Raw genomic sequence first — 54,030 nt, forward strand, 5'->3', positions numbered from 1 at the left:
GGCGCCACCCAAGATCGAGTCCTTTCTGAGCGCTACCGCACATGGCTCAGTGAACAACCGAAAGTCAGCGCTTGACAACAATAGGAGCATCAAATTCCGTATCGGAGCGGGAATCGGCGACGCTCAGCTCGCGGGCGGCGAGCCACTCGTCCAACCGGGCGGCCGGCAGGGGCCGCGACATGTGGAAGCCCTGCGCCTCATCGCAGCCGTAGCCGCGGAGCATCTCGTAGGCGAGCGCATCCTCGACTCCCTCCGCGACCAGGCTCAGGCCGAGGCTGTGTCCCAGGTGGATGATGGACGCCACCAGCGCCGCGGCCCGGTCGTCGCCGGCCATCCGCATGATGAAGGACTTGTCGAGCTTGAGTTCGTCGATCGGCAGGTCCCTGAGGTAGGCGAGGGAGCTGTACCCGGTGCCGAAATCGTCCACGGCGATACGGATGCCGCTGGCCTGCAGCCGTTCCAGCACATCCCTGGCCCGGTCCCGGTCGGCCATCAGGAAGTCCTCGGTGATCTCGAGCATCAGGTCCGAGTGCGAGAGTCCCCGCAGCGAGAGCATGGCGTCGATCCGTTCGGGAAAATCCGCCTCGATCAGGGAACTGGGCGACATGTTGACGGCGACGGTCAGCGGCGTGCCCTGCGCCCGCCAGGCGCCGGCCTGGTCCAGCGCCGTGCAGAGCACGATTCGAGTCAGCTCGCGCATCAGCCCGGCTTCCTCGGCCAGGGTCAGGAACGCGTCGGGGGCCAGGAGCCCCCGACTAGGGTGCTGCCACCGCACGAGGGCCTCCACGCCGAGCACCTCGCCGGAGCCCAGCGCGATCTTGGGCTGGTAGTGCAGCACCAGCTGGTCATGGGTCAACGCCAGGCGCAGCTCCTCCAGCAGCCGAAGCCGGGCGTCGCCGTGACTGTCGTCGGCTCCGTTGAAGACGTGGTGTCCGCTGCGCGCGGACTTGGCCTTGTACATGGCCATGTCGGCCTTGCGTAGCAGCGCCTTGAGGTCATCGCCCTGGTCGGGGAACAGGGCGATGCCGATGCTGACCTTGGTCTCCAGCGCGATGCCCTCGAGCGTGAACGGCTCGGCCAGCACCTGGTCCAGCTGCCGGGCCACGGCCACGGCGCTCTCCTGGTCGGCTCCGTCGAGCAGCACCGCGAACTCGTCCCCGCCCAGCCGAGCGAGCAGGTCGCCGGCCCGCAGCCGCCGACTCAGCCGAGACCCCACCTGCACCAGCAGCAGGTCGCCGACGTCGTGCCCGAGGCTGTCGTTGACCTCCTTGAACCGGTCCAGGTCGAGCAGCAGCAGCGCGCACGGCCGGCTGGTGCCCGGCGCGAGGCGGACGAGGGCTTCGGCTCGGAGGGCCCGCCGGTTCGGCAGCCCGGTCAGGTCGTCCGTGCTGGCCTGGCGCCGCAGGTCGGCCATCCGTCCGATCTGGCGGGACGCCAGCTGGGTGCGGACCGCACCGAGCACCAGGGTCACCGCGGCAAGGATCACGGCCGGCGGCGAGATGGGCACCTGGGTGCCGAGGACGAGGACCCCCATACCCGCCACCGTGGCCAGCCCGGGAACCAGGAGCGTCCACGCGCCGGTCAGCGGGCGACTGGGCCGGGAGCCGGGACGCGCGAGGTCGCCCGCCCAGACCGCGATCAGCGCCATCCCGAGCGCCCAGCCCGCATCCGTGGGCGTGCCGACCCGATAGGTGTCACCGGCCACCTCGAACGCGTAGGACACGTCGGTCGCCGTGAAGGCGAGCAGCCCGAGTACGAAGAGGGACCAGCGGCCGCCGACGTCGAGCCCTCGTACCGCCGCGATGCCGGTGATCACCGAGATGAGCAGCAGGTCGAGCAGCGGGTACCCGGCCGCGATCGCGGAGGCCAGGGACATCGGCCCGGTCACGGCGGACTCGATGATCGGGTTGAGCCCCACGGCGAGAACGGATGCCGCGCCGAGCGATCCGATGGCGCCGTCGACCAGGACCGACCGCGGCAGTTCCCCGCGCTGGCGGTGCGCCAGCACGGCCAGCCCGGCCAGGATCAGTGGGTAGAACAGCAGGTAACCGATGTCCGCCAACGACGGGAACGGCAGCGCATCCGAGCCGAGCGCCACGAAGTAGCTGTAGCCGACCGCGAAAGCGGTGACGCCCGCCGCAACCAGCGCCAGCTGCAGCCGACCGGTGTCGGCGCGGAGCACGGCCGCCCAGCACACCAGCGCGGGCAGCCACTGCGTCGAAGTGCCCAGCCAGCCATTGACCAGGGGGCTGAACCCGGAGCCCTGCAGGAGCAGACCGGCCAAGTAGGCGGCCAGGAGCAGCCACATGAAGCGGATCAGCCAGGAAGCCGGCCGGGGCCGATGGCCGTCGGGCCGGTCGGAGCCGGGAGCGTTCACGTGTATCGCTCCCCCCGCTTGCCGTTGTCTTCACGCTAGCGGAGGCCGCCGGAGGGCCAGAGCCACGGGCGTCGTGCGGCACACCCCAGAACGGGGGTGGGCGGCTGGGATCAGCCCGCGGGTTCGGCGGCGGGGCTGAGTGTCCGCCGCCGGGCCGGGGCGCCCACTGCGGCGTCCGCTTCGCGGTCGGTGAGCCATCGATCGAGCTGGTCCGGGGGAACCGGCCTCGACATGAAGTACCCCTGGCCCTCGTCACAGCCGTAGCCGGCCAGGACCGCGAAGGCCTCCCCGTCTTCGATCCCCTCCGCCACCATCGTCAGGCCCAGGCTGTGGGCCAGGACCACGGTCGAGGAGACCAGGGCCGAGGCGCGGGCATCCGTCGTCATCGGGGTCACGAACGACCGGTCCAGCTTGAGCTGGTCGATGGGCAGGTCGCGCAGATAGGCGAGGGAGCTGTAACCGGTGCCGAAATCATCGACGGCGATCCGGATGCCCTGGCTCCGCACCCGGGTCAGGATGTCGTGGGCTCGGCCTCGGTCCGACATCAGGAAATCCTCGGTGACCTCCACCTGCAGCGCCGAAGCCGGCAGGCCGCGCGTTCGGAGCATCTCCCCGATCCGTTCGGGCAGGCTCTCGTCGACCAGCGAGCTGGCCGAGAAGTTGACGGCCACGGACAGGGGCTTTCCGCTCCGGTGCCAGCGTGCCGCCTGGTTCAGCGCCTCGGCCAGCACCACCTGGGTCAGGTCGTGCATGAGGCCGGATTCCTCGACCACGGCCAGGAAGGCATCCGGATAGAGCAGCCCGCGGGTGGGGTGCTGCCACCGCACGAGCGCCTCGACCCCCCGCACGGCACCGCTCTGCAGGTCGATCTTCGGTTGGTAGTGCAACACGAACTCGTCGTCGACCAGCGCGCTGCGCAGCTCCTCCAGGGTGCGCAGCCGCTTGTCCCCGTGACTGTCGTCGATGGGGCGGTAGACGTGGTGTCCCGTGCGGGAGGACTTGGCCTTGTACATCGCCATGTCCGCCTTGCGCAGCAGCACCGTGAGGTCGGCACCCTGCTGCGGGAACAGGGCGATGCCGACGCTGGCGGTGGTCGTCAGGGCGATCCCGGCCAGGGTGAACGGTACCGCGAGCGCGTCCCGCAGGGTGACGGCGACCACCTCCGCCTCGGCCTCGCCCGCCCCGTCGAGCAGGATCGCGAATTCGTCGCCGCCGAGCCGGGCCAGCAGGTCTCCGGCGCCCGCCAGTTGCGCCAGCCGCGCGCTGACCTGTAGGAGGAGCCGGTCCCCGGCGTCGTGGCCGAGACTGTCGTTGACCTCCTTGAACCGGTCCAGGTCCAGCAGGAGCAGGGCGCGGCGGCCCCCGTCCTCCAAGAGCCCGGGGACATCCGCGTAGAGTGCCCGCCGGTTCAGCAGGCCGGTCAGTTCGTCGGTGCGGGTCTGCGCGAGCAGGTTCACCGTGCGCCGCAGCTCGCCGAACGCGACAATGGTGCGAATCGACGCTCCGACGAGGGCCAGGCTGGCCAGCACCACCGCGGTGACGGGCACCCGCACCTGGCTGGCCAGCACCAGCACCGCGATGCCGCACACAGTGGCCATCGAGGGCACCACCATCGCCCACGCACCGCGAACCGGAGGGGCCGCCTCCGCCCGGGACGCCGTCGACCCGCGCAGCCAGACTGCCACGAGCAGGAGGCCGACGGTCCAGCCCAGGTCCAGCGGGGTGCCGATCACGTAGCCGGGGCCGGTGGCCCGGAAGGCGAACAGGCAGTCGGCGACCGTGAAGATCAGCAGGCCGAGGATCAGCTGGTTCCAGTTGCGGCCGACGCTCAGGCCGTGCGCCGCGGCGATGCCCGTGACCACGGCCACCATGGTCAGGTCCCAGGACGGGTAGGCCACCGCCAGCAGCGCCTCCGGCGACGGCGCGCCGCTCCCGGCGGCCAGGATCGGGCCGACGACGACCGACAGCACGGCGGCCGCGCCGAAGACCCCGACGGCGCTGTCGAGCGTCACCAGCCAGGAGAGAGTGCGCAGCTGCCGGTAGACCAGCACGAAGAGCGCCGCCAGGATCAGGGGGTTGAACACCAGATGGCCCACGTCTGCCCCCGACGGGAACGGATGCGGAGCGGCGGCATCCGTTGTCAGCAGGTAGGTGGCGTGACCGGCGGCGAAGGCGGTCACGGCCGTGGCCACCAGCGGCTCGAGGACGCGCCCGGAACCGGCCCGTCGCACCTCCACCCAGCAGAGCACGACCGCCGCCCACTGGGCGAGCACGTTCAACCAGCCGCTGACCGCGCTCGGCGGGCCGAAGCCGGTGAGCAGAGACGCGACGGCCGCGCCGGCCACCAGCGTCCACGCCAGCCAGAGCAGGAGGGTGGCAGGGCCGCGGGGGCGGATCGGCGCCGTCAGCGCGCGCACTCCAAGCATCCCCACTCGATCGCCTCCCCCTCGTGTTGGTCAGAATATCGGCGGGCACCACCCGACGGAGGGGGCGGCGGCCGGTTGCCCCGCGCTGCGGGCACCCCAGTTAGGGGCACGCCGGCTCGGGGTTTCGCTATTCGCCCGGGTACCGCAGCCCGATCTGCGCGCGCACCAGGTCGAGCGTCTCCATGATCGCCACCGCCTCTTCGACCGGCATGATGTCGCTCGAGATCTTGCCGGCCCGGATCAGCTGCTCGGCCTCGGCCGCCTGGTAGTGCATGCCGCGCCCGGTGATCTCGGCGGTGAAGGTCTCGACGACCTCGTTGGCGCTGTTGAGCACCCGGAAGTCCGTGGGCGCGTACCAGGTTCGGTCGATGTCGATGCGGCCTCGCGTGCCGAGGATGGTGGCCGTGTTCGGGCCGGCCGTGTCGCTGGCCGACAGGGTCTGGGCGATCTGCCCGCCCGCGTAGCGGAAGATCGTGGCCACCTGCGCGTCGGCGCCGGTCGCCTTGAAGGTCGCGCTCGCGAGCACGGTCTCGGGGCGTCCGAACAGTTCGGAGGCGAACGTGATCGGGTAGATGCCGAGGTCGAGGAGCGCCCCGCCGCCCAGGTGCAGGGCGTTCAGCCGGTGCGCCGGGTCGTCCGGCAGGTCCTGGGTGTGGTCGGCGATCAGGGAGCGAACGTTGCCGAGGGTTCCCTCGGCGAGGATCTCACGGATCCTCACCATGTGCGGCAGGAAACGGGTCCACATGCCCTCCAGCACCAGCAGCCCCAGCCGCGCACCGAGGTCGGCGATCTCGCGCGCCTCGGCCCCGTTCAGGGTGATCGGCTTCTCGATCAGCACGTGCTTGCCGGCGTTCAGGGCGAGCCTGGCGTTCTCGGCGTGGAACGGGTGCGGGGTCGAGATGTAGATAATGTCGACATCCGGGTCGGCGGCCAGAGCCTCGTAGCTCGGGTGGGCCGTGGGGATGCCGAACTCCGCCGCGAAGGCGTCGGCCGAGGCCTGCGAGCGAGATCCGACCGCCTGCACCGTGAAGCCGTTCAGGACGAGGTCGTTCGTGAAGGAGTGGGCGATCCCGCCCGTGGCCAGGATTCCCCAGCGGATTGAGTCGGTCATGGAACGAGCCTAGCGAGTGCGCGGCGCGAGCGGGCCTGCCGGGCTGCTGGTCAGGCGCGCGGGTCAGGCCTGGGCTGGCCGGCGGGTCAGGCCTGGGCTGGCCGGCGGGTCAGGCCTGGGCTGGCCGGCCGGCCGGGGCGACGGATGGCGGCGCTCACCAGATAGGTCCAGCCGAGGATGCCGGCCAGGCACAGCCGTTCCGCGAGGCCCAGCAGCTCCGGGACGAACGCGGTGGTCACCCCCAGCGCCAGCAGCCCGGCGGCGGCCAGGGCGGCGAGGCTCACGGCCGCCGGGACGGCCCGGTGCACGTCGCTGCCGCGCATCCAGACCGTCAGCACGGTGACCGCGGCCAGGGCAGCCAGGAACCCCGACCCGGCCACACCCAGGTGCGCGAGGCCGGTGGGAGTGTGGGTGCGCACAACCAGGTCGCCGGGTGCGGGGACATCCGTGGGCAGGGCGGCGAGGATCGCGGAGCACGCTCCCCCCATGAGCAACAGCAGCAGACCGGTGCGCCGCGTGCGGGAGGCGGGACCGACCGAGCCGATGGCGAGGACCGCGGCCCCGGTCGTGACCGCTCGGCCGAGGAAGTTGAGGTTCATCAGCCAGCCGTACGGGCCGACCGCGAGATTGCTCTCGGCGTCGCGGATCGGGCTGTAGTGCGGCGGTAGCAGCTGCAGCACGACGTCCACCAGGACATAGGCCGCCACGCCGAGCATGGCCGCCAGGGCGAACCGCCGGCCGGCCGCCGCGGACCGCATCCCCGGCGTCGAAACCGCATCCTCCCCCGCTGTGCCCGCACCCGCCCCTGCACCCGCCCGCGAGACCACCACAGCGTGCCCCTAACGAATTCGACGGAGATTTTGCCCACATCGGGCTCAAAACCCTGAAAACAACAGTTTTACAGCAGAATCTCCGTCGAATTCGTTCAACGGCGGGCCGGGGTTGTGGCCGGGCGACGACCAACGCGGAGGGTCCGGGTGACCGAGGGCGGAGAGTTTACGTGGAGCCGCCTATCAGAATCGAACTGATGACCTTCTCATTACGAGTGAGACGCTCTACCGACTGAGCTAAGGCGGCGTGACGCACGATTTCCCCTTGCGGAGACGCTCGGTGACACAGCAACCAAGCTTAGCTGGTCTGGCGGGTCATCTCGCACAGCTGCGCGAAGGATGCCGTCACATGCTCGGCCAACGGCCGCGCCGGTTCCTCCTCGGCCCAGCAGCGCCAGGCGTGGCGGAGCGCCGCCACCGTGACCAGCGTGAAGAGGAGGGCCTTCTGCTGCAGCTCGGCCGACTCGGCACCGAGCTCGGGGTGGTCGGTGACGAAGCGCCGGCCGATGATCTCCTGCAGCCGGCCCTCGAAGGTGCGCAGGGTGGCCATCCGCATGCCGAACAGGTAAGGGTTCTCCTTCATCACCGTGCGGCGCAGTTGGTGGATCTCGCGGTCGCCCTCCGTGCTGCGCAGGCTGTCGGAGAGCAATACGGCCAGCTGGGCCAGGATGTCCTCGCTCGGCCCAGCGTGCACGAAGGCCTCGATCTCCGGCTCCGACGCCAGGTCGAGTTCGTCGCCGACCAGCGCGGCATCCTTGGACGCGAAGTAGTTGAAGAACGTGCGCGGCGAGATGTCGGCGACCCGGCTGATGTCCTCGACGGTCACCTTCTCCAGGCCCCGGTCACAGGACAGGGTCAGGACCGCCCGCTGGATGGCACGCCTGGTCGCCAGCCGCTTCCGCTCGCGCAGGCCGGGTTCATCGTTATGCACCGACATGGCTCAATTCTTACACGGTGCGCAAATCTGCAGCCGGATGCCCGGCCCGTCCGACCGGGCCGGGTCCGGCTGGGCCTGGCCTGGCCTGGGTCAGCACATCGGGTCGCTCGCGGGCACCGCGCCCTTCAGCAGGTAGTCGTCGACGGCCGTGTTCACGCAGGCGTTCGACTTGTTGTAGGCGGTGTGCCCCTCACCCGTGTAGGTGACGAGGGCGCCGCTGTCGAGCTGGTCGGCGAGGCTCTGGGCCCAGACGTACGGGGTTGCCGGGTCGTTCGTGGTGCCGACGACCAGGATCGGGGCGGCCCCTTCGGCCTTGATCTGGCTGCGTTCCCCGGTGAACTTGTACGGCCAGTTCGCGCAGCCGATATCGCCGAAGGTCATGTACTTGCCGATCGTCGGCGCGGCGGCCTCGATCTCGGCGGCCTGGGCGCGCATCAGCGCAGGGTCCGCGTTGTAGCTGTAGTCGACGCAGTTGATGGCCATGAAGGCCTCGGTGGAATTGTCGAGGTATTTGCCGTCGGCGGAGCGGCCGTTGTAGCCGTCCGCGAATTGGAAGGCCACGTCGGCGTCCCCGTTCAGCACGCTGGTGAACATCTCGCTCAGGTTGGGCCACGCCGTGGCCTGGTAGAGCGGGTAGATGATCGCCGTGAGCAGCGTGTTCGCGCCGAGCTGGCGGCCATCCGTGGCTGTGATCGGACTCACGTCGACCGAGGCGAGCAGCGCCCCGATGGTGGCCATGGCGTCGTCGACGGAGCCGTCGAAGGGACAGTTCTCCCCCGCCAGGCAGTCGGCCAGGTAGGACCGCAGCGCGTTTTCGAAGCCGGTGGCCTGCACCCGGGTGACGTCGGCGTTGGTGGTGGAGGGGTCCAGCGCGCCGTCGAGGGCGAGCCTGCCCACCTTGCCGGGATACAGTTCGGCGTAGGTCGCGCCGAGGAAGGTGCCGTAGGAGTAGCCGAGGAAGTTGAGTTTCTTGTCTCCGAGGACGGCGCGCAGCAGGTCGAGGTCGTGCGCTGCGCTGACGCTGTCGACGTGGCCGAGCAGGGCGCCGGTGTTCTTCTGGCAGGCGTCGCCGAAGTCGGCGGCCGCCACCGTGAGCTCCTGGATCCAGGCGTCCGAGCCGCGGGCCGCGACGGGGAGTCCGTAGAGGTACTCGTCCATCTGGGCGGGCTCGTAGCAGGTGACGCTCGAGGAGCGGCCGACGCCGCGGGGGTCGAACCCGACGACGTCGAAACCGGCCTGCAGCTTCGCATCCGTCGCGTAGTCGAGGGACTCTTTCACGAAGTCGTACCCGGATCCGCCGGGGCCGCCGGGGTTGACGAGCAGGGAGCCGACCCGGGTGCCCGTGGCCGGATGCCGCACCAGCGCCAGGTCCACCTTCTCGGTGCCGGGGTCGGTCCAGTCGAGCGGCGCCGAGGCCGTGGTGCACTGCAGGCCGTCGCCGCAGTCCTTCCACTTCAGCACCTGGCTGTAGAACGGTTTGAGGGCGGCGCTGACCTTCTCACCCGTCGGGGCGGACGTCGTCGGCGCCTGCTGCGGCAGGAACAACGGCACGCAGCCGGTCAGGCCGAGCGCGAACACCAGCGCAGCCACCGTGGTGCGGGCCAGCACCGTCTTTCCAGCCAGCACCGGGGCGGTGCGCAAACGGGTTCGTCTGGTCAACGGGTTCCTCTTCCGTGGTGCCTGGTGCGTGGGCGATGTCATCGGCGGATCGCCGAGACAAGCATTGCCTCGAGGGCAAGGGCCGGCGCCACATTCGATTCGATTCTCTGCCGGGCCTGGGCGATCGCATCCAGTGTCGCCAGCGTCGCGGGGGGCGCGCAGGCGGCGCTCGCGGCCCGCACCTCAGAGAGCAGCTCGCGGTTGATCACGCTGGCCTCGCGACCCAGCTGCACCATGATCACGTCGCGGTAGAGCGAGGTCAGGTCCACCAGGATGCGGTCGATCCCGTCGCGGAGGCTGCGGGTGGCCCGCCGCTTCTGGTCGTCTTCGAGGGCCTTGATCTGGCTGCGCAGCCCGGGCGGCACGGACTGGCCGGGCTCCACGCCCAGCGATCGCAGCACGCCCTCGCGTTCGGCGGCGTCACGCTCGAGGGTGATCGCCTTCGCGTCGTCGCCGGCGATGGCCAGCAGCCGGGCAGCGCCGTTCACGGCCGCGGACACGCCACGGATGCCGAGGGCCGCCCTAAGGGTCTCCTCACGCCGGGCGCGCGCCTCGGGGTTCGTCGCCAGGCGCCGCGCCATGCCGATGTGGCTCTGTGCCTCGCGCGCGGCCCGCTCGGCGGTGGCCGGATCGACGCCGTCGCGGGCGACGAGCAGGCCGGCGACGTCGTCGATGCTCGGCACGCGCAGCCGCACCGAGCGCACGCGGGACCGGATGGTGGGCAGCAGGTCGGCTTCGCTCGGGGCGCAGAGGATCCACACGGTGCGCTCCGGCGGCTCTTCGAGCGCCTTGAGCAGCACGTTCGAGGTGCGTTCGACCATGCGGTCGGCGTCTTCGACCACGATCACCCGGTACCGGCCCACCGAGGGCGAATACTGCGAGCGCTTCACGGCTTCCTTGACCGATTCCATCTTGATGATGACGCCCTCGGTCGACAGGACGATCAGGTCGGGATGCGTGCGCGCGTCGACGAGGCGCCGCGTGGTCTCCTGGCCGTCTTCCGTGCCCGGGCTCAGCAGCGCGGTAGCGAACGCGAAGGCGAGATTCGAGCGGCCGGATCCGGGCGGGCCGGTGATCAGCCAGGCGTGCGTCATGGCCGACGGCGCCGCCGAGCGCGCCTCATCGCCGGCCGGCCCTTCGGCCGCCGCGCGGAAGATGGCGATCGCATCCGCCTGACCCGTCAGATCGTCCCAGACTCGCATCGAACCAGAGTACCTTCCGCCGGTGACAGAGGGCTTGGAACTCGTGCTGAGGCGTGGTCAGCCGAGCGAGCGCCCAGCGAAGCGCCCAGCGAAGCGCCGTGTCCGGTGCCGAACCAATTCGACGGAGATTTTGCCGAAAACGGCCGGTTTAGGGCCCAAAACAGTGTGTACGGGCAAAATCTCCGTCGAATTCGTTAGGGGCGGGGGTTTCTGCGGCGGCGCCGGCCTGGGAGTGACTCATGCCCGCGACTGCGGAAGGTCAGAGCAGTGCGGCGACGCGCTCACGGATGACGGCGGCGATCTCCGCGACCGGCAGCGCGGCATCCACGACCAGGAAACGCTCCGGCTCGGCCGCAGCCAGCCCGAGGAACGCGGCGCGCACCCGGCGGTGGAAGTCGCTCTTCTCGGCCTCCAGCCGGTCGAACCGCTTGTTATCGGCGTCGAGCCGCCCGCGGGCGACGTCCTCGTCGAGGTCGAGCAGGATGGTGAGCTCGGGCAGCAGACCCTCCGCCGCCCAGAGCGACAGTTCGCGGATCTCGTCCGCACCCAGCACCCGCCCGGCACCCTGGTAGGCGACGGATGAGTCGAGGTAGCGGTCCTGGATCACCACTTCGCCGCGGGCGAGCGCCGGGCGCACCGCGGTCGCGATGTGCTGCGCGCGGTCGGCCGCGTAGAGCAGCGCTTCCGCGCGGGGGGACACCTCGCCGCGGTGATGCAGCACGATCTCGCGGATCAGGACGCCGACCGGCGTGCCGCCGGGCTCGCGGGTGCGCAGGACGGTGCGTCCGCCCTGCTCGAGCCAGTCGGTGAGGAGCTGCGACTGGGTCGTCTTGCCTGACCCGTCGCCGCCCTCGACCGTGATGAACAGCCCGGTCACGACTGCGCGGATGCCTGGTTCGCGGCGGCCTTGGCGGCCGCGGTGGCCGCCCGGGTCGCTGCGGCCTTCGCTGCGGTCGCCGCCTTCTGGGCGGGGGTCCTGACCACTGCGGCGCGGGCCGTCCCGACCTTCGCGGCACTGGTCTTCGCGGCACTGGTCTTCGCCGCCCCGGTCTTCGTGCCCGGAGCCCTCCGCACGGTGGTGGTGGCCCCCGACGCCGTCGTCGTCTTCACGGCGGCCTTCTTGGCTGGCGCCTTTTTCACGGCCGCCTTCTTGGCCGGGGCCTTCTTCGCCGGCGCCTTCTTGGCCGCGGCCTTCTTCACGACCGGTCCCTTGGCACGCTTGTCGGCCAGCAGCTGTACGGCGCGGTCGAAGTCGACCTCCTCCACCGTTTCGGCCTTGGGGATGGTCGCGTTGGTGACGCCGTCGGTGACGTAGGCGCCGAACCGGCCGTCCTTGATCTTGATGGCCTTGCCGCTCTCGGGGTCGGGCGCCTCGAACTCCTTGAGGGCGCTCGACGCCCGCCGTGCGCCGTACTTGGGCTGGGCGTAGAGCTCGACCGCGCCGGCCAGGTCGATCTCGAAGATCTGGTCCTCGCTGGTCAGCGAACGGGTGTCGACGCCCTTCTTCAGGTAGGGGCCGAACTTGCCGTTCTGCGCCGTGATCTCGGAACCCGATTCCGGGTCGACGCCCACCGTGCGCGGCAGGGCGAGCAGGTGCAGAGCGGTGTCGAGGTCGATCGTGGCCAGGTCCATGGTCTTGAACAGCGAAGCCGTGCGCGGTTTCACGGCGGCGACCTTCTTAACCGCGCCCTTGCGCTTGGGCTTGGCCGCGGCGGCTGCCGTGGCGGCCGTGGTCGTCGCGGCGGCCTCGGCGGCAACCGAATCGGATAGCAGCGTCACCTCGCCGGTCACCGGGTCGATGGTCTCGCCCGGCTCGACGACCTCGGCGACCGGCTCCAGCTCGGTGACATAGGGACCGAACCGGCCGTCCTTCGCCACGATGCTCTTGCCGTTCTCCGGGTTCACGCCGATCACGCGGTCGGTGATGACCGGCGCGTCGATGAGTTCACGGGCCTTCGCCGGGGTCAGTTCGTCGGGCGCGAGGTCCGGCGGGATGTTGACGCGGCGCGGCGGCGCATCCGGGGACGCGTCGGGGTCGATGACCTCGAGGTAGGGACCGTATTTGCCGATGCGCAGGGTGATGTCATCGCCGATGGGCATCGAGTTGATCGAGCGGGCGTCGATCTCGCCGAGGTTGTCGATGACCTGGCGCAGGCCGCGGTGCTTCTCGGAGCCGAAGTAGAAGCTGGTCAGCCAGTCGACCCGGTCGGCCTTGCCGTCGGCGATGCGGTCGAGGTCGTCTTCCATCTCGGCGGTGAAGTCGTATTCGACCAGGTCGGAGAAGTACTCCTCGAGCAGGCGCACGACGGAGAACGCGATCCAGTTGGGCACCAGGGACTGGCCGCGCGGGGTGACGTAGCCGCGCTCGGTGATCGTGGAGATGATCGATGCGTACGTCGACGGGCGGCCGATGCCGAGCTCTTCGAGCTTCTTGACCAGGCTGGCCTCGGTGTAGCGGGCGGCCGGGGTGGTCTCGTGGCCCTTGGCCTCCACCTCGAGCAGGGTCAACTTCTGGCCCTCTTCGAGCGGCGGCAGCTTCGACTCGGTCGCGTCGGTGGGCGCGTTGCGCTCCTCGTCGCGGGATTCCTCGTAGGCCAGCATGAAGCCGCGGAAGGTGATCACGGTTCCGCTGGCGGAGAACTCGGCGAGCGCTCCGGATGCCGCGGGGTGCGCGGCGGGACCGGTCGGGCCGGCCGCGATGGTGACCGACGCGGTCGAACCGGTCGCATCCGCCATCTGCGAGGCGACGGTGCGCTTCCAGATCAGGTCGTACAGCTTGAAGTCGTTGCCGCGCAGGGTGGACGCGAGCGAGGGCGGGGTGCGGAAGGTGTCGCCGGACGGGCGGATCGCCTCGTGCGCCTCCTGTGCGTTCTTGCTCTTGCCCTTGTACAGGCGGGGCTTGTCGGGCACGGTTTCCGCGCCGTAGAGCGCCGACGCCTGGGTGCGTGCGGCCGTGATCGCCTGCTGCGAGAGCGACGGCGAGTCGGTACGCATGTAGGTGATGTACCCGTTTTCGTAGAGCGACTGGGCCACGCTCATGGTCTGCCGGGCGGTGAAGCGCAGCTTGCGGGCGGCCTCCTGCTGCAGGGTCGAGGTCGTGAACGGCGCGGCCGGGCTGCGCCGGTACGGCTTGGAGGCCACCTTCGTCACGGTCAGCGCGACGGACGGCTCCTTGAGGGCGTCGGCGAGAGCGAGGGCGGATGCCTCGTCGAGCGTGACCGCGGACACCTTCGGCTTGAGCTGGCCGAGGTCGTCGAAGTCGCCGCCGGACGCGATGCGCTCACCGTTGAGGCGGACGAGCTTGGACTGGAACGCGGCATCCGTCGCCGACGTGCCAGGGGCGAGCTGGGCGATCAGGTCCCAGTAGCCGGCCGACACGAACGCCAGGCGTTCGCGTTCGCGCTCGACGACGAGGCGGGTGGCCGCGGACTGCACCCGGCCGGCGGACAGGCCGGGGCCCACCTTGCGCCAGAGCACGGGCGAGATCTCGTAGCCGTAGATGCGGTCGAGGATGCGCCGGGTCTCCTGGGCGTCGACGAGGGCGGTGTCGAGGTCGCGGGTGTTGTCCTTGGCCTGGAGGATCGCTTCCTTGGTGATCTCGTGGAAGACCATGCGCTTCACGGGGACCTTGGGCTGCAGCACCTGCAGCAGGTGCCAGGCGATGGCCTCGCCTTCGCGGTCCTCATCAGTTGCGAGCAGGAGTTCGTCGGCGTTCTTCATGGCCCGCTTGAGCTCGGCCACGGTCTTCTTCTTCGCGTCGGACACGACGTAGTACGGCTCGAAGCCGTTGTCCACATCGACCGAGAATTTGCCGAGGGGACCCTTTTTGAGTTCCGGCGGGAGGTTTTTGGGCTCAATCAAGTCGCGGATGTGGCCGACCGAGGACAAAACCTCGTAGCCGTCGCCCAGATAGGCGGCGATCGACTTCATTTTCGTCGGCGATTCGACAATGACCAGCTTCTTAGTGCCTGGCACCAGACTCCTCTTTATAGGTACGGGTCCAAGGATGGGCCAAGGCACACCATACACACTGCACCGGAGTCCCTGCCAACTCGTGCCGGACCGCCACCGGCATTGGGGGTTGCCAGGCAGGCGCTCGCGGAGACAATAGAAACATGGCTACAACAGCAACGGGCACGTACACCGCGAAGCTCACGGACGGCCCCCTCGAAGGCAAAACCGTCACCACCGAGTTCCTCGAATCCGGTGATCCACGGCCGCGACTCGAAATCCCGGCCGACTCCGGCAAGAAGCGGTATCTGTACATGCGCGGCGCCGGCCTCGAATTCGGCTCATCCGAGTTTCCGGAGCGCCCCACCGCCGTCGACTACCGTTTCATCGAGGCCGTTTTCGACTGATCCGGCGCGACTGAACCGACGCGACTGACCCGGCTCGACAGATCCGGCCAGTAGGTCTGACCCGCCTGACCTTCCCGCCCCGCCGACCGCGCAGGTCAACCGGGCGGCGGTCCCGCGCGTGACCGTGCACCCAGGTCGAGGCCGAGGTAGCCGCGCCCGATGCTGACCGAGGCGATCAGCCCCTCGACCGAGCACGCGGTGACGGATGCCCCGTTGAGCCTGGCCGCCTCGGCTGCGGCCTCGCAGGGCACCCCGGCCACGGCGCCCGAGGCCGTGTCGGCGGCGGCCAGCGCCGCGGCATCCGCGGACCCCTGCACCGCCCGCCCGACCGCCAGCACGGCGAACAGCGGAACGACCACCGCCGTCACCAGGAGCACCGCGCCGATCACCCCGACCGCGAGCACCGTGCCGGACCCCCGTTCGCCGCGCCCTGACCGCGTGCGCGGAAACTGAGCCCGGCACATCCAGGTGCGGAACCGGCGCATCCGGGTCCATCGAAACAGGGTCCGCCGCATCAGAGCCCCCCGGCGAGCGCGCAGGACCCGGCCGTCAGGGTCAGCCCGAAGGCTGCGAAGGGCGAGAAGGCGCTCGGCACGCTGAGCCGCACGCAGACGAATTCGCCGCGCCGCTCCGACGTCAGCGAGGTGCCCGGCACGGCCCGGTCGACGAGCCCCGCGGCCCGGTCGGTGCTGTCCCCGCGGGCAAGGGACCGGGCGGCGCCGGCCGCGGCATCCGTCAACCGCACCTGCTGGCCGACGACCTGCACGGCCCCCAGGCAGCAGGCCAGCACGAGCAGCACGGCCGGCACGACGGTCGCGAATTCGGCGGTGACGCTGCCACGCTCTGCGGTGTGCCGCGGCACCGGTCGGCTACCCCACGGTGAGGGCATTGCGCACCAGGTCGGTGAGGATGCCGCGCACCTCGTCGCCGCGCAGAATCACGATTACCAGTGCAAAAGTGACGAGTGCCCCCACAGGGAATCGAAGCTGGCCGATTGAGCGTCGATGTTGAGTCCCACGCGACGCAGTACCGTGCCGATTAGCTCCTGCCGGCCGGTCACATCGAAGAGCTCCCAGTCGCGCACCATGTCTCGAACGAGATCGCGGGACACGTCCGGCACCCCGGCGAGGACCGTCCTCACCTCGCTGATCTGCTCACGGAGTTCGGTCTGTCTCGCTTCGACCTCGGACCTCGCGGCTGCGTAGGAAGCATCAGATACCTTGTCGTCGATGTACAGCGAGGTCAGCTTGTCGATGCGGCGCTGCTGAGCATTCTGCTCGGCAAGGAGCCGCACGAGAGTGGATTCATTTTCGACCTTCGGGGCGAGGTCGACCGCGGCGTCGAGTTCCTCCGCCAGCGATTCGAGCCACGTCTGTACGAGTGGTTCCAGCTTCTTCGCGGACACGTAGTTGCGTCCGTGTTCGGGGTCCATGGAGGTGCAGATGTAGCCGCCGTACCAGATGCCGCCGGTGACCGCGCCTTTGCCCTGCATCCGTAGCCCGCACCCGCAGCGCACTAGGCCGGAGAGCAGGTAGGCCGATTGACGGGGCTTAGCACCCGTCCCTCTTCGGTCTTTCCGCATGGCCTGGTAGCGGTCCCACGTCGCCTGGTCGATGATTCCCTCATGCTGGCCCTCGTAGACCTCGCCCCGGTATGGCACCTTGCCAGCGTGGATGGGCGAATCCATCACGGTGAACGGGCGCACACGGTTCCATGTCCCGCCATTGGGCGACGGGATCGCCTGGGCGTTCATCCAGCGGGAGATAGCGGCTGAACCGTTCCCGGCGAGGTATTTGCGGTACATCGCGACAACCAGCGGGGCTTGCTCTGGGTTGGGCTCGATCCCTGTGTCAGTACGGCGCCAACCCCACGGGAGCCGCCCCGACGTCGGGAGTCCAAGGCGGAGCCGACGCTGGCGCACTTCTTCCCACTGCTCGCCGATCTGCTCAGACTGGAAAGCTGCGTACTCCGTCATCACGCCGCGGGCGAACCGCCCGGATGCCGTCGCTGTGTCGATGGGCTCGGTCGCCGACTCGATGCGACCGCCGGCTACGTCGACACGGTCGGCGGCGAGAACCCAATCGCGCCTGCTGCGCGAGAGGCGCGACCACTTCCACAGAATCACGACGTCGGCTTCGGCCGCCTCGATCATGTCGATGACGCGCTTCACCGCAGGGCGGTTGTCCCACTTGCGACCGGATAGCCCCTGGTCGGCTTCGATCATGACGATGTCGTAGCCCATACGGTCGCAGTAGTCGCGGCCGGCGGACTCTTGCATCTCGATGCTTATCGAGTCGTCACGGTAGACGGACTGGCGCAAGTACAGGACCGCGCGGGGCGGGGTGTCCGGAACGACGTGGAGCTTCATGATGCTCGGCTGTCCTTCATGTAACGGCTGAGGAGTTTGGCGGAAACGTTGAGCTCGTGACACCAGATGCCGGGGTCGTCGGTGACAGCCGCAGCGCGTTCCAGTTCAGAATGATCGATGAGCCTGCGTGATGCCCATCGATCCGCCTGAACCTCTTGCCGCGGGGTCGCGTTGCTATGACCGAGGATGACATGCCCGATCTCGTGTGTGAGCACGGACCGCTCGTGGATGGTCCTCATTCGCGACTGCAGGTAGATCGTTTGCAGTTCGGGAATCCACAAACCGTTGGCGGTGCGGAGCTTCCGGTAGACCACATTGATGCCGAGCAGCGCTGCGTGCTCGTGGGGGTCATAGGCCCGCCCGGTCGTCTCCATCGTCGCCTCCTGGTGTTTCATCTTCATCATCATCTGCTGCGACGGCGTAGTCCGAGCGTCGACCCTTCTCCCGTGCATCTTCCACCTCGCGTAGGACATCGTTGATGAGCTCCTCAGCGGCGGGTTCGGTGAGCGCCGTACTGGCGGAGCCTGCGGCGACTCGGCGCAGCAGTTCCTTCGAGATGTCGAGGTCGCTGACGCTGGCGAGGTGAAGCTGCCCGCTCGATGCGCGCAGTTCGTTCTCGGTTACCCAGCCGGCTGCAACGGCTGCGTCACCGAATGAGATTCCGTACGCGCGGCACAGCTGTCCGAGCGTGAGGCCGGGCGTCTTATCACTGGCAAGTTGCGCCTTGAGGGTGGTGTGGGTCATGCCGATTCGGTCCGCCATTGCACGGTTGCTGGCACCCGATGTGGCCGAGTGGAGGAAGTCAACGAGTGTCTGGGTCATGCGTTTAATGTAGCACTTTTGCAACAGAGTGGAAGCTTTTACCCACGCTTCACCGGGGGTTTGTGTGCATTATCGCAACACGCCGTAGTAGAACCGCTCCAGCCCCAGTTTTGCTGGTGTACATTCACTACATACCGAAACAAAAACACAACAGGAGGTGGACGTGTCGGTCGCCATCAAAATCAAGCCAGGTCTCATCGATCGCCTCCGCGAGACACGCGGAATCAACAGCGACGAAGCATTCGCTCGACTCGTTCAAACTGACCGTTCAACCTTGCGCCGCATCGACAACGGTGGTCAGCCGTCCGGCGCATTCATGGCCGGTTTCTGCGATGCATTCGGTCTTGGACTCGGCGAAGCATTCGACGTCGTCAAGGCCACCGCGGTCGTAAAGCAGATGCCAGAAGAACGCCTAGCGCAGGCCGCGTAATGGCCTCCCGCGAGGAGTGCATCAAGGCGGCATCGGTCGTCTTGGCGAACTGCTATCGGGTCCTTTACGCCTACCCCCTCGAAGAGGCCGCGCGGCGGGCAGTTCGCCCGGGCGGTCCGACATACGAGGAGCTACTCGTTCGTATCGCCGCCAGGCGGGAGATGTACCTGATCCCCGCCGTGGCTGCCTAGTGACAGTCGCACTCGCGGGGCTGATCTAGCCCCATTTTCTTGCCCCTCACTCGGAGGGGAATCCGCCGGCGTGCGCCGATGCGGAATCGAACCAATCGAAAGGGCACTTCCCATGGTTCAGAACACGGCACCATCTGCTCGTCACGCTCGTCACGCTCGACCGGCCACCGGCGAGCGCGTGGCTGCTCGCTCCATCGTCGTCCGCATGGGCGCACCGGAGCACCTCGGATTCACCATCAAGCCGGACAGCGCGATGATGGCGGCGCTGTCGTCGGGTGATATGGCGACCCGTGCCGCGGCCCGCGCATCCTTCACGATCGTGACGGTGCGGCAGTGAGCATGGCGCTCGACGGCAAGTCTCCGCGCAGCAAGTCGTCGCACCCGGTCACCTCAGTGGACGCGGGGCGGGCCGTGGCTCTGCCGGAGTCGCAGACCGCGGTCCTGATGCTGCTCACCTCCGTCGGCCCCATGGCGGATCACGAGCTGACCGCCCGCGCGGCGAAGAGTGGTGTTCCATTCTCCCCGCAGCGGCTCCGGACGGCCCGATCCGAACTCGCCGAGGCCGGCCGCGTCGTCCTCGTCGACGGCGAGTTCCGCCTCACGAAGTCGAACTACCGCGCCCAGGTGTGGTCGCTCGCCGAGCCCGCCCCGGCCTGACCGGCCCCGCGATCCACCTCGACAGCAAGGCCAGCTCCGCGCATTGACGCGGACCCCCTCTACCAAACGAAAGGACCCCATCATGGGAGTCAAACTCTCGGGCAGCTTGCCCGACGCAGATCGCCAGGGCATGGACCGGCTGCAGGGCCCGCTCGTCAAGCGCCCCGACGACCGGCACCTAGTAATCATGGTTGTCAACTCGCCGAGCGTGAAGGTCGACCACGGCCTGGACGGTGACACGTACACGCCGACCGCCGGCGTTCTGTTCGCTGAGCCGGTCCTCGATCGTGACGACATCAACGAGGTGCTCGAGATCCTCGGCCGGTGCCGGGCGACTCGGCTGGACGATGCCACCCTCGACTTCGACTTCGGGGTCGGTGACCCGCTCGCCGATGCCGCCAGGAAGATGCGCGCCGACGGGTTCGACCTCAGGACCTCGACAGGCGTGTTCACCGTGAGTGACCTGGACGCCGACGAATGAGCTACCCGAAGCGCACCCGCGCGACGTACCCGGCGGCTGCTCGTTCCGTCGCCCCACTTTGGGCCGGGCTTGCTGCCTCGGTCGTCGCCATGGCATTCGTCATCGGCATGCTCGTTGAGAGAGGAATCACGCTGTGAGCGTCATCACCAAGACCAGGCCGGCCGCGATCGCGCTGGCATCCCAGGCCGACAACGAGGAAGTGTGGCACGGCTTCCGCGCCGAGGGCGTCACCGCGTCCGAAGTCCACGACATCGCCACCGGTGGCCGCAAGACCTGGCGCCGCATCCTGACCGACAAGCTCAACGGCTCCACCTTCCACGGCAACCGGCACACGAAGCGCGGACACGAGCGCGAGCCCGTGCTGCTCGAGTGGGCGGACGGCCAGTACGGCGTCACCGCGAACTCGACCCTGTTCGCTCACCCCGAGTTCCCGCTGCACCGCGGTACGCCTGACGGCCTCGGCGCGGACAGCGCACCGTTCGGTGTTGAGGTGAAATCGCACGCCTTCGGCTGGACCAGCATGGATGTGCCGCCGGACCACTTCGACCAGTGCCAGTGGAACATCCACGTGCTCGGCGCTGACGGCTGGCTGTACGTGTGGGAGGTCCTCGGCGACGACGGCTACGCGACGCTCGACGACCCGTTCCACGTGTGGATCGACCGCGACGACGACCGCATTGCGCAGCTGGTCGCTCAAGCTGACGCGTTCATTGCGTGGCGGGAGGCCGGCGCCCCCGAGCTGGACGACATCCCCGACGACCTGGACGAGTCGCTCACCGATTGGGCTGACGCGAAGGAACGCAAGTCGATCGCGACGAAGGACGAGAAGGCCGCTGAGAAGGTAATCCGTGCGTACATCGCCGCGACGCCCGACGCCGAGGTCGACGGCCTCAAGCGCTCCGGTTCGCGCGGCGGGTTCGGCTACTCGGTCAAGTCCGACGATGTGCTGGACGAGGACGCATGGAAGGCCGCCGAGCCCGACTCCCACGAGGCATGGGTGGCCTTGCGAACCCGGGCCGACGACGCGGCCGCGGTCGCGGTGACGCTCTACAGCAAGAAAAAGATCTCGACCACGTTGGCGTTCAAAGCGCCCGACAAGAAAGCAGCAGCATGAGCGCCACCGACGAGAAGGAGATCGCTCAGACGATCTCGGAGTACAGAGTGCTCGCGGCGAAGACTGGCGAGTGGCGCGGGTTCGAGCAGTCGTTCTCGATCGACGGCGTCACCTGGTCGGAGTACTTGCTGCCGACTGAGGAGCACCCGCACCCGCTGCTCGCATCTGCGACGGTGCACCGGGCCGGGTTCATGGTCCCGATCCGCGTCGTGATCGGCTGGGACGAGAGCGTGCCCGCCGAGGATGAGTGGCGCGAACTGTGGGAGCGGTCGCCGCACGCACTGTTCGGTGCCTCTGCAGCCCGCCTCGCCTACATCCGGGCGTTCCCCGAGGTCATCACTTCCAAGCCGTCAGGCGACGAGCGGAAGATCTCCGCACCGACGGCGGACCAGGCGGCACCGGTCGCCCGCGACTGGATCGCGGAACTGGCCGACGCGTCCACCCTGGTGGCCGTTGGCGAGCTGTGGGCCGCGGCGCGGAAAGCGCGTGCGGTGACGGTCATGCTCGAGCGGGCGTTCAAGTACCGCCGCGACAGCATCAAGGCTGCCACCGTCGCGGCTGCGCCGGCCGCGGCTGCTGCCGTCGCTGCAGCACGTCCTGCTCCTACTCCCGCCGAGGTCGCCGCGGCCGCGCGGCGCTCTCGCGAACGGTCGGCAGCATGAGCGACGAGTTCGGCGTCAGCAACGCCACGGGCGAGGTCGTCGCATCGCGTCAGCTCGTGCCGCTGAACTTGGCCGACCTCAACGAGGAAGCGCTCCTCGCGATGTTTCCGACCCCGGTACAGGCGGCGGGTGCGTTACTCCTGTCCCGCCGTCTGATTGCCGAGGCACCAGCGATCCTCAACGCCAGGTCAAAGGCGCTCAAGGATGCGAAGCGCACGCTGCTCGTGGCGAGGGCCTACGCCCGCAAGCGGGCCACAGGCACGACGGCCGAGGACCGCAAGATCGAGCAAGAGGGCGACACCGAGGTGATCACCGCCGGCGAGCACGTAGACACCTGCGAGCTGCTCCTCGAATACGCGCGGGAGGTTCGCAAGTCTCTGACTGAGGACGTTGAGATCCTGCGCTCACTCAACGCGAACTTCCGGAACGAGCACAAGTCGTGAACGCGCCGATGTTCGCCCCATGCGAGCGCCACCAGGCGCTGCTGCGCATGCCGTTCGAGCGTGGGCTGGACATCGCCCGCGAGTGCGACCAGTGCTATATCGAGGAGGCCTGCTCGTGACGGCCCCGTTCGTCTGCCCTGACGACCACAAGCACGCCGTGAACGGCACGTGCTACGCGATCCACAAGTGCCGGTGCGACGGATGCCGCACAGCGATGACGACCCGGGCCAGCGTCCGTACACGAGCTCAGCTCTACGGCCGTTGGGTTGACCCGTACGTGCCGGCCGAGCCGGTGCGCGAGCACATCGAACTGCTGCAGTCGTCCGGCCTTGGCTGGAAGCGCATCGCCGCGCTGTCAGGCGTCGGCAACACGGCAGTCTCGCAGCTCCTCTACGGCCGCAAGGGTAGCAACAGCGACCCGCGAAAGGGCGAAGTTCTGAAGCGCACGACGCGGGTCAAGGCGGACGCGATCCTGGCCGTGAAGCCTGATCTGTCGCTGCTCGCTGCCGGCGCGGTCATCCCGTCGCGTGGGACTCATCGCCGCTTGCAGGCGCTCGTCTCGATCGGCTGGTCTCAGTCGAAGCTTGCGGCGCATCTCGACATCCAACCCGGCAACTTCAACCGGATGATGGGCGCCGCGTCCGTCTGTGTGGGCTTGCACCGTGAGGTGCATGTCCTGTTCGACCAGTTATGGAACACGGAGCCCGCGCATAACGAGTGGCGGTCGCTGTCCTCGTTCAACCGGGCGAAGCGTTACGCGGCGGCGCGCCGTTGGCTGCCGCCCATGGCGTGGGACGACATCGACACCGACGTCGCACCGCCCGTTGCCGAGGCCAGCACGGCTGACGGCATCGACGAGGCCGCGGTGGAACTCGCCATGTCGGGTGAGGACGTGCGCCTTACCGCGCTCGAGCGCCGCGCCGCGGTGACGCAGCTGCACGCTCGGCGCTGGTCCGACCAGCTGATCGCGGAACGGCTGCGCATCGCTGACCGAACGGTGCTGCGGATCCGGCAGGAGCTGGGTCTCGTCGCGTTCGACCAGGACGAACTGATCTTCCGGGCTGCCGCATGAGCGCTCCCGTCACCACCAACCAGAAAAGGGAAGCAATGACGCAGACAATCGAGCACGTCGCACCCGGTGATCTGATCATCGAACCCACCGAGCGTGCGGCCGAGATGCTTGGCTTTAGGTTCACCGTTGGCACCGCTGCGGCCGAACTCGCCGACTATCTCGACCGCAACCCAGCGAAGGCCGAACGGGTCCTCACCGCGCTGGCAGTTCTTCACAACGAGAGCAATCTGAATGCTGCCACCTGGCAGCAGACGGGCGCGCAGATCGGCGTGTACTTCGCTCAGCTGGCCGCGTGGGGCTATGGCGTGTCAGAGGTTGAAGAGAGCCTCATCCCCGTTCCCGTCGAGATCGCAGCAGCACTGGACGACGACGACGACGAGGACGAGGGCTGCCGCAACCCCGAGTGCGACGACACTACCGCCGACGGCGAGGGATGGGACGGGCTCTGCGGCAACTGCGCCGACCGGGCCGAGGGCGGCGAAGAGTGAGCGCGCACCCGAAGCCGCTGCCGCCTCTTCGGATGGCGGGGATGCTGATGGCTGAGCGTTGCGCGCTGATCGACGCCCGAGAGAAGCAGCGGTGTGCCCGTTGCGGCGTGGTGATCTGGTCGGGCGGTTCGCGTCATCACCGCAAGTTCAAGTCGCGCCGTGGTGGCGACGAGGTGTCGAACGCTGTGTTGCTCTGCGGTTCGGGCACGACGGGCTGCCACGGCTGGGTTCACGCGAACCCGGTGTCGGCTCGCATGGTCGGCCTCGCGCTCCTGGCGACGGACAACCCACTACTCGTGCCGGTGCGGCACGCGGTGTACGGGTGCGACGTTTGGCTGGACGACGCCGGCAACGCGTCGGTCACGCCGCCGAGGCTCGCAGCATGAAGCCCTACTACGAGGACAGCGCCGTGACCCTCTATCACGGTGACTTCCGCGACCACATGGACACGCTCACCGCGGCCAAGGCCGACGCGATCGTGACAGACCCGCCCTATGGCGAGACCTCGCTCGACTGGGATGTCTGGCCTATTGGCTGGCTCGCTGACGCTGCGGCGATCGCCGACAATCTCTGGTGTTTCGGGTCGTTCCGGATGTTCCACGAGCGCGCGGCCGAGTTCGCGACGTGGAAGCTCGCGCAGGACACGGTGTGGGAGAAGCACAACGGTTCGGGGTTCCACAACGACCGGTTCAAGCGGGTGCACGAGTTCGCCGTCCAGTGGTACCGCGGCGAGTGGGGGGGGCTCTACAACGACCCACCCAAGACCGCCGACGCCATGCGCAAGACCGTGCGCCGCAAGGAACGGCCGACCCACATGGGCGAGATCGCCGGGACCAACTACGAGAGCACGGACGGAGGTGATCGCATCATGCGTTCAGTGATCAAGCTCAGATCGATGCACGGTAAGGCCATCAACGAGACCGAGAAACCGGTGCAGCTGGTCAGTCAGTACATCACGTGCTCGGTGCCGATCGGCGGGTTGGTCGTGGACCTCTTCGCCGGGTCGGCCAGCACTGGGGTAGCCGCTCGTCAGCTCGGCCGGAAGGCGCTGCTGTTCGAGAAGCGCGAGAGCCAGTGCGAGGCCGCGGCCAGACGACTCGAGCGGGAGACCTCTCAGCCGTTCGACCTTGGGGCGATCGCGTGACCGCCGCGGCCGCGGTCCCGCGCCTCGCGATGACGTACGCCGTGTACTGGCCCGAGCACCAGGTGCTGAAGATCGGGCGGGCGTGGAAGATGTCCCGGCTGCGGGGGTTCGGCGCGACCGGCGGCGTGGTGATCGTGCTGCTGCGCGACACCCCGGCGATCTGGGAGCGCGGCGCCCTGGCTGAGCTCGACGGGTGGTTCGAGCGGGCGTTCACGCGGGAGAACGACAGCCTGCACCTGCTGCGAGGCGGGCGCGGGTTCACGGAGTGTTTCAAGGTCACGGCCGCGAGTTTGGGCCGGGCGATCAAGACGATGATGCAGGGAATCAGGCGCTATGGGTATGAGGAAGAAGCGGGACATCCTGCCGGAGATGTTCCGGAACGAGGACCTGCTGTCGCTGTCGGTGGCGACGAGGCTGACGGCGGTCGGGTTGAGGCTGTACGCCGACGACCACGGCCGCGAGTCGGCGACGCCGGCGCTGATCAAGGCGGCGCTCTGGCCGCTGGACACGGACGTGACGGACGCGGTGATCAACGAGCAGCTGCTCGAGCTGGCGTACGCCGACTACATCGTGCTCTACCAGGTGGGCCCGCGCACCTACTTTCAGGTCATCGAGTGGCCCCGTGTGGACCATCCGGTCGAGTCGCGGATACCGCCGGCACCCCTCGTCAATCCATCCGGAGTGGATCCGGATTCCATCGCGGCTGGGGAGAGGGAGAGAAGAGAGAGCGGAGAGGGGGGCGAGGGAGAGGGTGCATGGAGGGATGCCGAGTGGGCGCGCGAGAGTGCGCGGGCCGAGGGGGAGAATTCTCGATCCGATCCGGATGTGCCACCGTCGCCGTTCTGTCGCTCGCATCCTCAAGGCACGGATTCCCCCTGCAGGAACTGCGGTACCGCTCGGCTACGTCACCGTGGTTGGTCGGATCAGCACCTGTCCAGTACCCGTCCTACGTTCACCAGATCGGACGATGACTGATGGACACCACCTACACGTACTCGAGCCGGGACCTGATCCGAGTCACGGTGTACGCCCCGGCCGACCTGACACCGCCGGTATCGATCCCGCTGACCCGTGTCGACGGCAAGACCATCAACGTGCTGCGGATCTCTGACCTGTCGCTCGAGTGCAACCAGGTCGCCGGAGTGCCGGGGAAGTGCGACAGCCGGGACTGTCACCGCATCGTGCTGCACGAGTGCAAGTGCGGCCGGCACGAAGCACCCCGATTTCAGAAGGCCACGTCATGAACCGGGTGTCGATTGTCCTCAACCTGTCGGCTCAGGAGTACCGGGCGCTGGCGACGATCGCGGGCAACCGCGGCATCCAGTCCCACGTCTTGGTGGAGCAGCTCGTGCGGCATGCGCTCGGAGCCCCGACCAGGTCAAAGCCGGCATCCGTGCCGAAGCCAGTGGCCCAGCCAGTACCGAGACCGAAGTACGTGTCGAAGCGGACCCCGAAGCGATCGAGGGCAATGATCCGGAGCGATCGCGATGAGCAGTTCGTCGCTGTCACGAAGCTCCACGGTCGGGGCCTGAACGACAAGCAGATAGCGGCCGAGCTCGGGTACAGCCTGGCAACGGTCCAGCGGCGACGGTCCCAGCTCAAGCTGCCCGCCCAAGCGCAGGGCCGGCCGAAGAAGACGACAACCAGCGCGGCATCTGCCGCAGAGACGAGCTAGACCATGGCCCCGAAAAAGGCCGGCGGATATGAACCGCGGTTCGGGACGTACCTGATCCCCGAGTCAGCCGAGCACGACGCCGCAGTGGCGAAGATCCAGGCCGCAGCGCGCGGCGAAATCACATCGAAAGAGAGCAACTGACCATGGCCGGAGAGACCGTAATCACTGTCGTCGGGAACCTAACGAGCGACCCGGAGTTGAGGTACACGCAGAATGGGCTGGCGGTGGCGAACATGACGATCGCGAGCACCCCACGCAACTTCGACCGGGCAACGTCGGAGTGGAAGGACGGCGAGTCGCTGTTCCTCCGGGCGTCCGTGTGGCGTGAGTTCGCCGAGCACGTCGCGGGGTCGCTGACGAAGGGCACGCGGGTCATTGCGACCGGCCGTCTGAAGCAGCGGTCCTACGAAACGAAGGAGGGCGAGAAGCGGACCAGCATGGAGCTGGAGATTGACGAGATCGGCCCCTCGCTCAAGTACGCGACGGCGCAGCTCACCCGCGTCCAGAAGGGTGCGAATCAGGCGTCCGGTGGGCGGCAGGCGCAGGCCGGCGAAGAGAACCAGGAGCAGTGGGCTACCAGCGGCCCACCGGCCGGCGGCGAAGTCTGGAACACTCCGGGCAACTTCCAAGACGAGACCCCGTTCTGATGGCCGAGCGTGTGTGCGTCCGTGGCTGCGCGGTCCGGGGTGTTCATTTCGCGGCGTGCCCGAACTTTGGGGATGCTGACGAGGACGGCTGCCGGGGCTGTGTGCCCACGGTGGCCCGTGAGGGTGCACTCATCTGCGACCGGTGCTACAAGCGTCTCCTGACCATGCTCGAGGCGGCGCCAGACGTGATTGCATTGATCCGCTCGCAGGCTGACCCGCTCAAGGCGGCCGTGTACGACCAGGAGATGGTGAGCGGGTCGGCGTCGGACGCTGCGCCGGCACCGGTGAAGGCGGATCTCATCGACGCATCCGACGACATGATCCGGATCCTGCGCCGCTGGGCTGGGATGCGCATCATCGGGCTGGAGCCTGGCGAGGAGTCGGACGCGGCGCACGGCCACGCGCTCGAGGCGGTGGAGGTCATCGTCGGCATGCTCGACATCCTGGTCAACGACAAGGAGATGATCCTCGGCCTGTGTGCTGACGTGATCGATATGCCGCCGACCGAGCACAAGGACGCTTGGACGATCATCCGGGCGGTGCGTCGGTGGCCGACTGAGGATCAGTCGTTCTGGGCTGCGCAGCCGTGCCCCGAGGTGGGGTGCGGGCTGCGTGCGGTGAAGGTCATACCGCCGAGGCGTAAGGGCGGGCCGACCAGGTACCTCTGCGCGAAGTGCGGGTGGGAGAAGCACGACGACGACGACGACGGCCTGTGGGCTGTCGCATTCAGCAAGAAGGAGGGCAAGGCAGCATGACGAAGAAGACGAAGATCAAGCCGAGCAAGATCCAGGCGTGGCAGTGGGAGGACGGTGACGGCTTCACTGTGTGGGGCACTCACAGCGCAGTCAAGGGTGAGCGGGCGATGCGGGAACACTGCAGCGACGTGAACGGCTTCGACGCGCTCGAGACGTTCGAGGCGATGCCGCCGCTGATTGACATCCGTCGCGGCGCCAAGCGCTGGCTGCCCCGCCGGTATCGCGAGATCGAGAACTGGCCGGCCACCTCGGCGATGCCGCGGTTCTGGTGGTTCGGCCGTGTGCCGGTCCGCCTGGTGAGTCTGTGAAGTTCCTCACCCGGAAGGCGGCCGCGGTGCGGGTCGGCAAGGCCCTATCCACGATCTACCGGTGGGAGGAGCGGGGGCTGTTGACGTTCACGCTCGACCTGTGTCGTGAGGATCGGCTGCTTGATGCAGCGAAGAAGTCGGGCGCCCGGGTTGGGCGCCCTCGAGCAGCACGGAGGACAGCATGACGCACGAAGAGGAGCACACCGACCGGGTGACCAGGTTGGCCGTCGAAGACGCGGAAGCGGCAGATCGGGCCCGCCGGGTGCCGGCGGCCGCGAGGGCCGTGCTGACCACCGTTGAGTGCTCGATGCCCTGCGAAGGGTACACGCTGCTCGACTCCGGCCCGAACCTCGCCCTGCACCTCGCGGGGCCCGGCAAGCTGGGCGGCACGGGACCATGCATCTGCGGGTTCGACCGGCACGCTCGCGATGAGAACGGCCGCCACATCGTCGGCTTCTCGGTCGGCGGCGGGATCACGGGACCCGGAGTCTGGCACACGGTCTGCGCTGGCTGCGCTGCCCTCGCAGCCGGCAGAACGATCCGTGGCATGAACGCCGCACTGTTTGCCACCACCACGTCCAGCACTGACACCGAGGGAGTAGCCGATGAGTGAGTACGAGGGGCTGATCGCCGAGGCACGCGCTGCGGCCGGGACTAACCCGTTCCCGATGGGAGGCAACCCGCTGGTGAGCAACCTCTTGCACCGGCTGGCGGACAGGATCAAATCCGACTCGGCACTCGACAGCGAACGGCTGGAAATGATCGGTCGCCTTCAGGAGAAGTACGTCAAGGACACCGACATCCTGTTCCTCGCCCGAAAGGCGGCCGAACGGGAACTCGCCGAGGCACTCGCGGTGATTGCGAAGGTGCGGGAGTGGAACACGCTCCTGAACGGGTAGCCACGGTATCGGGAGTGCAACGAGGGTCTCGGTCGGCTGGGTACTCCAGTGTTCGGCACCGAGGGGGGCAACTCGTGACCGAGGTGCCGGCACCCGTCCGCACGACCAAGGCGAAGCAGCTGGCCGAGGTGCTGGGCATCGAGCTGTTGCCCTGGCAGGTGGCCGTGCTGGACGCCTACCTGACCACCGGCCAGCGCATGATGTACATGGGTGGCCGGCAGAGTGGTCGCAGCACCGTCCGGGCGCTCGCCGGGTTGGCGGATGCCCTGCGCAACCCACCCGTAACGGGAGCGCCGGAACGGGCTGCGCTGCGTGGTGTCGTTGGCGGGGTGCAGTGCAACGCGAGCAACTACCCAGATCGGGTTGCCCCTCGCACCCTTGGGCAGGACATGGGGCCGCTGATCGACCGGACCACTGACGCGATCCTCGCCGATGGCTACCGTCGAGAGCCGCTGGCACGGGCCTGGTACGCGGGGTATGAAGCGGGGAGCGCAGACGAGTCATTCTCGGCGCGCGGCCTTTCCTCGGACCCGGACGCCGCCGAGCACCCGCACGCGAATCCGTACGCTGCCGTCACCCCCAGTACGGAGGAGAGCTGATGGGCGCCAACGATGCAGCTGAGATGTTGGAAGTGGAGAAGGAGGAAGTGGGCAGGCTCGAACGGGAGGTCGCCACTCTCCGCGCTGAGAAGGATTCCCCTCACGCCGACGCGAAGTACTGGGCCGAGCTGCAAACGGAGCGGGCCGGGCGGGCGGCGGACTACGAGTGGATGAAGGCGAAGGTGGACCAGGTCGCCGCCGAGCGTTGCGCTGCACTCGCGGTGATCGAGCGGGTACTGAATCTCATCGGCGACGTGGGCCCGGAGGCTCGTCGCATCCTCACCCAGGTGTCCACCGATGCTCTGGCCGAGCACGACCGGCGGGTGAGGGCGGAAGAGCTGGAGGAGGTCGCTAGCCACCTCACGGACGACTACCTCGCTCGCGCGCTGTGTGCTCGTGCTACCGAGTACCGGAAGGCAGGCGAGTGATGGCGATCACGATCCGATGCCTACTCTGCTCAAGCCTCAACAGCGGCGAGCACGTCGGTGAGGCGCTCGAGGCGAGCGACTTTCACATGTCGACCGCGCACCCGCCCGGCAGCGAAGACACGACTTGACATTCATGCGAAACGTGCGAAGAACTGTGTTACGGTTCACGTAGTGCAGGATTGGGCCCACCGGAAACGGCGGGCCTTTTTCGTACCCAGATGCTTCCGGCCGGGTGCCCCCGGTCGGAACCTGCTCGACGTCACCTGTCCACACTGCACCCCAAGGCCCCCGGCAACCGGGACGGCGCGACGTTGAGTTCGCGCGCGCGCGAATACCGGCCCGGGAGAGCATCGCTGAACGGGACTGAAGCTGACGTCGGGCACGAGCGGGGCAGGGCAGGGCGCGGACTTTGATCCCGGCCCGCCTGCCCTGCTCACCTCAATCTTGCGTGGTGCCAGGCGGCACGCGACCCCTCACCAGTGCACATGGTGCGGGTGACAACTGACGCGAAGACCCGGCAGGGTTGTCAGCCACCGTCGACCAACTTCCGGCACGCCGCGTCAACGCTGCACGCTCAGTAAAGAACCCCTGAAGGGTCGTTCCCTGTTAGGCCTGGTGTCTCTGCGCGGGCGTGCCGGAACTAACTCAGGCGAAAATCAGTCGGCGGAGTCAGGTTCCCCCGAGTGATATCGCACTTCGTGCACTGAATCAGGTACTCATCGTTCGAGGCGAGGCGACGATCAGTGTTTGGCGTGGCAATTGCGGGTGCACCGCATGCCGGGCAAGTGACGTTCATGTACGAACCTTCCTCACGCACCGGGCCCAGTGCCCGGAGTTGAGCTCATACTCGCAGAGAACTCCGCCACGTCCTGGGTCCAACGCGGCTGAGGGTGCCGGGGTAGCGCGTCAGGTCTCCAGAATCACGGGGTTAGACCCCGCCGAAATCGGAGAAACCCCGGGAAGGCGCGGAAGAAGTCAACCCGCGCGCCTACCCGGGGCCGCAAAGCGACTACCCGGCGGCGAGTATCCCATTCGCCAGAGCCCGCACGCGCGCCTCATTGATCGTCACGCTCGGGTCGTCCGTCTGCAGGTCCAGCTCGTAGCTATCCACAGAGGTGAGCCCCTGCGCCCGCGCCTTCTCCGCAAGGTCCGCGGCCATCCCCTCTTCAACATCTTCCATGACGTCGCTGATGACGCCATCGAAGAAGTTAGCCATATCGCTACTCGACGTGATCTTGAACATGCTTCCCCCAATCGTTCGTGAACATCCAAGTTTCGCTGCCCCTGGTAGATGAAACAAGACCCCGAACCGGGGCATCCAACCGAGAGGGGCGCACATGCTGACCTTCCTCGGGGCGCTCCTGATCAGCTCGGCCGTGCTCGTCATCACCGCGGCCCCGAGAATCGACCGCACGCGCACGGCGTCCTGGTTCGACCTGCTCCCGCACATGACGGTCTCGAAGAAGAGCAGCGGCCGGCAGCAGCAGACAGCGGCACACCGGAAGCGCAGGACGCGGAGGTAGCTCATGGCTCGGACGAACACGCGCCGCATGCACGCTCTGCGCGATGAGTTCTTCGAGGAGGGCCGCACACAGTCACGGTCCAGCGACCCTGACGTGCGGGTCCTGTCCGACTGCTGGCTGTGCCGCTCGGCGATCGACTACGTCGCCGACCCGCACACCACGGCGGACTCGCACAACCTCGACCACTACCACACGGTCCACGACCGCCCCGAGCTGCAAGAGGACCCGGACAATTTCCGACACTCGCACATGGCGTGCAACCTCAAGCGAGGCAAGACCACACCGACTGCTGGCCTGGGCGAGAGCGTGCCCGACTGGTGGTAACCCGATGACAGGAGAACAGACCATGGCCGCACTGCTACCCATCGAGGGCACCGTGAGCGTCAGCCTCGCAGGCTCCGAAGCGATCGGGCTCGGGACGTTCAGCGTCCCGGTCAACGCGACCCTGGACGCCGAGACCGGCATGGTCAGCCTCAAGGGCGCGACCAACGAGGAGCTCATGACCGCGATGGCCGGGGCACTCCGGTCGGCAGCGAACCAGATCCTCGCCACCATCCAGACCGCCAAGGTCGAGATCATCGCTGTCTGCCCGACCTGCGATGCCCACCTCGGAGTGCAGGACACGTCGACCACCATCGAGCACGGACTCAACGGCGGGCACATCACGAACCAGAGGTACTGACCGTGAACAAGTACACAGCTATTGGCCTGCTCGCTGCAGCAGCCGATGGCGCGCGCATCATCGTGGTGTCACCTCATGGCAGGGCAGTGACCGACGCTGTCGACGAGGTGCACCAGCTCGTGCCTGACCTTCAGTGGCGACGAGCCAACGGGGACGCACGGGTCAAGCTCCCGAGTGGAGGGTCGGTCCGCTTCCTCACCCGTCCGCAGCTTCGCGGCCATAGCGCCGACGTGGTGCTGGTCGAAGACGACCGGGACATGGGCAGTGACTTCGTCCGCGAGTTGCACCAAGTCGTCAGGGCCAGCCCGGCCGGCGAGATCGTCCGGTACTGAGGGACACGTGCCCGCATCAACGAAGGGAGACACCATGGCGAAGCTCGCACCACTCACCGCGACCCTCGTCGTCACCCTCGGCGGCACTGAGTTGCCCATCGACCTGGTCACCTTCGAGGTGCCACTGCGCACCAGGGCGTTGACCAGCACGGATGACACCGCCCGCTTCGACGTTGACGTGAACCGGACCGAGCTTCGAGCTCACCTGACCCGGAGCGTCCGGGTACTCGCCGACCGCATCGAAGCATCCTTCCTCGCACCTGACGGTGTCCTGCTCACCTGTGAGGAGTGCGGACAGCAGCTAGCCACGCTCACACCCTCCACGCTTCACCATGAGGCAGACGGAAGCCACACGGTCGCCCCTGTGGCACCCCAGGACCTGCTGACGGCCTCGCACACCCCGAATCCGTCAGAAAATCCAGCGACGGCCGAGGGGAAGGACCACCGCCAAGGGGAGCTGTCCTCTCTCCCCGAGGGTCTGACCGGGGGTCGCACGTGCGCGTGCGCGGAAAGAGGGTACGGAATCGGCGATGTTGTCGTCGCCACCGAGATTTCGATCGGTGCTGCGACTCATCTCGACGCGACGGGCAAGGACGCCGGCGCGATCGCGGCTCTGCTCACCCTGGCGCACAAGGTCGACGACTACGACACCGTCCTCGATCACCTCCTGGAGCAGATCGCGGCGGACCCCGAGTCGAAGATCCGCCCGCCGGCCTCGGACAATGTGTCGCTGCCGACGTACCTGAAGTACTCCGAATCGCTCGGCCTGACGCCTGGCGGCCGCGGTGAGCTCACCGCTGGGAAGAAACCGGGCGCAGCGGCCCCTGATGAGTTAGCTGCATTCCGCAATCTGGGGCGTAGCGCCGGTTAGTTTCTGCGGAGGTGCTCGTGTCCGCGAAGGAACTTGGGCGGACGAAGCCGCGGATCTACACGAAGCCACTCCGCAAGCTGACTCCTGAGACCTCCCGAGGGTTCGAAGTTATCGACTTCGCGACCAACATCCTGCGGGTGAAGCTGTTCCCGTGGCAGATGTGGCTTCTGATCCACATGCTCGAGATCGACGAGCATGGCCTGCTGCGGTTCCGCAAGGCGCTCGTAATCGTCGGCCGGCAGAACGGGAAGACGATGATCGCCGCCGTGCTCGCGGCGTTCTGGCTGTACGTCGACGCGGGCCGTTGGCCGGACCAGTTGCCCGAGCAAGACTTCGTCGTTGTCGGCGGCGCCCAGAAGCTCGACATCGCGATGAAGCCGTGGAAGGCAGTCCGCCGGTGGGGCGCACCTGACGACCCGAAGGTCGGCATCGCGCACGACCGCGTGCCGGCGCTGCAGCGGTTCACGTACCCGCCGCGCACGACCAACGGTGAGACCGAGCTGCGCACCATCGGCGGCGGCTCCTACCTTCCCCGAACCTTCGACGGCGCCCGTGGCCAGAGCGCGGCCCGGCTCCTCCTCGACGAGCTGCGCGAGCAGTACGACTACGAGGGCTGGTCGGCGATTGAGAAGTCCGCGAACGCGATGTACGACTCGCTGCTGGTGGCATTCTCCAACTCCGGCACGAAGCGCTCTCGCGTCCTCAAGGACGTGCGCGCAACCGCGCACGAGGGCGTCGACGACCCGGACACTCAGTGGTTTGTAGCTGAGTGGTCCGCCGAGCAGGACGCAGCCCTCGACGATCCGAAGGCATTCCGCCAGGCGAACCCGAGCGCTGGCTACCTGCCCGGCATGACCATCGTCGGGTTGATGCGGGCGGCGGCTGAGGCCAAAGAGAAGAACGTCGAGCGCGTCGAGGTGCTCGGCCAGTGGGTCACCGCCGAGGTCAACAACTTCATCGAAGTGCCGGAGTACCGCAGGCTCGTCCGCCCGATCAAGGACATCCACATCCCAAAGGGCGGCCGCACCGTGTGGGGCGTGGATGTCTCGGACGACCGCAACACGACCTGGCTCTCCTCTGCGGTCTACACCGAGGACGGCAAGCCGTTCTCCTACAGCCGGATCAAACGCGCCGGCATGATCTGGCTGCCCCCATACCTCGCCGATCTGGCCGAGGAATCCGGGCACCGTGAGGTGGCCCTGAATGCCAGGGGTTGCGCGGCGATGGAGTTCATCAAGCCGCTCAAGGACCTCGGCCTCATCGTTCATGAGATCGACGGCCCCACGTATGCGATTGCTACGGGGCGCCATCAGGATGCGGTGCGTGACAAGAACCTCGTCGTCGTTGACCAACCCGACATTGACCTTGCCGTGCAGGGCGGTGTCGTCGTCCGGTACGGAGACAACAAGGCGTGGTCGCGGCCCAAGTCTCTGCCGGTAGATATCTCGGGACTCATCGCAATGTCGCTGGCGCTGTACGGGCTCGAGATCCTCGCTCCTCCCCTCGTCGAAGAGACTCCACCTCCACCACCCCAGGCGGAGATGGTCACCCGCGACGACGTGACGCCATCCGATGCGAACCTCGCATCGGTTTCCTTCTAGCCCAATTCTGAAAGTAGGTGCCGCATGCCAGAAGAGCAGGGGTATCAGGTAAGCGGGCTCTCGTCCTGGGCAAGCATGGCCGCCGAGTCTCACGAGACGAATCCGGATCTAGCATGGCCGCTGTCGGTCGAGGTGTTCGACAAGATGCGTCGCGAGGATTCCCAGATCGGGTCGGTGCTGCGCGCGGTGACGCTCCCGATTCGTGGTGCCGAGTGGATGATCGACCCGGCTGGCGCAAGCGATGAGGTCGTGGATCTCGTGTCCACGGACCTCGGCTTGCCGGTGAAAGGTCGCCCGCCGGTCAATCCGCTGCGCACGAAGGGCCGCTTCCAGTGGGGCGAGCACCTGCGTCTCGCACTACTGGAGCTGGTCTACGGCCACTCCTACTTCGAGCAGGTCTACCGGCCCGAGGCGGGGCGGCTGCGGCTGAAGAAGCTGGCATGGCGACCGCCGCGCAGTATCTCGGCGGTGAACGTCGCCCGCGATGGCGGACTGGTGTCGATCGAGCAGCACGGCCTCAAGGCACCGATCCCGGTCGACCGGCTCGTGGCGTACATCAGTGACCGCGAGGGCGGCAACTGGATCGGCCAGAGCCTGCTCCGCACGGCATATAAGAACTGGTTACTGAAGGACCGGATGCTGCGCGCGCAGGCCCTCACGGTCGAGCGCAACGGCCTCGGCGTGCCCGTCTACGAGGGCGCACCGGTTCCGGACAACGCGGACGCCGCCGAGCGCAAGGCTTGGCAGGAGTCGGAGAAGATCGCCGGTCTCGCGCTGGCGAAGGGGTTCCGTGCAGGTGAAGCTGCCGGCGCGTCGATCCCGAACGCCGCGAAGCTCACGCTCATGGGCGTCACGGGCAAGCTGCCCGACACTGATCAGCCGATCCGCTATCACGACGAGCAGATCGCTCGCGCGGTGCTGGCGCACTTCCTGAACCTCGGGACCGAGACCGGTTCCTGGGCGCTCGGCTCCACGTTCGCTGACTTCTTCACCAGCTCACTGAATGCTGTCGCAGCGCACATTCAGGACGTGGCCCAGGCGCATGTCGTCGAGGATCTCGTCGACTGGAACTGGGGCGAGTTCGAACCGGCCCCGCGGTTGGTGTTCAAGCCCATCGGCTCGGGCGGGTCGCTCACTGCCGAAGCGCTCAAGAGCCTCATCGACGCGGGGGTCATCAAGGCCGACGAGACGCTCGAGGCATTCATGCGGGCGGCATTCAGCCTGCCTGTGAAAGACGAAAACGCACCCGCTCCGGTGGATGGAACCAAGCCTAAGGAGGCGGCATGACGAACACCGCAAAACACACAAACCGGTACTGGGGGGATGCGTCACTCCCGACGTCGAAGGCCGAGTTCTTCAACGCGATCACCACTCCGGCCTCTGCCGGCAATGGCACCGTGGCGACGATCCGCATGTACGGCCCGATAGACAGCTTCGGCGGTTTCTGGGGCATCTCCACGAAGGACATGGGCACAGTGCTCGACGCCCTCCCCGAGACCGTCACGCAGATCATCCTCCGGATCAACAGCCCCGGCGGCGAAGTGTTCGAGGGCATGTCGATCCTGAACATGCTGCGTGCCCACAAGGCCAGCGTGATCGCTGTCGTCGACGGTCTGGCCGCATCCGCTGCGTCGTTCGTGGCCGCGGGGTGTGGTGAAACCGTGATGTCTCCCGGCTCTCAGATGATGATCCACTCCCCGATGTCATTCTCCTACGGCAACGCGGGGGAATTCCGAAAGACCGCCGACGTGCTCGACAGCGTGGAAGCGTCCATGGTCGAGATCTACACCGAAAAGGCGGGTGCCAAAGACTGGGCGGCTCTCCTTGCGGATGAGACATGGATGACTGCAGCGGCCTCCGTCGAGCTCGGCCTGGCAGATCGCATCGCGGTCATCCCCGACGCCGGCGAAACCGAGACGGTCGGCGGCGAAGAGCTGGTCATCACCGTTCCCGACAACGCTGATGACCCTCTCGCCCGTGTTGTTCTCCTCCCCAACCAGGCAGCAGCCCGGCCCCACAATCTCCCGAGCTCGTCCGAGCTGGGACAACCCACCCGAAAGGAACCGCTCAACATGAGTGACATTCTCAAGGCTGGCCTCCGCGAGCGGCTCGGCGTAACCGATTCCGCGATCTCCGACGAGCTGCTCCTCGCAGCTGTGGACGAGGTTCTCGCGGAACAGGTCACCGACACCGCCCCCGCCATCCCGGCCGGCACGGTCCTGATCGACTCCGCCGTGCTCACCGACCTGCAGGCGTCCGCCGCGCTGGGTCGCCAGGCACGTGAAGAGCAGGACAACAGCCGCCGCGCAGCCATCGTGGACAGCGCAGTGAAGGACGGCCGCATTGCGCCGGCCTCCCGCGACACCTGGCTCGCTTCGCTCAACGCCAGCGAAGAGGGCACCACGGCCCTCATCGGTTCGCTCGCGAAGAACACCGTCCCGGTGGCCGAGATCGGCACCTCCGACGAGCCGTCCGAATCCGACAGCCTGTTCGCGCTTGCGTTCGGCACCGACACGAAGGATGCCTAACCATGGCTGACTACCTGCCCAAGTTCACCCCCGGCAAGGCCGTGACGTTCGCCGCCGCGGTCGCTGTCGTCGGTGGCCGCCTCGTCGCCGTCGTCGGCAACCGCACTGTTGGCCCAGCGGGCGCCGACGCTGCCACCGTCGTCGGCGTCGCTGGCTTCGACGCCCTGGCCGCGGAGAACGTCACCGTGTACACCCGTCCCACCGGTGTGCAGCAGCTCGTTGCCAGTGGCGCAATCGCCGCCGGCGCGAAGGTCATCTCGGCCATCGACGGGAAGGTCGCCACCCAGGCCGCCGGCGTCAACCCCATCGGCATTGCCCTCGAGGCTGCTGCCGCCGACCTGGACGTCATCGACGTCCTCTTCATCTAAGGAGCACAGCATGGCCTCTTACACCTACCCGGTGGCGGTGCCCACGGGCGCACTCACCACCTCGCAGATCCACCTTCTGCTGCAGAGCCCGCAGCTCATCGCGCGTCGCGTCGCGGACCTCACCAAGATGCGCTTCGTCGCCGACTACCTGCTCTCGGGCCGGTACTCCGCGCTCGGTGGCGGACTGTTCTACGATACCGGCGAGCAGATCTTCGCTGCCGACTCGCCCGAGGCCGTCTCGCCGGGCGCCGAGTACCCGAAGACGGTTCTCACGCAGGGCGAAATCGCCGCGGCGAAGACCGTCAAGTGGGGCATCGAGACGGACATCACCGACGAGAAGATCTCCCAGCAGGGAATCACCATCGTCAACAAGGCGCTCGTCCGCCTGAGCAACACCGTCGTGCGCCACGTCGACAGTGTCGCGATGGCCGTCATCGCGTCCAAGGTCGCCAGCACGTTCGCCTCCCCGGCACCGTGGACCACCGCGGGCAAGGTCATCGAGGCGCTCACGAGCATCTCGGGCCAGCGCGCCGACGCGGGCACCGGCCTCGACCTGCAGACTGTCGTCCTCAAGCCCGCGCAGTACGCGAAGCTCATCGGCATGCTCGTCGACGACAAGGCGCTGCCGCGCGAGCAGGGCAACATCGCGATCACTGGCAGCCTGCCGGTCGACGCGCTCGGCTTCACCTGGGTCACGACCCCGTTCTACACGGGCACCGACCCGCTGCTGATCGACCGTGACCAGCTCGGTGGCGTCGCCGACGAGAAGCTCGGCTCCCCGGGGTACGCCACATTCGGCGGCTCCGGCGTCGAGACCAAGGCTGACCGTCACCGCGACGACAAGTACGAGCTGCGCGCCCGCCGCGTGGTCGTGCCCGTCGTGACCGAGCCCCTCGCGGGCGTGCGCATCACGAACACGGGCCTGTAATGGCTGCCCACGTCGTGACCGGCGCGGCCGTCGTGTTGCCGACCGTCGACGGAAGCGAGCGGTACCTGTACCGCGGCGCGCTGGTCGGCGACGGGTACACGGTCGACGGCATCAAGCACGCCCTGGCGCTCGGCCTGATCGAGAAGGTCAAGGCCCCCACGGCCGCTGAGAAGAAGGCAGCCGAAGACGCTGCAGCCGAACAGGCTGCCGCAGAGAAGGCCGCGGCCGACAAGGTCGCAGCCGAAACGAAGTAACGAGAAGGGGGCGGTGGAGTGATTACCCCGCAGGAAATCAGCACTACCGACGTGGATCTCGCGCGGCGCATTCTGGTGCTCGCGCGCTTCATCGCCCCCGGCATCGATCTCATCCCCGAGGGTGAGGATCGCCTGACCGTGATCGCGATCCTGAAGAACGTCGTCGCTGAGGTCCCGGCTCCCGGGGCTCGGCGGGTGTCGTCTCGGAGTCGCAACGGCACGTCGATCAGCTACCGCGACATCGGCGGGGCGTTCAGCGATGACGACCGGCTGAGTCTCCGCTCGCTGGTGGCAAGTGTGCCGGCGGGCCTCCCGATCGGGAGCTTCCCGGCGGCGCGGCCGATCGCACGCGAGTGGGCCGAGGGTGAGTATTCATGAGCTGGGATGACCCGTTCTTCTACCCGCACACGGTGAGCATCCGCAGCGCCCGGCCCGCCGGTGGGATGGGAACCACCTATGACGCGGCCCGCACCGTGAAGGCGGAAGTGAAGGATGAGCAGCGTCTCATCCTCAGCGCCAGCGGCAGCGAGGTCGTCTCGTCGTCGTCCGTGACGGTGCCGATCGGTGAGCATGTCCCGGTCGGTTCGCTCGTCACCGTGTGGCCCGGCAAGCCTCGGGCGCGCGAAGCCGTCGTGCTTGCTGTCGGCGTCGACGAGAACGGCCTCGACGATCTCGATTCGTTCCTCGTCCTGTTCCTGAAGTAGCGCAGCTAGACGAAGCGCAGAATCAGCATTCCTACCGTCAGTGCGAGAGCGACGTAGCCGAACACAAGGCCGATCTTGGCATTGCCGCCCGCTACTCGCGCCAACGCGATGTGTCCGATGATGATCGCCGCAATCGCGGCCATGAACGCCAGGGGCGCGGCGAGCAGGCCGACCACCGGCAGCACGCCGAGCAACGCGAGCACTGCCGCGGCAATGCCGACGACGAGCGTCGGGGTAGCAAGCGGGCTCTGAGTTGCGGGCTGAGTCGTCATAGCAGCACACCATACCGGAAGGTAGCCATGAAGATACATATGCCAGTCCTCTCCATCGTTGAGAAGGCCGCGCAGGACGGACTACGCGAAGCGGGCCGCGAGATTCTGAAGGTCGCCCGTAAGAAGAGCCCTACTGACTCCGGGGCCGCGGATAAATCCGGGTTCTCGCTCGTCGACGACCTCACGCTGCAGGTCGGGTTCAAATCGCCGATCGCGCGCATGCAGCACGAGAACCTCGACTTCCAGCACAAGCCGGGCGAGCAGGCCAAATTCCTTGAAGCCGCGGTTGATGAGGTCGACGTCGGGGCGATCATCGCGAAGAATGTGCGGGCAGCTCTTGGATGACGCAACCCTGACCAAGCTGATCTGTTCCATCCTCGGCAATATCCCCGGGTGGGACTGGAACCCGGACGGGCTTGGTCCCGTGGTCCCGGACCCGGTGACCATCTTCTACGGCGCGCTCGGCACCACCCCCGACAAGGCGGCCGGCGTCCGTGTCTACGGTTCGACCGACGAGCGCGACCTCGGCTGGCGCCGCGTACAGCTTCGGCTGCGCGGCGAGCCTGGCCGACCCGACGGTGCCGACGTGCTCGCCACCCCGGCCTTCGCGGCCCTCCAAGGACTTTCCCGCAGGGGAGGGATCAGCAGTATCAGTCGCCAATCCATGGCACCAGCCGGTGCCGACGACAACCGGCGCGAAGAGCGCACGGAGAACTATGTCGTTCTGCTCGACAACCCCGAAGCCCTGACATAACCGGGCCACTTCACAATCTCGTCCCCGTCCTGGGGATCGTACCAGCGCGCCCCCGCGCACCCTCAGTAAACCAATTTGGAGGCCCTCGATGGGTAGCACAGTCCCCCTTCCCGCTGGCACGACGCTCGGCAAGAGCTTCGAGTACGGCATCGACATCAACGTCGGAACGCTCGCCGCCAAGGTCTGGCAGCCGTTCCGCCGCATCAGCGGGTTTCAGCCCAGCCCCACACCGACCACACAGGACGCGCAGACCTACGACGACCTCGGCGCGGCGAACGTCGACGTCACCGGGTGGAGCATTAGCCACGCGTTCAACGCGCAGGTAAACCGCAGCGTGACCACGGGTCTCTACCTGCCCGAGGTCGAGGCTGTTCTCGCCCGCACCAACCCCGACGCAAAGGGCGAGTCGGCTGTCATCGAGGCGCGCTGGTATCACAAGCCCGAGAGTGGTGCGGCGAACCCGAACGACGCCGGCCAGGGATTTTTCACCGTTGCCACCACCCGCCAGAACTCTGGCCCGAACGGTGAGATCGAAGTTCTGTCCGTCACCCTGACCGGCAAGGGCACCTACGACAAGATCGCCAACCCGTTCGCGGGCTGGGCTGTCACCACGCCGTCCATCTCGAGCGTGTCGGCCGCTTCCCCCGCCGTGAACCCGGCAGGCACGGGCAAGCAGATCACCATCACGGGCACCAACCTGACGGGCGCGACCGCCGTCACGGTCAAGGCCATCGCGGTGACCTCGTTCGCCGTGATCAGCTCGACCACGATCGTCGCCGTCCTCCCGACCGACACCGCGGGCACCGTGCCCGTCGTGGTCACCACGCCTGCAGGCGTGTCGGCTGCGGTCAACTACACGCGGGCGGCGTAACCCGTGGGTGCTATCGACTTCGGCGAGTGGGTGGCGCCCGACCTCAAGCTCGAGCTGGGAGGGCGCACCTACTTGGTGCGTCCTCCCACGGTCGAGGCCGCGAAAATGATCCTTGCCGCGGCAGTCCGAGGCGAAGTGAATCTGGGTCTCGTCACAGGTGAGATCCCCGCTGAGGTTCAGGCGATGCTCGACAGCATCGGCGACGAGCACCCCGCCCTGGGCGATGCGTACGCTGCCCTGGTCGCCGACCAGGTTCCCGCCGCGACCATAGACCGAGTGGCGTACTACGCGGTCTTCTACTGGGCCCGCGGCAAAGAGTACGCCGACACCCTCGCGAAGCTGTTGTGGCTGCCGCGTGACCTCACTCCCGGCATTGCAGGTGATGCGGCCCCAAAAGGCTGAACACCGCCGAGGACTGGGCGCCGTACGGTATCGGGGAACCTGATGCCGACGGGTGGTATGCGGACTACAAGCCGGTGCCCCAACATTTGAAACCAGCAGCACCCGACGCGCTGCCAGGCAAGACGCCGGCGGCTGACATCGACGGGTCGCTGCTCGCGCTCATCACCAACTGGCGGCTGGTCGTCGCCGAGCTCGCTGAGCGCGGCATCGACCTGTACGACCCCGCTGTTCTCGCACGTCCATGGCCCGGTGTTCGGGCGGTGATTTTCAGTCTGATCGACAGCCCGACGCGCTTGCGTGCGGTGCTCACCCGGAGGTGATCCATGGCCACGCTACGTGCTGCCGAGCTCGAGGTTTTGTTCACGGCCGACACCAGCCAGGTGCAGAAAGCCGACAAGGACGTCAAGACCATCGGCGAGCGGATCGAGAAGAAGCCGATCACGCAGAAGGTCAAGGCGGACGAGAAGGACGCACTCGCCGGCATGGACCGGGTGGAGCAGGCTGCGAAGAAGCTGGTGTCGAGGGATACCGCTCTGAAGCTCGACGCGGATGTCACCCGGGCTGAGAAGAGTCTCGACCGGGCGAAGCAACGCCTCGCCGACCTTGAGGTGCGCGCGCTCGGCGGGCTTGACGTGACGGCGGATGTGCGCCGTGCTGAGGCTGCCCTGTCGAAGATCGAGCGCAACCTGGCTGGGCTGCAGGCGGCGAAGACTCAGATCCAGGTCGAGGCGGACACCACCCCGGCTGAGAGTCGGCTGAGCCGTTTCTTTTCCCGGTTCCGGAGCGATGCGGATGCGGCCGGGCAGGAGGGTGGCAAGTCCTTCTCGAAGGGGCTGGACTCCGCAACGCGCGGGGCTGGCGAGAAGGTCGGCGACGCGGTCGGTGGCGACATCGAGGGGACTCTCATCGCGGCGCTGGCCGCCATCCCCATCGCGGGCGGGATCGTGCTCGCGGGTGTTGCCATCGGCAAGGCCATCAGCGGCGCTGTCCAGGACGGGCTGCAGGTCGAGGTCGGCAACGACCGGCTGCAAGCCCTGACTGGCATCAGCGAGGGTGACGCGCTCCGTCTCGGCCGTGTCGCGGGTGAAGCATACGCGAACGTCTTCGGCGATTCCGTCGAAGCGAACATGGACACCACCCGGCTCGCGCTGCAGTTCGACCTCATCGACGCCGACACTTCCACAAAAAGCGCGCAGAAGGTGGTCGAAGGACTATCCGGTATCGCCGATGTTCTCGGTGAGGATGTGCGGCCGATCGCCGCTGCGGTAACGACGATGCTGAGTTCTGGTGTTGCAAAGTCCGCCGCGAACGCATTTGACATTCTTGCAACCGGCGCCCGTGAGGGCGTCAACCGCAGCGAAGACCTGATCGACACCTTCACCGAATACCCGGCTCTGTTCTCGCGCCTCGGATTGTCCGGCGAGGAAGCGATGGGGCTCATAAACCAGGGCCTGAAAGGCGGCGCGCGCAACAGCGACATCGCCGCGGATGCCCTCAAGGAATTCCAGATCCGCGCGACCGACGCCTCAGTGCTGTCGGCGGAGGGGTTCAAGTCGCTTGGGTTGAACGCCGAGGAGATGACGGCGAAAATCGCGCGCGGAGGCGAGGGCGCTCGTGAGGGGCTCGATCAGGTACTTGACGGGCTCCGCAACATGGAGGACCCTGTCGCGCGCAACGCTGCAGCAGTGGCGCTCTTCGGCACCCAGGCGGAGGACCTCGGCGCGGCGCTCTTCTCGATGGACCTGTCGACCGCTGTTGCCCAGCTCGACGGCGTGACGGGTTCCGCGCAGAAGATGTTCGACACCCTCTCGGACAACGACGCGACGAAGATGGAGCAGGCGTCCCGGAACATCGAGGTCGCGGCGGACGGCATCAAGGGTGCCTTGGCGGCGGCGTTCTCTGACCCGCTCGCCGAGCTTGCCGATTTCGTGTCGCAGAACCGCGGCCCGGTGATGCAGTTCATGTTGGACCTCGCGAACGGGGCTATCGACTTCGGCGTCTCCATGGTCGAGTCGACGGCGGTCAGCGCTGAGTCCCTCGGCGAGTTCGTATCAGGGCCGCTGCGTGAAACCGTCAAGGGCATCAGGGATCTGATCGAGTGGCTTCCTGGGGACGCCGACCTCACGGGGCTTGATTCGATGATCGACAGCATGTCGGGGTTCGATGAGATCACGGCCGACGCCGCTGAGACCATGCGCAGGAAGCTGATTGATGAGGGCCTTGAGCCGGCGCGCGCGAAGCTGAACGAGTTCGGTGAGGGCGCGGTAGCGATGGGCTTCCTCAACGACGCCTCGCTGCGTCTGGCCGGCGCGATCGGTGAAGTCGGGTTCAGCGCCGATGGGGCAGCCATCGGACTCGACGGCATTGATCTGGCGCACATCCGCGCATCGGACTCGGGCAAGCTGCTTGAGGATCAGGTGCGCAACTCGATCGCTGCGATGGCAGACGAGGTTGGCGCAGCGGCTGCTACGGGTGAGGGTCAAGATGAGCTCGCCGCTCGGTACCGCAACGGTACGGATGCTCTTGTAGGTCAGCTCACGCAGATGGGCTTGACCGAGGGGCAGGCGCGGGCGCTCATTGACACGGTGTTACAGACTCCCGCGTCGGCGACCACGGAGTTCGGGTCGAACGCTACTGACCAGCAGACGAAGGTGCAGGGCCTCGCAGACCGCATCACGAGTTTGCCTGATGGCTCGGTCATCATCAACGCCGACACCGCGACAGCCAGCGAAAAGATCGCCCAGTTCGTGCGCGACCTGAACAACATTCCAGGTCGTCGTGACGTGGTTATCAACCAGGTCGTCAAGGAGACGGGCGCGGCGCGCGGGCAGGTCGGGGCGGCCTACAACGCGCGGGGGAACATCCTCGAGTTCATGGCGCAGGGCGGCCTTCACGGGCTCACGCCGATGTCGCACACTGCTCAGGTCGTGCCGCCGTCGACGTGGCGGGTGGTTGGCGATCGCGGCGACGTGCCTGAGTCGTTCATCCCCATCGACGGGTCAGCCCGGTCGATGTCGATCCTTCTCGAAACCATGCGCCGCATGGGCGTGATGCCGATGGGCGCCGGCGGGATCAATGTGGCCGCGCCTGGCGTGCGCACCTCGGATCGCCCGGCCGTCGTCAAGGTCGAGGTCGTGACTGTGCAGAACGAAGACCCGCGGGTGCTCGGCCGCATCCTCGGCCATGAATTGACCAACGCGCTGGCAGGGAGGTAACCATGACCGCGATTGTAAACGTCGGCGGAATCGGCATGGATGGCACGTACCAGCCCGGTGATGGTGTCTACCAGGTGGGTAAGAAGTTCTTCAGCGACTGGTATTCCGTGTCGGATGCTAAGTCTGATATCCGTGAGCGCCCGGTTGGGCATGGCGCGTTCGGTGCCGCCGAGGACTGGCGGTCGTCGTTGGTTCTCGATATGGACGGATGGTTTCGCGGAGCCTCGTGGCTGTCGATGATGAATACCCTCTCCGCGGCCGTCTCGACTGGCCGCCCGGTGATGGTATCCGTGACCGACGATGCGGGCACCACCTCTCGGAGCGTGTCGGTACGGAGGTTCGTTCCGACGCCGGATCCCGGCGCGAGGGTGTGCGAGTTCAGCATCCTCATGGTGGCCCGCGACCCGCTCCGCTACGGGCCCGCCGTCTCGGTCTCCACCGGCCTCCCGACCCCTGGCGGTGGTATCGCCTACCCGGTCCCGTACCCGATCAGCTACGGCACCCCGGGCGATCCTGGCCGGGTCCTCACGCTGAACACTGGCGCTGCTGAGACGTTCTCCATGCTCGAGGTGACCGGCGGAATGTCGGGTGGGTTCGAGCTGGTGGAGGGCGTGACGAATAGCACTCTGCGGTTCGAGCGTCCGATCCCGGATGGTTCGACCATCTACCTGAATCCGCGCACGGGCCGGGTTTCGATGGACGGGCCTTCTGACGTGTCCCGGTATTTGACCCGTTCGGAGTTCTGGTCGGTCCCTGCTGCCGTCGGCGGCGCTCCCGGCTCCCGGCTCATTCAGTTCAATTCTTTGGGTGTCGTCACCGGCACCCCCATCCTCACGGCTCGCACGAGCCCCGCCAACTGGTAGGAGACACCATGGCCCTCATTGACGCATTCCCCGGCGTGTCCAACAAGGTCGATTCGACTAAGCTCCGCAAGGACCTAGCTGGTCTGATCGTCCGCGACACGAATGGTGTCCCTCGTGGCGGCATCTTCCCCCGGCACGCGAATGCTCTGATCTCGGCTCGGTCGGACATGAAGTTGAATGTTGCCGCGTTCGAGGGTGTGTCCGTGCGTGGCGGCGGGCCCCTGTTCATGGCGAACGATGGTGACGGTCTGTCGCCGCTGATTCCGATCCCGCTGGCGAATTCGCAGACCTCCGTGATCTATTTCAAGCAGAACGAGTCCGGGTCGCCGTACTTGGATGCGAACGACCTGCCGTTCATCGGCGTCATCTCGGGGGCGGCCTCTGCCTCCCCGGTGAAGCCGTCCATTGCGGGCATCGCGGGTGCGGAAGAGTTGGGCACGGTCACGGTCCCATTCGACGCAACGGCGACGAACTCTAACGGTGTGGTGGTCACGCCGACGCATCGGTTCACGACGACGGCGGGCGGGGTGATCCTGTTCCGCACGACTGCTGAGCGTGACCTGTACCTCACGGCGGCACCGGGGCAACTCTCGTTCGTGGCTGCCGGCGCGATCCCCGCACAGTGGTCCGGTTCTGGGTGGAGGAAAGTCTCTGCAGGGCTATTGGGTGCTGCAAGCGTCGGGCAGACACTGGCCGGAACCGCCTACACAGATTTGACGACGCTGACTGCGACGAGTTACGGCGGGCAGGTCATCGTCGACTGGGATGCGGTCGCGTTCAATGGCTCGTCTGGTCTTGACCGGGCTGTAATCTTCCGCGTCGTGTGTGACGGCGTGGCGATTGGGCTGGTCCCCGCGGGGTCGACAACGATCCCGCTCTCCGGGCTGTCCCGCGTGTATTTCGGCTACAAGGCGTGGTCGACTCCCCCCGCGGGCTCGCATACGTGGAAGCTCCAGGTCACTGCCTCTGCGGCGTCGGCGGTTTTCGTCGAGGGTGCCGCAATGACGGTCACGGAGTACTGATGCCATCGATCATTCTGGCCGCGCGTGGCGGCATCACCACTCGCTTCCGCGAAGACATTGGGCGCGGATTCCCGCACAACGGCATCGATCAGGGTCACGGCGATGGCAATGCGGTTGACCTGGAGATTCGAGCTCCTGCCGCCGGCGTGGTCATCGCGCACGGGTGGTTCGGCACCTACGGCAACCGGATCGTCATCAAGCATCCGGACGGCTGGACTTCCCTGCTCGCGCACCATGCCTCCCAAGCCGTGTCGTCGGGCGACACGGTGAAGCAGGGTCAGATCCTCGCCGTCATGGGTAATACGGGAACGAAATTCGTGCACAGCCACCAAGAGCTGCGCATGGCTGATGGGTCGCAAGTCGACCCGCTGCTCAACCTCGGGTCGTCCTCTGCGGCGCTCGATTCCGCCCCACTCGCAGAAAAGAGACGCCCCATGTCCGTACTGATCCGCAACTACAACGGCTCGATGGGCCTCCTCACCGAGGACGGCGAATTGATCCCGCTGAACAGCATGACCGAGGTCGATTCCCTGAGAGCAACCGGGCTGGTGGGTGATTGGGTGCAGATGCCCGACGGCCTGGTCTGGAACACCCTCACGGCCATCACTGGCAGGAAGCTCGCACAGCGCACAGGAAACCCCGACGCAGTAGCTGCCGCGCTCGCACCCCTGCTGGTCTCAGCGGTCGTTGCTGGGCTCGCCGGCAAAGGGTCTGGGCTCACTGCCGTAGAGGTCGAGGCTGCCACTGAAGCAGCTGTGCGCGCCGTGTTCGCTGACGCCGCCAAGTAGTCGGACGTGACCAGATACTTCATCGGGGATCTCCGCTCGCGCAGTCTCGCTGTCCGCAACCTGGACGTGCTGTCGGGCCCCTGGTCTGACAGGATCGGTGCTCCCGAATCTGTCGACGTGACGGTGGACATGAACTCCCCCGAGATCCGCTCCCTGAACCTCCGCAACGTGGCAACCCCGGCGAAAGCGTATCTGGGCGTGGAGGAGGGCGGCGTGATCATGGCGTGCGGGCCGATCTGGACCCGCAACTACGACCGCGACGCCGGCACGTTGAAGCTCGGCGCGCTCGGCTGGGGGTCGTACTACAACCACCGGCTGATCCTTCCGCTCCTAGCCAAGACGATCGGGCTGGACCAGTGGACGGTTCCCGACCCTGCCGACCCCACCAAGACGATCCCGAACCCACTACTCTCGACGGTGATCAACGGCGTCAGCCTTGGCACGAGGGCGAAACGCCTCATCCAGCAGGCTCACCTGTGGACGGGCGGGGCGCTGCCGATCGTGTTCCAGGACGACGAGCTCGCCGACCTCACCAAGACGTATCTGGGCGCCGACTTCAAGTCGGTCGGAGAAGCGATCAAGCAGATCTCCGAACTGGAGAACGGCCCGGAGATGAAGTTCCAATCCCGGTTCACCACGGATGGGATGGGCGTCGAAGCGCTCTTCCGCACGGGCACGGTCGCGCAGCCGCTCCTCACGTCCCAATCGGTGCCCCTGTGGGACCTGACCGCGCCCCAGTCGGCGGCGTCCGGGCTCAAGATCGACGAGGACGCCTCCGAGATGGGGTCGATGGCATGGCAGACAGGCGGCCGGCAGGCCGACACGGTTCTGGTGGCTCGCGCCTACGACCCGCTCCTCGTGGATGCGGGCTACCCGCTGATGGAACTCGCCGACACCTCGCACTCAGGCGTGTCCGTTCAGGCCACCCTCGACTCCTACGCCGCCGATGATGTGGCTGCGGGTCGGTATTCGACGGAAACGTGGTCGTTCACCGCCCAGGCGAAACCGGTCGACGCCGACGGCAACCCCGCCGGCCCCGCTGTCGGCTCATACGCGGTCGGGGACTTTGCCGACCTGGGGGTGGCCCCCTTCGATCCGGCGACGGGCCGGGGGGACGCGTACCTCCAGGACGGCGGCCCGTTCCGCCACCGAATCGTCGGCCTGTCCGGCGATGAAAAGGGCGACTCGATCAAGATTCAACTAGCACCGAAAGTAGGCATTTGATGGGCTTGTACAAGACCCGTTCCGGCGACGGTCTGGGACCCCTGATCGACCGCATCCTCTCTCTCGAGGAGCAGCTGCGCGAACTCCAGCGCCCGACCGGCACACAGGTCCAGTCGACGTCGGCGACGGCCCAGACGGCTGTCTCGAACGCGGCGGCGGCACAGTCCACGGCCAGTGTCGCGGTGGCAGATGCGTCGATCGCTGACGGCAAGGCTGTTCAAGCGCAGTCATCCGCCGCCACAGCCCAGGCGAAGGCTGACGACGCATTCACGAACGCGGGCATCGCAGTTTCGGCAGCAGGCGCGGCCCAAACCACGGCAGACGGTAAGAACCGGGTCTGGTATCAGACGACTGCCCCGGCAGGCACCGGCCACCAGGTAAACGACCTCTGGTTCGACACTGACGATGGAAACAGGCTCTCCTCATGGAACGGGGCAGCATGGGTTTCAGCGCAGTTCGGCACCAACGCGCTGGCTGACCTCGCGATCAACGCGGCCAAGATCGCCGCCAACACGATCACGACCACGCAGATTGCTGCAGGTGCGATTGCTGCCGGCAACATTGCGGCCAATGCTGTGGACTCCACCAAGCTTGCCACTGCCGTGAATACGTCCATCACGACCGCCCAGACAACGGCGAATACTGGAGTCACGAACGCCGCGACAGCGGACGCCAAGGCTGTCACCGCGACCACCAACGCCGCCACCGCCCAGACCCAAGCGAATACGGCCACGACCAACGCGGCGACGGCCCAGACTGCCGCGAACACGGCATCAACTGATGCCGCTGCCGCTGCCGGAATTGCCAATTCCAAGGCGGTTGTCCTCTACCAGGCCACCGCGCCATCGGCGGCGTATCAGAATGCCTTGACGCTCTGGATCGACACGACAGGCGGGGCTAACACGCCGAAGAAATGGGTGTCGGGCACGACGTGGGCCGCGGTTACGGATAAGGCTGCCACGGACGCTGCTGCCTCGGCTGCTACCGCGAACACCGCCGCCGCGACTGCGCAGACTCAGGCCAACACCGCGACGACGAACGCGGCTACGGCCCAGTCGGCGGCTGTCGCAGCTCAGGGGACCGCGAACACAGCGGTCACGAACGCTGCTGCTGCGGATGCGAAAGCGGTCACGGCGAACAACGCGGCGGGGACCGCGCAGACTGCGGCGAACAGCGCGATCTCGGCGGCGTCAACGGCAGACGCGAAAGCTGTGACCGCTCAGGGCCAGGCCGACACAGCGACCATGAATGCGGCCTCTGCTAACTCGGCGGCTTCGGCGGCCCAGTCGACAGCGAACACGGCCACGACCGCAGCGTCGACCGCTCAGACTCAGGCGGACACAGCGGTCACGAATGCTGCAGCGGCGCAGACGAAGGCGAACACTGCGGACGCGAACGCCGCCGCCGCCGCGGGCATCGCGAACGCGAAAGCGGTAGTGCTCTACCAGACGGCCGCACCTGGCGCCGCGTACCAGAACACGCTCACTCTCTGGATCGACACCACGAGCAACCTGAACACGCCCAAAAAGTGGGTGTCCGGATCCACATGGGCCGCAGTGACGGACAAGGTTGCCACGGATGCTGCCAGCGCGGCCGCTGCGGCGGCCTCTGCCGCCTCAACCGCGCAAGGTCAGGCAAACACAGCCACTACGAACGCCGCGACTGCGCAGAGCACCGCGAACAGCGCGCAAGGTCAAGCGAACACGGCGACGACGAACGCCGCCACCGCGCAAACCCAAGCGAACACCGCGACCTCGAACGCGGCGACCGCGCAGACCGCAGCGAACACGGCCGACGGGAAGGCAGTCACCGCGCAGAACGTTGCCAACACCGCGCAGACGGCCGCGAATAACGCAGCGACGGCTGCCGCTGCCGCCGACGGGAAGGCCGTCACTGCGCAGACGACGGCGAACGGCAAGAACAAGATCATCTTCTCCACGAGCGCGGATGCCTCGGGCACCTCGTACGCCGCCGGGGACGTATGGTTCCGGACGACCGCTGGTGTCATTGTCGGCCAGTGGGAGTTCGCCGCCGGAGCGTGGGCGGCACGGACAATCGACAATGCCGTCATCGCCAACCTCGACGCGGGCAAGATCACAGCGGGGTCCATCGCCGCCGCACGTATCGCGGCTGGCACAATCACGGCTGCGATGATTGCCGCGGACACGATCACGGCGAGCCAAATCGCCGCCAGCGCGATCACGGCATCCGAGCTCGCTGCCGGTGCCGTCGTCGCAGGCAAGATCACGGCAGGGACCATCGTCGCCGCGGACATTGCCGCAAACACCATCACCGCGGGAAAGATCGCCGCAGGGACGATCACCTCAACGGAGATCGCGGCGGGAACGATCACAGCCGCAAAGATGGTCGCAGGCACCATCACTGCGGCATCCGGGATCCTCGCCGACGCTGTAATCACCGATGCGAAAATCGCCAACCTCGACGCGGGCAAGATCACCTCCGGCTCGATCGCTGCCGCGCGTATTGCAGCGGGAACCATCTCGGCGGCCATGATCAGCGCTGGCGCCATCGACGGAAAAACGATTACCGGCGCAACCGTGCAAACGTCTGCGAGCACGACTGTCGCCAGGATCGTTCTCACAGCAGGCATCGGTATCGAGTCATTCGCAGGTGGTGTCAGCTCTCCGTACGCCAAGCTGAACGCGGCCGGCATGGCATTCAAGGCCAACCCGGGGCAGGCCACGAATGACCTGACCGTCGATAGCACCGGCATTACGTTTGGATCCAACGCCCTGGGCCACATCGACGGAAACGTAAATTTCGGCGGCAAGGTGACGGGCGCGAGAATACAGCGGATCCTCGGTGAGGCCTGGCGGCTGTACTCCGATGCCGAATACCTGGCAACAACAGCGATGACGGACATCCCCTTCGTCGCTTCGACCGTCGTGACAGATGGAATCCAGCAGGTGACGATCGAGAGCACCGCGCTGATCGCAAATGGTGGCTCTGGCGCTGACCGGCTTGCCGCCATGGGCATCCTGTGTGACGGCGTAATTGTTGGCGAGCAGCTGACCAATATTCTGGTTGCCAACGTGGCCGGCTCTGGGCCGATGTGCTCAGCTACCCTGCGTGTTCGACACACGCCTGCTGCGGGCTCGCACGTCTACAAGTTGCAGGGCAGGTGCAACGATGCGTCCAGCATTTACTTCCGTCAAGCAGACATCATCGTTTCATCGCACTCGTGACTAGTTCGCCACACAGGAGGTGGGAACGCCCTGCTCATTGATCCATCCGGGGGCGAATCCGGGGTCACACGTGAACGTCGGGTTCGCCATCCACTCATCGAATGGGTTGACAGTCGGGGTTGCTGGGGCGGCGGGGGCAACGTCGACGGGCGGGGAACCGTTGACGGGCGGGGCCGCGGGGGATGGCGCGGCTTCCGGCGGGGTGACGACCTCCACCGCATCGGTGGTGTCTTCCTCTTGGGCGTCGGCGTCAACGGGCGCGGGCTCGGCCTCTGCGTCCGCCTCGACCGGAATGATCTCCAGTGCAGCCGGCGTGGGCGTCCACGTGCGCTCCACAGCGACACCGGTCCGGTGAGCCCCGGCCGGCACCGCAACCTCCCCGCACCCGGTCAGCAACACGGCAACGACAACAGCAACAACGACACCCCAGAAAGTCTTCATAGGTCAGACTCTAGAGGTGTATATACACCTCCGTCTAGTCGGACCCACCCCCATTTCAGGGAGACGCCACGTACTCCTCCAGGCCGCGCACGATCACAGCAGTGAGCGTCTCCCCGCGCTCGGCCGCTTTCGCCTTCGCCGCGGCCTTCAACTCCTCCGGGATCCGGGTCGCCGTGATCGGGGTCTTCGGCTGATTCGGCATGCCCGCATTCTCACACAAACCAAGGAGCCCCATGGCCTGCCAGCACAACTGGAACTCGACGTGCATCCACGGCTGGTCCTCCGACTGGTGCGACTGCGAACCAGAGCTCACCACTGAGGAGCCGATACGTGGCTGACAACGGACCCGAACCAACCCCGTGGGAACTTATGCGGGGACTCACTCGGGTAGAAGAAGCCATTCACCAACTCGGCGGGAAAGTCGTTTCGCTCGAGCTATACACCGCCGACCAACTCAGGGTCAGCTCCCGGCTCCGGGATCTCGAAACGGGCAGCCGGGATTCGAAGGCTGCGGTGATCGCCGCCGACAACCGGGCCGAAGATCAGCGCACCCGCAACAGGTGGACACTCATCGGCCTCGTTGGTGGGCCGTTCATCTCAGCATTCACCGTCTTTCTGATCCAAGGAGGTTTCCGCGTATGACCGCACGACGAGGTATCGGCCCGAACGTTGTCACGGCGCTCGCGCTCATCGGCATGCTCGGCGCCATGGTGTTCCTGATGGGCACCGTCGACCGGCAGGGCCGCGAGCTGGCGGCAGTCTCCATGAACAATGACGCGCTGCACTCCCAGGTGGAGGACCAGGGCGTGACACCCGTTGCCCCGCTCGCTGAAACCGTCACGGGCAAATCTGGCAACAACGGCCTCGATGGGATCTCCATCAAGGGTGATCCTGGCCGACCGCCGACTGCTGCCGAGGTTGCCTCGTCGGTCTCTGCCTACTGCACCATCCGGCTCGACTGCACCGGAGCTACGGGAGCAATCGGCCCCGTGTCCATCGTGCCCGGCCCCATCGGCAACACAGGCGCAGCGGGCGCAGACTCCACCAACGAAGGCCCGCCGGGCGCAGCGGGGGCCGACAGCCAAGTCCCTGGCCCTA

68 protein-coding genes, 1 tRNA gene and 1 pseudogene (1 of these 70 only partly in view) are annotated in these 54,030 nt (G+C 67.2%); 50 read left to right on the forward strand and 20 right to left on the reverse strand.

Annotated features, from left to right (window positions below; translation table 11 throughout):
- Positions 1–64: 64 nt before the first annotated feature.
- The 10 genes from E3T37_RS03350 to topA form a co-directional block, all read right to left on the reverse strand.
- The gene (locus tag E3T37_RS03350; protein ID WP_134365428.1) at positions 65–2,377 is read right to left on the reverse strand and encodes a bifunctional diguanylate cyclase/phosphodiesterase; all 2,313 of its coding nucleotides are present in this window, start codon (positions 2,375–2,377) and stop codon (positions 65–67) included.
- A 110-nt stretch (positions 2,378–2,487) separates the two neighbouring features.
- Complete coding sequence (locus tag E3T37_RS03355; RefSeq protein ID WP_241975887.1) at positions 2,488–4,803, reverse strand: bifunctional diguanylate cyclase/phosphodiesterase; 2,316 nt, start codon at positions 4,801–4,803, stop codon at positions 2,488–2,490.
- 127 nt (positions 4,804–4,930) lie between these two features.
- On the reverse strand, positions 4,931–5,914 hold the full coding sequence (locus tag E3T37_RS03360) for a Gfo/Idh/MocA family protein (RefSeq protein WP_134365430.1): 984 nt from the start codon (positions 5,912–5,914) through the stop codon (positions 4,931–4,933).
- A gap of 86 nt (positions 5,915–6,000) precedes the next feature.
- Positions 6,001–6,672: a DUF998 domain-containing protein gene (locus E3T37_RS03365; RefSeq protein WP_134365431.1), complete on the reverse strand. Its 672-nt coding sequence runs from the start codon at positions 6,670–6,672 to the stop codon at positions 6,001–6,003.
- A gap of 243 nt (positions 6,673–6,915) precedes the next feature.
- Positions 6,916–6,991 (reverse strand) — tRNA-Thr (locus E3T37_RS03375).
- Between the two features lie 51 nt (positions 6,992–7,042).
- A complete protein-coding gene (locus tag E3T37_RS03380) occupies positions 7,043–7,681 on the reverse strand; it encodes a TetR/AcrR family transcriptional regulator (protein ID WP_134365432.1) in 639 nt (212 codons plus the stop codon).
- Between the two features lie 90 nt (positions 7,682–7,771).
- The gene (locus tag E3T37_RS03385; protein WP_134365433.1) at positions 7,772–9,382 is read right to left on the reverse strand and encodes an alpha/beta hydrolase; all 1,611 of its coding nucleotides are present in this window, start codon (positions 9,380–9,382) and stop codon (positions 7,772–7,774) included.
- Positions 9,379–10,542 (reverse strand): DNA polymerase III subunit delta', encoded by a 1,164-nt coding sequence (locus E3T37_RS03390; RefSeq protein ID WP_134365434.1) that lies wholly within the window; start codon positions 10,540–10,542, stop codon positions 9,379–9,381. Before E3T37_RS03390 ends, E3T37_RS03385 begins: the two co-directional genes overlap by 4 nt.
- Positions 10,543–10,801: 259 nt before the next feature.
- Positions 10,802–11,419, reverse strand: a complete 618-nt coding sequence (gene tmk, locus E3T37_RS03395; protein WP_241975882.1) for a dTMP kinase — start codon at positions 11,417–11,419, stop codon at positions 10,802–10,804.
- Positions 11,416–14,517 carry a type I DNA topoisomerase gene (gene topA, locus E3T37_RS03400; protein WP_134365436.1) on the reverse strand — a complete coding sequence of 1,034 codons (3,102 nt, stop codon included), beginning with the start codon at positions 14,515–14,517 and terminating at the stop codon, positions 11,416–11,418. Before topA ends, tmk begins: the two co-directional genes overlap by 4 nt.
- 140 nt (positions 14,518–14,657) lie before the next feature.
- On the opposite strand from topA, the gene E3T37_RS03405 reads away from it, so the two are divergent.
- Positions 14,658–14,900 carry a hypothetical protein gene (locus E3T37_RS03405; protein ID WP_134365437.1) on the forward strand — a complete coding sequence of 81 codons (243 nt, stop codon included), beginning with the start codon at positions 14,658–14,660 and terminating at the stop codon, positions 14,898–14,900.
- A gap of 95 nt (positions 14,901–14,995) precedes the next feature.
- On the opposite strand, the gene E3T37_RS03410 is transcribed toward E3T37_RS03405, so the two are convergent.
- The 6 genes and pseudogenes from E3T37_RS03410 to E3T37_RS03435 form a co-directional block, all read right to left on the reverse strand.
- A complete protein-coding gene (locus tag E3T37_RS03410) occupies positions 14,996–15,415 on the reverse strand; it encodes an Rv3654c family TadE-like protein (protein ID WP_241975883.1) in 420 nt (139 codons plus the stop codon).
- Positions 15,415–15,762, reverse strand: coding sequence for a TadE family type IV pilus minor pilin (locus E3T37_RS03415; protein WP_241981073.1), 348 nt, complete (start codon positions 15,760–15,762; stop codon positions 15,415–15,417). Before E3T37_RS03415 ends, E3T37_RS03410 begins: the two co-directional genes overlap by 1 nt.
- A gap of 7 nt (positions 15,763–15,769) precedes the next feature.
- Positions 15,770–15,868: pseudogene (locus E3T37_RS17280) on the reverse strand (DUF4244 domain-containing protein); the annotation flags it as partial.
- Positions 15,844–17,268: a recombinase family protein gene (locus tag E3T37_RS03425; RefSeq protein WP_134365440.1), complete on the reverse strand. Its 1,425-nt coding sequence runs from the start codon at positions 17,266–17,268 to the stop codon at positions 15,844–15,846. The pseudogene E3T37_RS17280 and the gene E3T37_RS03425, both read right to left, overlap by 25 nt.
- On the reverse strand, positions 17,265–17,642 hold the full coding sequence (locus tag E3T37_RS03430) for an ImmA/IrrE family metallo-endopeptidase (protein WP_134365498.1): 378 nt from the start codon (positions 17,640–17,642) through the stop codon (positions 17,265–17,267). Before E3T37_RS03430 ends, E3T37_RS03425 begins: the two co-directional genes overlap by 4 nt.
- Positions 17,617–18,090: a hypothetical protein gene (locus E3T37_RS03435; protein WP_134365441.1), complete on the reverse strand. Its 474-nt coding sequence runs from the start codon at positions 18,088–18,090 to the stop codon at positions 17,617–17,619. Before E3T37_RS03435 ends, E3T37_RS03430 begins: the two co-directional genes overlap by 26 nt.
- Before the next feature lie 163 nt (positions 18,091–18,253).
- Here E3T37_RS03435 and E3T37_RS03440 point away from each other — a divergent pair, with 163 nt between their 5' ends.
- The 23 genes from E3T37_RS03440 to E3T37_RS03535 all read left to right on the forward strand — a co-directional run bounded on the left by E3T37_RS03440 (position 18,254) and on the right by E3T37_RS03535 (position 30,083).
- A complete protein-coding gene (locus E3T37_RS03440; protein WP_241985455.1) occupies positions 18,254–18,520 on the forward strand; it encodes a helix-turn-helix transcriptional regulator in 267 nt (88 codons plus the stop codon).
- 369 nt (positions 18,521–18,889) lie between these two features.
- Complete coding sequence (locus tag E3T37_RS16700; RefSeq protein WP_166806064.1) at positions 18,890–19,048, forward strand: hypothetical protein; 159 nt, start codon at positions 18,890–18,892, stop codon at positions 19,046–19,048.
- A complete protein-coding gene (locus E3T37_RS03445; protein WP_134365443.1) occupies positions 19,045–19,368 on the forward strand; it encodes a hypothetical protein in 324 nt (107 codons plus the stop codon). Before E3T37_RS16700 ends, E3T37_RS03445 begins: the two co-directional genes overlap by 4 nt.
- 82 nt (positions 19,369–19,450) lie before the next feature.
- Entirely contained in the window at positions 19,451–19,849 is a 399-nt protein-coding gene (locus tag E3T37_RS03450) for a hypothetical protein (protein WP_134365444.1), read from the forward strand.
- Positions 19,850–19,982: 133 nt separating this feature from the next.
- Positions 19,983–20,963 (forward strand): YqaJ viral recombinase family protein, encoded by a 981-nt coding sequence (locus tag E3T37_RS03455; protein WP_134365445.1) that lies wholly within the window; start codon positions 19,983–19,985, stop codon positions 20,961–20,963.
- Positions 20,960–21,625, forward strand: coding sequence for a hypothetical protein (locus E3T37_RS03460; RefSeq protein WP_134365446.1), 666 nt, complete (start codon positions 20,960–20,962; stop codon positions 21,623–21,625). Before E3T37_RS03455 ends, E3T37_RS03460 begins: the two co-directional genes overlap by 4 nt.
- The gene (locus E3T37_RS03465) at positions 21,622–22,068 is read left to right on the forward strand and encodes a hypothetical protein (RefSeq protein ID WP_134365447.1); all 447 of its coding nucleotides are present in this window, start codon (positions 21,622–21,624) and stop codon (positions 22,066–22,068) included. The genes E3T37_RS03460 and E3T37_RS03465 overlap by 4 nt, the downstream gene beginning before the upstream one ends.
- Positions 22,065–22,187, forward strand: a complete 123-nt coding sequence (locus E3T37_RS17585) for a hypothetical protein (RefSeq protein ID WP_255572546.1) — start codon at positions 22,065–22,067, stop codon at positions 22,185–22,187. The genes E3T37_RS03465 and E3T37_RS17585 overlap by 4 nt, the downstream gene beginning before the upstream one ends.
- On the forward strand, positions 22,184–23,140 hold the full coding sequence (locus E3T37_RS03470; RefSeq protein WP_134365448.1) for a hypothetical protein: 957 nt from the start codon (positions 22,184–22,186) through the stop codon (positions 23,138–23,140). The genes E3T37_RS17585 and E3T37_RS03470 overlap by 4 nt, the downstream gene beginning before the upstream one ends.
- Positions 23,137–23,628 (forward strand): hypothetical protein, encoded by a 492-nt coding sequence (locus E3T37_RS03475; protein ID WP_134365449.1) that lies wholly within the window; start codon positions 23,137–23,139, stop codon positions 23,626–23,628. Before E3T37_RS03470 ends, E3T37_RS03475 begins: the two co-directional genes overlap by 4 nt.
- Positions 23,625–24,014 (forward strand): hypothetical protein, encoded by a 390-nt coding sequence (locus tag E3T37_RS03480; protein ID WP_134365450.1) that lies wholly within the window; start codon positions 23,625–23,627, stop codon positions 24,012–24,014. Before E3T37_RS03475 ends, E3T37_RS03480 begins: the two co-directional genes overlap by 4 nt.
- Entirely contained in the window at positions 24,011–24,772 is a 762-nt protein-coding gene (locus E3T37_RS03485) for a site-specific DNA-methyltransferase (protein ID WP_134365451.1), read from the forward strand. Before E3T37_RS03480 ends, E3T37_RS03485 begins: the two co-directional genes overlap by 4 nt.
- Before the next feature lie 333 nt (positions 24,773–25,105).
- Positions 25,106–25,747 carry a hypothetical protein gene (locus E3T37_RS03490; RefSeq protein WP_134365452.1) on the forward strand — a complete coding sequence of 214 codons (642 nt, stop codon included), beginning with the start codon at positions 25,106–25,108 and terminating at the stop codon, positions 25,745–25,747.
- Positions 25,747–26,016 carry a hypothetical protein gene (locus E3T37_RS03495; protein WP_134365453.1) on the forward strand — a complete coding sequence of 90 codons (270 nt, stop codon included), beginning with the start codon at positions 25,747–25,749 and terminating at the stop codon, positions 26,014–26,016. Before E3T37_RS03490 ends, E3T37_RS03495 begins: the two co-directional genes overlap by 1 nt.
- A complete protein-coding gene (locus tag E3T37_RS03500) occupies positions 26,013–26,447 on the forward strand; it encodes a hypothetical protein (protein WP_134365454.1) in 435 nt (144 codons plus the stop codon). The genes E3T37_RS03495 and E3T37_RS03500 overlap by 4 nt, the downstream gene beginning before the upstream one ends.
- 3 nt (positions 26,448–26,450) lie before the next feature.
- Positions 26,451–26,588: a hypothetical protein gene (locus E3T37_RS16705; protein ID WP_166806065.1), complete on the forward strand. Its 138-nt coding sequence runs from the start codon at positions 26,451–26,453 to the stop codon at positions 26,586–26,588.
- A gap of 2 nt (positions 26,589–26,590) precedes the next feature.
- Positions 26,591–27,094: a single-stranded DNA-binding protein gene (locus tag E3T37_RS03505; protein ID WP_134365455.1), complete on the forward strand. Its 504-nt coding sequence runs from the start codon at positions 26,591–26,593 to the stop codon at positions 27,092–27,094.
- Positions 27,094–27,849 carry a hypothetical protein gene (locus E3T37_RS03510; protein WP_134365456.1) on the forward strand — a complete coding sequence of 252 codons (756 nt, stop codon included), beginning with the start codon at positions 27,094–27,096 and terminating at the stop codon, positions 27,847–27,849. The genes E3T37_RS03505 and E3T37_RS03510 overlap by 1 nt, the downstream gene beginning before the upstream one ends.
- On the forward strand, positions 27,846–28,157 hold the full coding sequence (locus E3T37_RS03515; protein WP_134365457.1) for a hypothetical protein: 312 nt from the start codon (positions 27,846–27,848) through the stop codon (positions 28,155–28,157). The genes E3T37_RS03510 and E3T37_RS03515 overlap by 4 nt, the downstream gene beginning before the upstream one ends.
- 181 nt (positions 28,158–28,338) lie before the next feature.
- Complete coding sequence (locus E3T37_RS03520; protein WP_134365458.1) at positions 28,339–28,770, forward strand: hypothetical protein; 432 nt, start codon at positions 28,339–28,341, stop codon at positions 28,768–28,770.
- Positions 28,763–29,056: a hypothetical protein gene (locus E3T37_RS03525; protein WP_134365459.1), complete on the forward strand. Its 294-nt coding sequence runs from the start codon at positions 28,763–28,765 to the stop codon at positions 29,054–29,056. Before E3T37_RS03520 ends, E3T37_RS03525 begins: the two co-directional genes overlap by 8 nt.
- Before the next feature lie 74 nt (positions 29,057–29,130).
- Positions 29,131–29,655 (forward strand): hypothetical protein, encoded by a 525-nt coding sequence (locus E3T37_RS03530; protein WP_166806066.1) that lies wholly within the window; start codon positions 29,131–29,133, stop codon positions 29,653–29,655.
- On the forward strand, positions 29,655–30,083 hold the full coding sequence (locus tag E3T37_RS03535) for a hypothetical protein (RefSeq protein ID WP_134365461.1): 429 nt from the start codon (positions 29,655–29,657) through the stop codon (positions 30,081–30,083). The genes E3T37_RS03530 and E3T37_RS03535 overlap by 1 nt, the downstream gene beginning before the upstream one ends.
- 1,009 nt (positions 30,084–31,092) lie before the next feature.
- Here E3T37_RS03535 and E3T37_RS03540 read toward each other — a convergent pair.
- Positions 31,093–31,326, reverse strand: a complete 234-nt coding sequence (locus E3T37_RS03540; protein WP_134365462.1) for a hypothetical protein — start codon at positions 31,324–31,326, stop codon at positions 31,093–31,095.
- Between the two features lie 94 nt (positions 31,327–31,420).
- Here E3T37_RS03540 and E3T37_RS03545 point away from each other — a divergent pair, with 94 nt between their 5' ends.
- From E3T37_RS03545 to E3T37_RS03605, 13 genes are read left to right on the forward strand one after another with little or no spacing between them, the layout of a single operon-like run.
- The gene (locus tag E3T37_RS03545) at positions 31,421–31,606 is read left to right on the forward strand and encodes a hypothetical protein (protein WP_134365463.1); all 186 of its coding nucleotides are present in this window, start codon (positions 31,421–31,423) and stop codon (positions 31,604–31,606) included.
- A 3-nt stretch (positions 31,607–31,609) separates the two neighbouring features.
- Positions 31,610–31,930, forward strand: coding sequence for a hypothetical protein (locus tag E3T37_RS03550; RefSeq protein WP_198415953.1), 321 nt, complete (start codon positions 31,610–31,612; stop codon positions 31,928–31,930).
- A 22-nt stretch (positions 31,931–31,952) separates the two neighbouring features.
- Positions 31,953–32,288, forward strand: a complete 336-nt coding sequence (locus E3T37_RS03555; protein WP_134365464.1) for a hypothetical protein — start codon at positions 31,953–31,955, stop codon at positions 32,286–32,288.
- Positions 32,289–32,290: 2 nt separating this feature from the next.
- Positions 32,291–32,620, forward strand: coding sequence for a hypothetical protein (locus E3T37_RS03560; protein WP_134365465.1), 330 nt, complete (start codon positions 32,291–32,293; stop codon positions 32,618–32,620).
- Between the two features lie 34 nt (positions 32,621–32,654).
- The gene (locus tag E3T37_RS03565) at positions 32,655–33,491 is read left to right on the forward strand and encodes a hypothetical protein (RefSeq protein ID WP_134365466.1); all 837 of its coding nucleotides are present in this window, start codon (positions 32,655–32,657) and stop codon (positions 33,489–33,491) included.
- Between the two features lie 17 nt (positions 33,492–33,508).
- The gene (locus E3T37_RS03570) at positions 33,509–35,092 is read left to right on the forward strand and encodes a terminase large subunit (protein WP_134365467.1); all 1,584 of its coding nucleotides are present in this window, start codon (positions 33,509–33,511) and stop codon (positions 35,090–35,092) included.
- 24 nt (positions 35,093–35,116) lie between these two features.
- On the forward strand, positions 35,117–36,379 hold the full coding sequence (locus E3T37_RS03575) for a hypothetical protein (RefSeq protein WP_134365468.1): 1,263 nt from the start codon (positions 35,117–35,119) through the stop codon (positions 36,377–36,379).
- A complete protein-coding gene (locus tag E3T37_RS03580) occupies positions 36,376–37,620 on the forward strand; it encodes a head maturation protease, ClpP-related (RefSeq protein WP_134365469.1) in 1,245 nt (414 codons plus the stop codon). Before E3T37_RS03575 ends, E3T37_RS03580 begins: the two co-directional genes overlap by 4 nt.
- Before the next feature lie 2 nt (positions 37,621–37,622).
- Positions 37,623–37,988 (forward strand): capsid cement protein, encoded by a 366-nt coding sequence (locus tag E3T37_RS03585; RefSeq protein ID WP_134365470.1) that lies wholly within the window; start codon positions 37,623–37,625, stop codon positions 37,986–37,988.
- Between the two features lie 10 nt (positions 37,989–37,998).
- Positions 37,999–38,916 (forward strand): hypothetical protein, encoded by a 918-nt coding sequence (locus E3T37_RS03590; RefSeq protein ID WP_134365471.1) that lies wholly within the window; start codon positions 37,999–38,001, stop codon positions 38,914–38,916.
- Positions 38,916–39,170: a hypothetical protein gene (locus tag E3T37_RS17020; protein ID WP_134365472.1), complete on the forward strand. Its 255-nt coding sequence runs from the start codon at positions 38,916–38,918 to the stop codon at positions 39,168–39,170. Before E3T37_RS03590 ends, E3T37_RS17020 begins: the two co-directional genes overlap by 1 nt.
- Before the next feature lie 18 nt (positions 39,171–39,188).
- A complete protein-coding gene (locus tag E3T37_RS03600) occupies positions 39,189–39,548 on the forward strand; it encodes a hypothetical protein (RefSeq protein WP_134365473.1) in 360 nt (119 codons plus the stop codon).
- Complete coding sequence (locus tag E3T37_RS03605; RefSeq protein ID WP_134365474.1) at positions 39,545–39,874, forward strand: hypothetical protein; 330 nt, start codon at positions 39,545–39,547, stop codon at positions 39,872–39,874. The genes E3T37_RS03600 and E3T37_RS03605 overlap by 4 nt, the downstream gene beginning before the upstream one ends.
- Positions 39,875–39,879: 5 nt before the next feature.
- Here E3T37_RS03605 and E3T37_RS03610 read toward each other — a convergent pair whose 3' ends face one another.
- Entirely contained in the window at positions 39,880–40,146 is a 267-nt protein-coding gene (locus tag E3T37_RS03610; RefSeq protein WP_134365475.1) for a hypothetical protein, read from the reverse strand.
- A gap of 39 nt (positions 40,147–40,185) precedes the next feature.
- Between E3T37_RS03610 and E3T37_RS03615 the strand changes: the two genes are divergently transcribed.
- The 11 genes from E3T37_RS03615 (at position 40,186) to E3T37_RS03665 (ending at position 52,491) form a co-directional block, all read left to right on the forward strand.
- On the forward strand, positions 40,186–40,491 hold the full coding sequence (locus tag E3T37_RS03615) for a hypothetical protein (RefSeq protein ID WP_134365476.1): 306 nt from the start codon (positions 40,186–40,188) through the stop codon (positions 40,489–40,491).
- A complete protein-coding gene (locus E3T37_RS03620; protein WP_134365477.1) occupies positions 40,484–40,900 on the forward strand; it encodes a minor capsid protein in 417 nt (138 codons plus the stop codon). Before E3T37_RS03615 ends, E3T37_RS03620 begins: the two co-directional genes overlap by 8 nt.
- Positions 40,901–40,988: 88 nt before the next feature.
- Complete coding sequence (locus tag E3T37_RS03625) at positions 40,989–41,771, forward strand: phage tail tube protein (protein ID WP_134365478.1); 783 nt, start codon at positions 40,989–40,991, stop codon at positions 41,769–41,771.
- A 3-nt stretch (positions 41,772–41,774) separates the two neighbouring features.
- Positions 41,775–42,173: a hypothetical protein gene (locus E3T37_RS03630; protein ID WP_134365479.1), complete on the forward strand. Its 399-nt coding sequence runs from the start codon at positions 41,775–41,777 to the stop codon at positions 42,171–42,173.
- An 86-nt stretch (positions 42,174–42,259) separates the two neighbouring features.
- Entirely contained in the window at positions 42,260–42,493 is a 234-nt protein-coding gene (locus E3T37_RS03635; protein WP_134365480.1) for a hypothetical protein, read from the forward strand.
- Positions 42,494–42,496: 3 nt separating this feature from the next.
- Positions 42,497–45,388 carry a phage tail tape measure protein gene (locus E3T37_RS03640; protein WP_134365481.1) on the forward strand — a complete coding sequence of 964 codons (2,892 nt, stop codon included), beginning with the start codon at positions 42,497–42,499 and terminating at the stop codon, positions 45,386–45,388.
- 2 nt (positions 45,389–45,390) lie between these two features.
- The gene (locus E3T37_RS03645; protein WP_134365482.1) at positions 45,391–46,251 is read left to right on the forward strand and encodes a hypothetical protein; all 861 of its coding nucleotides are present in this window, start codon (positions 45,391–45,393) and stop codon (positions 46,249–46,251) included.
- 8 nt (positions 46,252–46,259) lie between these two features.
- Entirely contained in the window at positions 46,260–47,273 is a 1,014-nt protein-coding gene (locus E3T37_RS03650) for a hypothetical protein (RefSeq protein ID WP_134365483.1), read from the forward strand.
- A complete protein-coding gene (locus E3T37_RS03655; RefSeq protein WP_134365484.1) occupies positions 47,273–48,061 on the forward strand; it encodes a M23 family metallopeptidase in 789 nt (262 codons plus the stop codon). Before E3T37_RS03650 ends, E3T37_RS03655 begins: the two co-directional genes overlap by 1 nt.
- A gap of 6 nt (positions 48,062–48,067) precedes the next feature.
- Positions 48,068–49,285 carry a hypothetical protein gene (locus E3T37_RS03660; protein ID WP_134365485.1) on the forward strand — a complete coding sequence of 406 codons (1,218 nt, stop codon included), beginning with the start codon at positions 48,068–48,070 and terminating at the stop codon, positions 49,283–49,285.
- The gene (locus tag E3T37_RS03665; RefSeq protein WP_134365486.1) at positions 49,285–52,491 is read left to right on the forward strand and encodes an SAF domain-containing protein; all 3,207 of its coding nucleotides are present in this window, start codon (positions 49,285–49,287) and stop codon (positions 52,489–52,491) included. Before E3T37_RS03660 ends, E3T37_RS03665 begins: the two co-directional genes overlap by 1 nt.
- Here the strand turns inward: E3T37_RS03665 and E3T37_RS03670 are convergent, their stop codons facing one another.
- Positions 52,492–52,932, reverse strand: coding sequence for a hypothetical protein (locus tag E3T37_RS03670; protein WP_134365487.1), 441 nt, complete (start codon positions 52,930–52,932; stop codon positions 52,492–52,494). It lies immediately after the preceding gene.
- Between the two features lie 55 nt (positions 52,933–52,987).
- Positions 52,988–53,134: a hypothetical protein gene (locus E3T37_RS16715; RefSeq protein ID WP_166785661.1), complete on the reverse strand. Its 147-nt coding sequence runs from the start codon at positions 53,132–53,134 to the stop codon at positions 52,988–52,990.
- A 128-nt stretch (positions 53,135–53,262) separates the two neighbouring features.
- Here E3T37_RS16715 and E3T37_RS03675 point away from each other — a divergent pair, with 128 nt between their 5' ends.
- Both E3T37_RS03675 and E3T37_RS03680 read left to right on the forward strand, forming a co-directional pair.
- The gene (locus E3T37_RS03675; protein ID WP_134365488.1) at positions 53,263–53,574 is read left to right on the forward strand and encodes a hypothetical protein; all 312 of its coding nucleotides are present in this window, start codon (positions 53,263–53,265) and stop codon (positions 53,572–53,574) included.
- Positions 53,571–54,030, forward strand: partial view of a hypothetical protein gene (locus E3T37_RS03680; protein ID WP_134365489.1) — the 5' portion only. 170 nt of this gene lie beyond the right edge of the window; only the first 460 of its 630 coding nucleotides appear in the window; its start codon is at positions 53,571–53,573; its stop codon lies beyond the right edge, outside the window. Before E3T37_RS03675 ends, E3T37_RS03680 begins: the two co-directional genes overlap by 4 nt.

The sequence above is a fragment of the Cryobacterium sp. TMT2-10 genome (genome assembly GCF_004403075.1).
Lineage (GTDB): Bacteria > Actinomycetota > Actinomycetes > Actinomycetales > Microbacteriaceae > Cryobacterium > Cryobacterium shii.

Excerpts from the sequence above, each read along its gene's own strand:
- E3T37_RS03355 (WP_241975887.1), bottom strand. The coding sequence starts at position 4,803 with ATGCTTGGAGTGCGCGCGCTGACGGCGCCGATCCGCCCCCGCGGCCCT.
- E3T37_RS03360 (WP_134365430.1), bottom strand. The coding sequence starts at position 5,914 with ATGACCGACTCAATCCGCTGGGGAATCCTGGCCACGGGCGGGATCGCC.
- E3T37_RS03365 (WP_134365431.1), bottom strand. The coding sequence starts at position 6,672 with ATGCGGTCCGCGGCGGCCGGCCGGCGGTTCGCCCTGGCGGCCATGCTC.
- E3T37_RS03380 (WP_134365432.1), bottom strand. The coding sequence starts at position 7,681 with ATGTCGGTGCATAACGATGAACCCGGCCTGCGCGAGCGGAAGCGGCTG.
- E3T37_RS03385 (WP_134365433.1), bottom strand. The coding sequence starts at position 9,382 with ATGACATCGCCCACGCACCAGGCACCACGGAAGAGGAACCCGTTGACC.
- E3T37_RS03390 (WP_134365434.1), bottom strand. The coding sequence starts at position 10,542 with ATGCGAGTCTGGGACGATCTGACGGGTCAGGCGGATGCGATCGCCATC.
- E3T37_RS03405 (WP_134365437.1), top strand. The coding sequence starts at position 14,658 with ATGGCTACAACAGCAACGGGCACGTACACCGCGAAGCTCACGGACGGC.
- E3T37_RS03410 (WP_241975883.1), bottom strand. The coding sequence starts at position 15,415 with ATGCGGCGGACCCTGTTTCGATGGACCCGGATGCGCCGGTTCCGCACC.
- E3T37_RS03425 (WP_134365440.1), bottom strand. The coding sequence starts at position 17,268 with ATGAAGCTCCACGTCGTTCCGGACACCCCGCCCCGCGCGGTCCTGTAC.
- E3T37_RS03430 (WP_134365498.1), bottom strand. The coding sequence starts at position 17,642 with ATGGAGACGACCGGGCGGGCCTATGACCCCCACGAGCACGCAGCGCTG.
- E3T37_RS03435 (WP_134365441.1), bottom strand. The coding sequence starts at position 18,090 with ATGACCCAGACACTCGTTGACTTCCTCCACTCGGCCACATCGGGTGCC.
- E3T37_RS03450 (WP_134365444.1), top strand. The coding sequence starts at position 19,451 with ATGGGAGTCAAACTCTCGGGCAGCTTGCCCGACGCAGATCGCCAGGGC.
- E3T37_RS03460 (WP_134365446.1), top strand. The coding sequence starts at position 20,960 with ATGAGCGCCACCGACGAGAAGGAGATCGCTCAGACGATCTCGGAGTAC.
- E3T37_RS03465 (WP_134365447.1), top strand. The coding sequence starts at position 21,622 with ATGAGCGACGAGTTCGGCGTCAGCAACGCCACGGGCGAGGTCGTCGCA.
- E3T37_RS03475 (WP_134365449.1), top strand. The coding sequence starts at position 23,137 with ATGAGCGCTCCCGTCACCACCAACCAGAAAAGGGAAGCAATGACGCAG.
- E3T37_RS03485 (WP_134365451.1), top strand. The coding sequence starts at position 24,011 with ATGAAGCCCTACTACGAGGACAGCGCCGTGACCCTCTATCACGGTGAC.
- E3T37_RS03490 (WP_134365452.1), top strand. The coding sequence starts at position 25,106 with ATGGGTATGAGGAAGAAGCGGGACATCCTGCCGGAGATGTTCCGGAAC.
- E3T37_RS03495 (WP_134365453.1), top strand. The coding sequence starts at position 25,747 with ATGGACACCACCTACACGTACTCGAGCCGGGACCTGATCCGAGTCACG.
- E3T37_RS03500 (WP_134365454.1), top strand. The coding sequence starts at position 26,013 with ATGAACCGGGTGTCGATTGTCCTCAACCTGTCGGCTCAGGAGTACCGG.
- E3T37_RS16705 (WP_166806065.1), top strand. The coding sequence starts at position 26,451 with ATGGCCCCGAAAAAGGCCGGCGGATATGAACCGCGGTTCGGGACGTAC.
- E3T37_RS03505 (WP_134365455.1), top strand. The coding sequence starts at position 26,591 with ATGGCCGGAGAGACCGTAATCACTGTCGTCGGGAACCTAACGAGCGAC.
- E3T37_RS03510 (WP_134365456.1), top strand. The coding sequence starts at position 27,094 with ATGGCCGAGCGTGTGTGCGTCCGTGGCTGCGCGGTCCGGGGTGTTCAT.
- E3T37_RS03515 (WP_134365457.1), top strand. The coding sequence starts at position 27,846 with ATGACGAAGAAGACGAAGATCAAGCCGAGCAAGATCCAGGCGTGGCAG.
- E3T37_RS03520 (WP_134365458.1), top strand. The coding sequence starts at position 28,339 with ATGACGCACGAAGAGGAGCACACCGACCGGGTGACCAGGTTGGCCGTC.
- E3T37_RS03525 (WP_134365459.1), top strand. The coding sequence starts at position 28,763 with ATGAGTGAGTACGAGGGGCTGATCGCCGAGGCACGCGCTGCGGCCGGG.
- E3T37_RS03535 (WP_134365461.1), top strand. The coding sequence starts at position 29,655 with ATGGGCGCCAACGATGCAGCTGAGATGTTGGAAGTGGAGAAGGAGGAA.
- E3T37_RS03540 (WP_134365462.1), bottom strand. The coding sequence starts at position 31,326 with ATGTTCAAGATCACGTCGAGTAGCGATATGGCTAACTTCTTCGATGGC.
- E3T37_RS03545 (WP_134365463.1), top strand. The coding sequence starts at position 31,421 with ATGCTGACCTTCCTCGGGGCGCTCCTGATCAGCTCGGCCGTGCTCGTC.
- E3T37_RS03550 (WP_198415953.1), top strand. The coding sequence starts at position 31,610 with ATGGCTCGGACGAACACGCGCCGCATGCACGCTCTGCGCGATGAGTTC.
- E3T37_RS03555 (WP_134365464.1), top strand. The coding sequence starts at position 31,953 with ATGGCCGCACTGCTACCCATCGAGGGCACCGTGAGCGTCAGCCTCGCA.
- E3T37_RS03565 (WP_134365466.1), top strand. The coding sequence starts at position 32,655 with ATGGCGAAGCTCGCACCACTCACCGCGACCCTCGTCGTCACCCTCGGC.
- E3T37_RS03575 (WP_134365468.1), top strand. The coding sequence starts at position 35,117 with ATGCCAGAAGAGCAGGGGTATCAGGTAAGCGGGCTCTCGTCCTGGGCA.
- E3T37_RS03580 (WP_134365469.1), top strand. The coding sequence starts at position 36,376 with ATGACGAACACCGCAAAACACACAAACCGGTACTGGGGGGATGCGTCA.
- E3T37_RS03585 (WP_134365470.1), top strand. The coding sequence starts at position 37,623 with ATGGCTGACTACCTGCCCAAGTTCACCCCCGGCAAGGCCGTGACGTTC.
- E3T37_RS03590 (WP_134365471.1), top strand. The coding sequence starts at position 37,999 with ATGGCCTCTTACACCTACCCGGTGGCGGTGCCCACGGGCGCACTCACC.
- E3T37_RS17020 (WP_134365472.1), top strand. The coding sequence starts at position 38,916 with ATGGCTGCCCACGTCGTGACCGGCGCGGCCGTCGTGTTGCCGACCGTC.
- E3T37_RS03605 (WP_134365474.1), top strand. The coding sequence starts at position 39,545 with ATGAGCTGGGATGACCCGTTCTTCTACCCGCACACGGTGAGCATCCGC.
- E3T37_RS03610 (WP_134365475.1), bottom strand. The coding sequence starts at position 40,146 with ATGACGACTCAGCCCGCAACTCAGAGCCCGCTTGCTACCCCGACGCTC.
- E3T37_RS03615 (WP_134365476.1), top strand. The coding sequence starts at position 40,186 with ATGCCAGTCCTCTCCATCGTTGAGAAGGCCGCGCAGGACGGACTACGC.
- E3T37_RS03625 (WP_134365478.1), top strand. The coding sequence starts at position 40,989 with ATGGGTAGCACAGTCCCCCTTCCCGCTGGCACGACGCTCGGCAAGAGC.
- E3T37_RS03640 (WP_134365481.1), top strand. The coding sequence starts at position 42,497 with ATGGCCACGCTACGTGCTGCCGAGCTCGAGGTTTTGTTCACGGCCGAC.
- E3T37_RS03645 (WP_134365482.1), top strand. The coding sequence starts at position 45,391 with ATGACCGCGATTGTAAACGTCGGCGGAATCGGCATGGATGGCACGTAC.
- E3T37_RS03650 (WP_134365483.1), top strand. The coding sequence starts at position 46,260 with ATGGCCCTCATTGACGCATTCCCCGGCGTGTCCAACAAGGTCGATTCG.
- E3T37_RS03655 (WP_134365484.1), top strand. The coding sequence starts at position 47,273 with ATGCCATCGATCATTCTGGCCGCGCGTGGCGGCATCACCACTCGCTTC.
- E3T37_RS03665 (WP_134365486.1), top strand. The coding sequence starts at position 49,285 with ATGGGCTTGTACAAGACCCGTTCCGGCGACGGTCTGGGACCCCTGATC.
- E3T37_RS03670 (WP_134365487.1), bottom strand. The coding sequence starts at position 52,932 with ATGAAGACTTTCTGGGGTGTCGTTGTTGCTGTTGTCGTTGCCGTGTTG.
- E3T37_RS16715 (WP_166785661.1), bottom strand. The coding sequence starts at position 53,134 with ATGCCGAATCAGCCGAAGACCCCGATCACGGCGACCCGGATCCCGGAG.